A 57,510-nucleotide genomic window follows, 5' to 3' on the forward strand; every position below is an offset into this window, starting at 1 on the left:
GGTTTTGATGATGGGCTATATTCTGCTGTTAAAGCAGTTGACATTTTGCTTAAGAAAAACCAAAGCCTATCTCAGGTGATTGAAGATTTACCGAAGTTATATATCACTCATGAAGTAAAGATTGTAGTGAAAGATGAGAAAAAATTTCAAATAATTGAATCAATAAAGAAAACACTAGAGAAGCAAAATATTGTATTTTCAGATCTTGATGGTGTTAAAGTAACCGATAATAAAGGTTGGTGGCTTCTTAGGGTATCAAATACGCAAAACTGCATTACAGCAAGATGCGAAGGAGAGACTTTAGAAGGTTTTGAACTTACTAAAAAGGTTTTGTTCCATTACATTGATGAAGCAAGGTCTTTAAATTGTAGCTGCTCATAGAAAAATTAACCCTATCTCTTATAATAGAGCCACTTAAGGTGGCTGCTCCTGAAACCCGATTTCGAAGGGCCTTCCTTCATCTTCAATAAAACAAACATTACTTTGTTTGTTACTGCAGCACACCATTATTCTTAGAGCCTGTCTTCAAACTAAGTAGAAAGGAGTTAAGAAGTGTGTTATAAGGTATATTTTAAATGTACCCAAGCGATATAAGTGACAAAGAATGGAAGATAATAGAGCTATATTTTGAACCTAAAAAGACCGGCAGACCAAGAAAACATAGTATTAGAACAATTATTAACGCAATCCGCTATATGATGAGAACAGGATGTCAATGGAGACAACTGCCTAAAGATTTTCCACCATGGAAAACAGTGTATAGTTGTAATTCGCGATTGAAAAAAAGTGGAATATGGCAAGAGATTCATGATTTTCTAGTTAAAAAAGTAAGAGAGATAATTGGTAAGAATGAAACTCCATCAGTGGGAATAATAGATAGCCAATCAGTAAAAACTACTCAAAAAGGGGATCCAGAGGATATGATGCTGGCAAGAAAGTAAAGGGTAGAAAGCGCCACATCGTTGTAGATACTGTAGGTCTTGTAATTGCTGCTGAAGTACAAAGTGCAAGCATTCAGGATCTTGATGGTGCACTAAATCTTTTTGTTCAAGCCAAATGCAAAGCTCCAACATTACATAAGTTTTTTGCTGATCAAGGATACACAGGTAAATTGCAAAACCTCTGCTTATTGGAAACTGGATGTTTATTGACGATTACCAAGAAAATAGTTGATACAGGATTTCAGGTTATTCCCAAACGTTGGATTGTTGAGAGAACCTTTGCTTGGCTCTCCAATTTTAGACGTATGAGTAAGGATTATGAGCATTCTCCTCTCACTTCAAAAAACAACATCTTCTTTAATATGATCACTATTATGCTTCACAAATTAGCTCATTCTTGAGTTTGAAGACAGGCTCTTAGTTAAGAGCATATCCATCCACCGCCAATTACTTGCTCATCTTTATACGCTACACAGGCTTGACCTGGACTGATGCCAAAGTAATCGTCGTTTAAAATGACACAGGCTTTATTTTTTTCGTCAGTTGAATGTATTGTTGCTAAACTTCCCGCATGTGATGATCTCAGCTTCACAGTTACTTCCATACCTTCCTTTGGTTGTTCTAACCAATTTAACTCTTTGATCAATATTTTTTTTTGCATTAATGCGTTGATCGGACCTACTATAACCTCATTATTTTCTGTATTAATTTTTATCACGTAAAGAGGCTCATTGTGTGCGATGCCCAAGCCCTTTCTTTGCCCCACTGTGAAATTTACTATGCCACTGTGCTCACCTAGCACTTTTCCATTTACATCCACTATTTTACCTTTCTGTACAGATTGTGGAGCTAATTTAGCTATTGTTTTACTATAGCTTTCGGAAACAAAGCATATATCTTGACTGTCCGGCTTTTCAGAAATTTGTAAGCTGAAATACTTTGCTAATTTTCTTATATCACTTTTATAGAACCCACCTAGTGGAAATCGCAAAAGCTTCAACTGCTCCTTTGTTGTAGCAAATAGAAAATAGCTTTGATCTTTACTTTTATCAATGCTTCTGCACAACTTTACCTCACCATTTTTTTCTAATCTTCTCACGTAATGTCCTGTTACAAGCACATCCGCACCAAGATTTTTTGTAACTTGCAATAGATCACGAAATTTTACCGTTTGGTTACATCTTACGCATGGTATGGGAGTTTTCCCACGCATATAGGTACTTGCAAAATTTTCTATTACTTCCTTTTTGAATATTTCCTCGTAGTTTAAAATATAGTGAGGAAAGCCAACACTTTCAGCCACGCGCTTAGCGTCGTAAATATCCTGTCCAGCACAACATGCACCTTTTCTCGCATTAGCATTGCCATCAGTGCCATATAGCTGAAGAGTCACACCTATCACTTCGTACCCAAGGTTATACAGCAGTGCTGCAGCAACGGAGCTATCAACTCCTCCGGACATTGCAACAATAGCCTTGGTTTGGTGCGGAGCTTTATCTTTTAACAAAGGTTCAATTTCAAATTCTTTTAGCATAATCGCCTTAATTTATAAACGCAAATCTTGTGTCATTCCAACATACAACTGTGCAAACGTTTTGATTTGGGGGCAATTTACATAGTAGATGATGTCATGAAAGTAGCTGACACTGGAATCTAGTGTCTATTTATGCAAATTCATTAAAACAGCATATTTATTTGTAATCAAGTTTCCTGGATCCCAGTGTCAGCTACTCGGATGACACCCTTTCCTGCTGGAAGTTGCCTTCAAATTACTTGGTGCGTGACACTGGGATCTCATTTATATTACATAATTCCATCAAAACAATTCGATAAACTACCTTCAAAAACAATTTAATCTTGCTTGAATAAAACATGGCCAAAATAATCCATGTTTTCAAGCACTTTTCCACTACCCAAGGCAACACAACAAAGTGGGTCATCTGCAACACGAACTGGTAATTTTGTTGTTTCACTGATAACTTTGCCCAAGTTACGCAATAATCCACCACCACCGGATAAAATTATTCCTCTATCGACTATATCAGAAGAAAGTTCAGGTGGAGTGCTCTCCAGTGCAGTCCTAATAGCAGAAATTATCTGATGTACAGGCTCTATTAAACTTTCTGCAACTTGATGTTCTGATAAAAGCATTTCTTTTGGCATGCCACTCACTAAATCCCTGCCTTTAATTATCATTCCCTCTTTGTTATTTTCACCTGGCAGACTTGCTGAACCTACGTTTTTCTTAATTTTTTCAGCAGTTGTTTCACCGATTAATAACTTATGATTTTCACGAATATACGATTTTATTGCTTCATCCATAATATCGCCACCTACTCTAGCAGAACGTGAATAAACAATTCCGCCTAAAGAAATAATTGCAACTTCAGTTGTACCGCCTCCTATATCAACGATCATAGAACCCTCAGGTTCAGTAACTGGGAGCCCAGCTCCGATTGCTGCAGCCATTGGTTCTTCAATCAAAAATACTTCATTTGCACCAGCACTTTCTGCTGCATCTTGTATAGCACGCCTTTCAACTGGCGTGGATCCAGATGGAACGCATATGATAATATTAGGTTTATTAACAGTGAATTTTGTGTTTGCACTGCGTATGAAATATTTTAGCATTTCTTCCGCACTTTTAAAATCAGCAATAACTCCATCCTTTAAGGGCCTTATCGCCTCTATTTCTCCAGGCGTTTTTCCAAGCATCATTTTAGCTTTTTTACCAAAAGCATAAGGAACGTAGCTTCCTTTTTCTTTTACTCTTGCTACAACTGAAGGCTCATCAAGCACTATTCCCTGATTTTTCTGATAAACTAAAGTGTTTGCAGTACCAAGGTCTATGGCAATATCGCTAGCAAACAAACCTTTGAAAGTAAAAAGGCTATAAAACTTTCCGGTTAATTTTCGAACAAAATTCATACATAACTCAAGAAAACCATTTATTGAGACAAATTATACTTTTCAGATAGGTAGTAAGTAACACACTCAACGTCTAAACCCTTGCCTGTTACTTTTTTTAGCAGTTCCAGGCCACACTTTGCACTGTATATATTTTGAGATAACCAACTGATAAGTAAACTAAAATCTCCTTTTATTATAGCACTTAATGATTCGTAATGATTCTTTTTAACGAAAGAGAAAATCTGCACAGCAGCAATTAAAGCAATAATTTTTATAGGAAAGTAGCCCATAACACCGCTTGCCCAATATTCATCTTGAAAATAAATGTCCAGCTCATTTTTAGCTTTTACTGGAATTTTATAGTGCTTCATACCTTCCAGCCACGCATCGTGCAGATCCTTAACTTCCAGTGTACCATTTATTATATCCTGTTCTAACCTAGTTCTCAACATAATATGAGCTAACAGACTAAATTCATCTGCGTTCTTTAAAGAAGAGGAAAGGTTTATCTCATTGAAAACCAAGTGCAAATTTTCAACACTGCTATTAGTTTTGCTTTTTATAGCAAATTTCTCTTTTATGTGTGGTTGAATGAACTCAATAAATTCTCTGGATGTTCCAATCATCCTTTCCATGAATAACCCTTGAGTTTCATACATAACATGTCTCGTAATTGGGCTACTTATAGAATTTTGCGCTAAACATTTTTGATAAATCGCATATCCACTATGCCGTAAAAGTGAAAATAAACCATAACAAAAATCAGATTCATCATAATCTATAGGGTAGTAATAAGAAGTACGAATCTCATTTAGTGCAATACCCATTTGCTGTAAACATAACGAGCCAAGTTCAATCTGCTTCTGAGTAGCAACTCTTTGTATATTAGTAACCTTATCCTTTTTCTGCTTTTCAATTATTTCATCCACACTTTCGCTAAAAAACTTGCCTACCTTGGGGAATACTTCCCTTATATTTTTTTCTGTGATATCAGAGTCATAGTCAGCAAGCAGTGAGTCGTATTTTGAGCATTTTAATTGCTGCGATTTTATAGAAGCTACTTCGCGAATGAGTGTGATTAAATCAGTAAAACGTTCTTTTAGTTTTTCTAAGTTACTGGTTTCAGAATGAGATAGTTTCCATAAATTTTGGCATTCAACCTTAGCTTTGGATAAAGACTTTACTAAATCAATAGGAACAGCACTGTTGCTTTTATGTATTCTCTCTATTAACTTTAGCTGCTGAGTATTTGCACTTTTTTTGTTACCAAGAGCATCTGCTAATGATTCCTTTATTGCGTCATGAGAGATAATTTCATGTCTGATTTCTTCTAGAAGACTCATTTGTTCAACTTTGTCCTCTATATTCAATTGGCTTTGGTTTAGTACTTTTAGCGTATTTTCGATATTCTTTACCCTATATAATACTTCCTCTAAAAACTTATAAGATTTCATAATTTGTTCATTGTTTTAGAAAACATCTGTTTAATATCGTAATAGATTAATAATAAAGTTAAAAGTATATTTGCTTAAAGTACAATAAAAAATTGTACTTTTTATTCCTTTATTGGATTTTTCTACTCAGAGTCCAGCATATTATAAGAAAATTAATTGTAAGGGTATAGAAAAAGTATTTAGTATTTTATTTCTCTTGACTATATTACAATATGGAGAGATTATTAGCTACTGAAATTAAAGTTACGCACTATTTTAAAATTTATGGAGGTTTAGTAATGTGGAGTAGACTGGTTATAATGTGCTGTTTTTGTTTACTACTTACTGGTGTAAGTTCTTGCCCAAAAAAAGGAGCAAATACAACAAATAAAATGAATTCTGTTGTTAAGCAGATAGGTGATAAAAGAGTTTTCTTTGGTTATGATGAATCTAGTATTACTGAAGTAAGCGCAGATGTATTACTTGACGTAATGGAGGTGTTACAAGATAACCCTGACGCGAAGGTTACTTTAACTGGTCATACTGACAACCGTGGTTCTCATGAATATAATCTTGCGCTAGGCGCTAGAAGGGCAGATGCAGCTAAAAAATTTATGGTTAGTTGTACACCCTACATAGAAAACAGAATAAAAACTGCTTCTAAGGGTGAAACTGAGCCTTTGGTTAATGTAAAAGATGATTCTAGAAATTCTAAATATGAAAAAGAGCATGCTAAAAATCGTAGAGTGGAATTTTCATTTTCTGGAATAAAGAAATAGTTTCTTGCATTAAAACCTGGATCCCAGTGTCAAGCACTGGGATGACAAAAGAGAGCAATTCCGCTGCTTGTTAGCGGGATCTATATATACCACAAATAAGTCGCTGTATGACGTAGAGACTATCTTGTCATCAAGAAACATAATGAAATTAGAGTTATTATTTCAAAATATAGCTAATAGCTTTGCTTTCTATAACCAAATCACAGTTGCAGTATCAGGTGGTGTAGATAGTATAGTCTTACTGCACTTAATGACTAACTGGGCAAAAAAAAACAAGCTTTCACTTCCTATAGCATTAACAGTAAATCATGGGTTACGTTCAGAGTCTCAAAAAGAAGCTGATTTTGTTATAAGTTATGCAAAAGAACTTGGAGCAAAGGAATCATTCATATTAAATTGGGAGAAGCAAAATATTAAAGGTAATATTCAATTACAGGCACGAAAAGCACGATATAAGTTACTAGCAGAGTGGTGTAAAAACAATAATGTTAAATGTTTGCTCGTTGCTCATCACAAAGATGATCAAGCAGAAACGTTCTTATTAAGATTGGAGCGAGGTAGTGGCGTAGATGGATTATCATCAATGGATTACAAATCTTTCTTAAATGGTATTTATATATTTAGGCCATTGTTAAATTTTAGTCGTAGTGAAATAGAAAAGTACGCTAAGCTTCACCGGTTAAAATGGATCGAAGATAGAAGCAACTACGACTTAAAATACAGGCGAACTTTATACCGTAGCTTACTTAAAGCAAGTGACAATCAAGAGATTTTAACAGAGCGAATATGCCTCACAGCCCTTCATATGAAAAGAGCTGCAAAAGCGTTGATGCACTACACACGCCTTGCATTTAATGACTGTGTTAATGTTCATGATCTTGGTTATATTGAAATTAAACTAAGTGAATTTTATCAATTGCCAGAGGAAATAGCCTTGAGGCTTCTTCTTTACTCTATAATGGCAATTGCCAGTAAACATTATAAACCAAGGTACAATAGCCTTATTGCGATATTTAATAAAATATTGCAAAAGGATAGTAATGTTAACTGTACACTTTCTGGGTGCAAAATAAGAAAATATGGAGAAAATATCTTAATAATTAGAGAATCGTCAAAGATACAAGAAATTACCGTAAACCTACCTTTAAATGAACCTACTCAATGGGATAACAGATTTAGCTGCACAATACTCGGAAATCAGGAATGTTCAGTTATCATCGCTCCATTAAAAAAAACACAAAAAGTTCCTGAATTTCTGAAGGATTACAACTGCTGCCCTGAAGTTTTCTACTCTTTGCCTATAGTACAAAAAGATAGAAAGGTGCTTGCTTATCCTGATGTAAATTATAACGAAAAAAATACCAATGACGATAAGGTTCAATGCATTATTAATAGCACAATAAAACAAAATTTGGTAAGCTTGATTAGTACTTAGTTAGAAATAGAAATGAAAAAATTTTTAGAAGGCTTATTGATCTGGTTAGTAATTATTGTTCTTATTTTAGTTGCTTATATTCAGTTCAGCGGAAATGTAGGTAGAAGTAAAACAACCATACCTTTTTCGGAATTTTTAACTAGACTAGAAGACAATGATGTAGAAAATATTGTCATAAAAAACCAGAGCATTGAGGGCAAGTTTAGGGATGGTTCAAGTTTCAACTCAAGCGGTGTTATATATAGCGACCTAATAAAAAATTTACATGATAGAAAAGTGAGATTCTCCTTTTCAACTGGAGATTCTGCCATGAGCGTAATTGGTGGATTACTTATCTCATGGGTCCCAACATTTATCTTTATTGGCTTTTTGCTATTCTTTCTTAAACAAACACAAGCGGGGGGCAACAGAACTATAAGCTTTGGCAAGTCAAGGGCTAGACTCATGACTAGTGGGAAAAAAGTAACATTTGATGATGTTGCCGGAATTGATGAAGCAAAAGAAGAGCTAGTAGAAATCGTTGATTTCCTTAAACAAAGGCAAAAATTTCAAATATTAGGTGGAAAAATACCAAAAGGGTGCCTTTTAATTGGCTCTCCTGGAACTGGTAAAACTTTACTTGCTCGTGCAATTGCAGGAGAAGCTAATGTGCCATTCTTTAGCATTTCTGGATCTGATTTTGTTGAGATGTTTGTTGGTGTTGGTGCGAGCCGTGTTCGTGATATGTTTGATCAAGGCAAGAAAAATGCTCCTTGTATAATTTTTATAGATGAGATAGATGCGGTGGGTAGACATCGTGGCATTGGTCTTGGTGGTGGTAATGACGAAAGAGAACAAACATTAAATCAGTTATTAGTTGAGATGGATGGCTTTGAGTCTAATGAGGGCGTAATAATAATTGCTGCGACTAACCGTCCGGATGTCTTAGATCCAGCACTGCTTAGGCCTGGTCGTTTTGACCGGCAGATTACTATTTCTTTACCCGATATAAATGGGCGCGAGAAAATATTAAATACGCATATAAAGAAAATATCAATGGCCCCTGATGTAAATGTGAAAACAGTTGCAAGAGGAACACCTGGTTTTTCAGGGGCTGATTTAGCAAATTTAGTGAACGAATCTGCGCTTATTGCTGCAAGAAGAAACAAGAAGATTGTTACCATGGATGATTTCGAATATGCACGTGATAAAGTGATGATGGGTGTGGAAAGGCGATCTCTCATTATGACAGAAGAGGAAAAGAGACTGACTGCATACCATGAAGCTGGCCATGCGATGATTGCTGTTAATATGCCTGCTTCTGATCCTATACACAAAGCAACAATTATTCCACGCGGTAGGGCACTCGGTTTAGTTATGAGACTACCAGAAGCAGATAGAGTGTCCTTCACAAGAGAAAAGATGCTAGCAGATATAACTGTTGCAATGGGTGGACGTGTGGCAGAAGAGCTAATTTTTGGCTATGATAAAGTCACAAGCGGCGCATCTTCAGATATAAAACTAGCATCAGATTTATCACGTTCTATGGTAACAAAATGGGGAATGAGCGACAAAATAGGTCCGATCTATCACAATCGCGAACAAACTATGCATGGTTCTGAGATAATTTCTGAAGATACGTTAAAACTTATAGATGAAGAAGTGAAGAAAGTTGTGTCTTCTTGCTATGAAAAAGCGAAAGACATTTTGACCAAGCATAAGAAAGGCTTAGATCTCATTGCCGAAAATCTACTGGAGTTTGAAACTTTAACAGGAGATGAAATAAAGGACATATTAAGCGGAAAAAAAATTGTTAGAGAGGAAAATGAGAAGAATGAGAAAATAAAAAAATCCTCTCTCTATTAGAGCCTGTCTTCAAACTAAGTAGAAAGGAGTTAAGAAGTGTGTTATAAGATATATTTTAAATGTACCCAAGCGATATAAGTGACAAAGAATGGAAGATAATAGAGCTATATTTTGAACCTAAAAAGACCGGTAGACCAAGAAAACATAGTATTAGAACAATTATTAACGCAATCCGCTATATGATGAGAACAGGATGTCAATGGAGACAACTGCCTAAAGATTTTCCACCATGGAAAACAGTGTATAGTTGTAATTAGCGATTGAAAAAAAGTGGAATATGGCAAGAGATTCATGATTTTCTAGTTAAAAAAGTAAGAGAGATAATTGGTAAGAATGAAACTCCATCAGTGGGAATAATAGATAGCCAATCAGTAAAAACTACTCAAAAAGGGGATCCAGAGGATATGATGCTGGCAAGAAAGTAAAGGGTAGAAAGCGCCACATCGTTGTAGATACCATACGCGTCAAGTTAAGAAAATAAAGGTATGAAGAAGATAGGATAAGAAGATATAAGTTCTCTCGGATATATTTTAGTGAGAGAACTAATGATGAATAAAATAACTTGCTTATCAAATTACCTAAACAAATTTTTCAATGAAAGAGCAAATGAAGTATCAATTGAAACAGGATTTATAAAAAGGAAGAGAAAATTGAGTGGTTCATCATTCATAAAAGCTATAATTTTGGGTAATATAGGAGTTGCAAACTGCAGCATAGATACAATGTGCCAATTATTAAACGAAGCATCTGTAATAATAACAAAACAGAGTCTAGATTTGAGGTTTACTGAAGAGGCAGTGGAATTTATGAAAAGGATGTATAATGAATCTATGGCTTTATTTAAAAATACCCTGCAAATTGATTGTAGAATCTTGCAGCAATTTAAAAGCGTTAAGTTATTGGATAGTAGCTATATTAGCCTGCCTAACAGTATGGAGAATATGTATAAAGGATATGGTACCAGCTACAGCGGCTATGAAAGTAATACCAAGTCCGGGATAAAGTTGCAATTAGTTTTCGACTACTTAAATCAGACATTTGATCAATTAAATATAACGGAGGGAATAAGGTCAGATCAAGGGTATAGGAAACATTTGAGTAATATATCAAGTAACGATTTGCTAATATCTGATCTTGGTTATTTTGTGCCAAGTTCTTTTAAACAGATTAAGGAAATAGGAGCTTATTTTATTAGTCGTTATAAATCTGATACCAATATATATGATATAGAAACAAATCAAAAAATGGAGTTACTGGAATGTTTAGAGGGTAAGCTATTTTTAGAAACTGAGGTATTATTGGGAAAAGAAGCAAAGATTAGAGTAAGAATTATATGTCAAAAGCTAACTGAAGAACAGTCTATAGCCAGGAGAAGGAAGGCTAATAGATTAGCAAAATCACATGGATATACATCTTCCAAAAGGAATCAAAAGTTATTGAATTGGTCAATATTTATAACTAATGTTCCAAAAAGTAAAATTAGTGCTGAACAAGTATTAACAATTTACCGAGTAAGATGGCAAATTGAATTATTATTTAAATTATATAAGAGCCATATAGGACTTGATAAACTAAAAGGAAAACCATATAGGGTATTATGTGAATTATATGCTAAATTGTGTGCAATTCTTATATTTCATGGAATAGTTGGTTGTACAGAACTAAAAAAGGGCACAGAACTTAGTTTAACAAAGGCATTTATTGAGCTTAAAAGGCGAGTTAGAGAGCTATTCTTAACATTAAATTGTGTAGTCAGTAAAGTACAAATTTTCCTCAAAAAACTCATCTCAACCTGGTCAAAATTCTCCTTAAAAGACAAATATAGAAAAACAAGAATATCAACTTTGAGTGCACTAAATTTGCTCATTTTTCCTTAATTTGACGCGTATGCTCCGCCAACTCCCTTATCATGAAACTGAAGCTATTTATTTATCTTCTCTGTACAGATTAAATGACAAAAAAACTCAACGTGTCTGGCGTCTCATGTTTAATTTTTTGCACTATGTGCACTCTATGTCTTTATCAAATTTCTAGATTTTTACCTATACAAGCTGAAATACGCTTATAAAGCATTTAAAACATCAAAAAACGCCAACTTAAAAAATGGATAGTGAATAACTAGCTACCCTAGGGTTTCTTTTGCCTTTTTTTCTGTTTAGTAAATTTCTTAATGTTTATAATTTAGATTAGTTGCGGCTTAAAAGCAACTGAATCGCGGTTATTAAACGTTTAGAATAAAAAAACGCCATACTTGAAAGTATAATGTAAGTAACTAGCCAACTACGGGGCTTCTTTTGCCTTTTTTTCCGTTTGGTGAATTTCTTAATATTTATAGCAACATGAACTGGGCAGTGCGTGACGCTATCCAAGATGATGTCATTCCAGTCTGGAATCTAGTTCTTATTGTACATTTATTTGGTGTAGAGTTAAGTTTCCTGGATCCCAGTGTTGGCTACTTGGATGACACCCTGACAATCGTCATCCCGCTGCTTGTTAGCGGGATCTGCTGAGATACCGTGGCGGCATGACGCAGAGCTCGCGTTAGCTATACTTTTATACTCACCAACTCAGTATCCAATCTGGATCCCAGTGGGCTTTGTTGCATAGCAGCAGAAAAACTAGTGATTACTGACTAAATTCATTATAAAATGACGATTTAAGGATAAATATGCCACAAAAAATGAGAGTCAGTGACCATAGAGAATATAACAAATTTCTAGAAAAAAGAGGAAATATTTTTCATTATATCAACGAAGCCATAGAAAATTGGTATGAAATTGGGCCAAAAATGCAGGGTAGCAACTATATTTATAGTGATAAAGTTGTGATTTTGGTGCATATAATCGTTAATCTTTTTAGAATTGGCTTAAGACAAACAGTCGGGTTTATAAAATGATATTTGCAACAAATAGGAAGAGATTTGCAGCTATTCACAAGCATCAAAAGAAACTTGATATTAAGATCAATGATTGCAGAGTTGATAAAAATAACATGGAAGATATCGAAATTGCTATAGACAGTACAGGAATTAGTATATACAACAACACACAGCAAAGAAAATAGCAAAGATAGAGAGTACCGCGGCTATAAACAAGTAAGAAAATTGCACATAATGTTAAGCAAACAAGTCATAGCTACAAAATACAGTAATGGCGTTTACTCTGATCACTATGGAGCATTGGGGAAATTTGATGTTAAATATGCTATAAAAGCACTATATGCAGATAGGGCATATGATAGAAAAAAGCTCTATAAGCTGTGTAATCAATATGGCATAAAAACGAAAATTCCTCCGAAAAACAACGCAGTAGAGCATCCAAAATTGGATTATATGCTTGATAGAAATGCCGCTATTCAGTTAATGAAATTACATGGTGAGAATGGTATAAAAAGATGGAAAGAAGAAGTAAATTACGGAAAAAGATCGTATATTGAAGGATTTTTCTCAAGGTTGAAGCGAATATTTGGGTTTAGTTTTAAGAATAAATCTGAGACAAATAGAGAGAAGGAACTACTTATTAAATGCTACTTAATGAACAAATTTACTGCAATTGGTATGCCTAAATTTGAAATAGTCGCATAAAATTGTTTACTCTGGAAAAAACTTACGTTGCTATGCAACAAAGCCCACTGGGATCTATAGCTAACCGAAATAAGGTTTCCTCAAAGGAGTGTAAAAAGGTATAATACTGCTTTAATTAAGGTGGAATGATGGCAAAGCCATATAGTGAGGACCTGAGAGCCTGTCTTCAAACTAAGTAGAAAGGAGTTAAGAAGTGTGTTATAAGATATATTTTAAATGTACCCAAGCGATATAAGTGACAAAGAATGGAAGATAATAGAGCTATATTTTGAACCTAAAAAGACCGGTAGACCAAGAAAACATAGTATTAGAACAATTATTAACGCAATCCGCTATATGATGAGAACAGGATGTCAATGGAGACAACTGCCTAAAGATTTTCCACCATGGAAAACAGTGTATAGTTGTAATTCGCGATTGAAAAAAAGTGGAATATGGCAAGAGATTCATGATTTTCTAGTTAAAAAAGTAAGAGAGATAATTGGTAAGAATGAAACTCCATCAGTGGGAATAATAGATAGCCAATCAGTAAAAACTACTCAAAAAGGGGATCCAGAGGATATGATGCTGGCAAGAAAGTAAAGGGTAGAAAGCGCCACATCGTTGTAGATACTGTAGGTCTTGTAATTGCTGCTGAAGTACAAAGTGCAAGCATTCAGGATCTTGATGGTGCACTAAATCTTTTTGTTCAAGCCAAATGCAAAGCTCCAACATTACATAAGTTTTTTGCTGATCAAGGATACACAGGTAAATTGCAAAACCTCTGCTTATTGGAAACTGGATGTTTATTGACGATTACCAAGAAAATAGTTGATACAGGATTTCAGGTTATTCCCAAACGTTGGATTGTTGAGAGAACCTTTGCTTGGCTCTCCAATTTTAGACGTATGAGTAAGGATTATGAGCATTCTCCTCTCACTTCAAAAAACAACATCTTCTTTAATATGATCACTATTATGCTTCACAAATTAGCTCATTCTTGAGTTTGAAGACAGGCTCTTATACTTTCAAGTATGGCGTTTTTTTATTCTAAACGTTTAATAACCGCGATTCAGTTGCTTTTAAGCCGCAACTAATCTAAATTATAAACATTAAGAAATTTACTAAACAGAAAAAAAGGCAAAAGAAACCCTAGGGTAGCTAGTTATTTACTATCCATTTTTTAAGTTGGCGTTTTTTGATGTTTTAAATGCTTTATAAGCGTATTTCAGCTTGTATAGGTAAAAACCTAGAAATTTGATAAAGACATAGAGTGCACATAGTGCAAAAAATTAAACATAAGACGCCAAATACGTTGAGTTTTTTTGTCATTTAATCTGTACAGAGAAGATAAATAAATAGCTTCAGTTTCATGATAAGGGGGCTGGCGAAGCTTGTCAAGTAATTCCGTTCCTTATGGGTAAAAAAAGAGAAACTCTAAGTTGCAGCCGCACAATGTTTCTCTTTTCTGCTGTTGATGATTATTTCGCCTATTGTAACTGCCGCTAGAATAAAGCAGTAATATACCTGTGTTAATAAAGAAACAGGTGATACAGAAGCTATACTTCCTGCTAGCAATAGTTGAGAACCATAAGGTAAGATGCCTTTTGTAGCACAAGCAAAAACATCTAATAAGTATGCACTGCGGTATGGTACAATATCGTGTTTCTGTGCGAGTCTTTTTGCAATGCCACCACTTAGTAAAATAGCAATGGTATTATTGGCAACTAAGGTAGTAAACATAGACGCAATTCCTGCTATCAAAAATTCAGCTTTAGTTTTTGTGATATTGCTTTCATCGATGAGTTTATGCAACGCTTTTTGACCTTGTTTGTACATTATATGGCTCAACCCACCGATAAATAGAGCAAATATCACTATTTCGTTTACTTTTTTGAAACCGTCGTACACGTCATGAGGAAATTGAACGATGGCATAATCAAAAAAAGCTATTCCTAGCATACCAGCAATAATTATGTTTACAGTTATTGTTACTAAAGTGGTGACTTCAAGCAGCCCCATGATTATTAAAGAAATATAAGGAATAATTTTTATTATAGAATAATAATCTAAATTTGATATAGAAATAATTTTTGTACTACTTGAAATCACTGCCAGATAGGTGAGTGTTATAATACCTGCAGTAAATGCAACCTTAGAGTTTATTTTAAGTTTATCTTTTGCTGAAGCTCCCTGTGAAGAAACAGATGCAATGGTGGTATCAGATATCATTGAGAGGTTGTCACCAAACACGGCACCACCTACTACAGTTGCAGTTCCTATTTCAAGGCCAAAAGCTCCACTTTTTGCCAGATTGACAGCTATAGGTACCATCAGCGCAACAACTCCCATAGATGTACCAATTGCAGTTGAAATAAAAGCAGAAGCCAAAAATACTCCAGGCAGCATTAATCTTGCTGGAAGGAAATTAAGAATTAAATTAGCAACAGTGTCTGCGCTACCAATTGATTGAGTAACCGCAGAAAATGCTCCAGAAAATAAAAAAATTAAACACATAGTAAGGGTATTTTTGTCACCCATGCCCTTGATAACAGTATCGATGTTATGCTGAATTTTATTTGTACCACGTGAGACAGCAAAAAATAGCGCTGGTAACAAGCAGATTACTGGTGAAACCTGATGAAGTGGATTATCAGTTCCGATAAAAGAAAAATAAGCACCACTTCCAAGGTACAAGATTAAAAAAATAATCAAAGGGACAAAAGCTTTCATTTTACTGTACCTCAAACTTACGACTATAACTAATTAAGTGGTTTTAAGCAAGTTTGGTTTTCACTAGTTTTGCAGGAAGTTGACAGCAGAGTTTTAAACTTCATATTTAATCTACTAAATAAATAGCACATGTAGCCGAAGGGTTTATATCTTGTGCTATACTTTATTTTATGTCATGCAAACAGTTGATATTAGCATACATCCAAATAAAGTAATGGAGAATATAAAAACCATATCAGTAAAAGACGATAACGTTAGGCTGGATAGGTACATCAGAAGAATCTTTCCTGATCTAAAGCAATCTGTAATTGAAAAATCTTTAAGGAAAGGGTTAATCAAAGTTGATGATTGCAAAGCAAAGTCTAGTGATAGAGTAAATTCTGGACAAACTATAACGCTGAAGCACTTGAATTATATTGAGAACGCTAATTCTGATCGCAAATATAATGAAAAGTTAGTGAATCTACTAAGAGAGAACATATTATATGAAGATGAATATATACTAGCTATAAACAAACCCGCAGGGGTCATTGTTCAAGGTGGTGTAAAAGTAAAGATTAGCATTAGTGATTTGCTTGACCAAATAAGAGAGGAAGAAACATTTAAAATTGTCCATAGGCTGGATAGAGATACGAGTGGAGTGATAATATTCGCACGCAATGCTAGTGTTGCCAGATACCTTATGGAGGAATTTAAAGGACGAAGGGTAAAAAAAACTTACTTGGCATTGACTTCTGGCATACCGAGCAAGGATAGTGGAACAATAGACTATCCATTGGTGAAAAAATATGTTTCAGGTCAAGAAAAAGTGGTCGTTGATGAAAATTCACCTCAGAATGCCACTACGCATTTTTCAATTATAGCAAGGTTAGAACATAATGTCGCTTATTTAAAATTACAACCAATTACCGGCAGGACCCATCAGTTACGTGCACATTTAGCTCATATAAATTGCCCTATTCTTGGTGACGGTAAATACGGTGGTAAAAAAGCTTTCATTAATGGGGTAGCAAATAAAATTCACCTTCATTCGCATTCTTTATCTTTAAAATTACCAAACAATAAAGAAACCACTATTACCGCTCCTATCCCTAAGCACATTGAAAAGTCTATTGGAGCGCTATTTTTCGACTGAAACGATTTCACCAATCAACTTTTTTGTCTTTGGCTTTGATTTGAAGCATAGATATCAGGCTAATTAATGCGCAGACAGTAAGATAAATGCCTGCTGCAAGTTTTGTTTCGGTTTTTTCTATAAGCCACATGCATATGGATGGAGAGAGGCCACCAAAAATTCCTGCAGATATATTATTTGCTAAACTTACACCGATGCATCTAACTTTTGTTGGGAATAGTTCACAAATAATAGAGCCATACATTCCAAAAGATGCGCCTACTGGTATAGTAATCAATAAGTAAGTTATTATTACAACGTAGTGGTTGATAGAAGACAATAATAGTAACACAAATAAACCAATTAAAGATAGTATTATTAGTATAGGAACCATTACACGCTTTCTTCCAACTTTATCAGATAGAATTGCAAAAAGTACTGCAGATACTGCAAATACAATCTGTATTACTATCCTCATTAAATCTTTAATACTAATAGATAGAATAACTAGCTCTTTTATTGATACATTATAAAACATTATTGCTGCGTAGACAATCGCATTCTGAGCAATCCCCAGATTAATTGAAATGATAAGCGGTCTTTTATAGTTTCTTATTAGTTCTAACAGTGGTGAACGTGATAAATTATCAGCATACTTATTAGTTTTATATGCTAAGCTTTCTTTTAATGTGTACCTAGTTAAAAAACCTATTGTCCCCAAAAAAAAGCAAAAATAAAAAAGCAACTTCCATCCCCATATTTCATAGTTCTCACCTGTAACTCTTTTGCAGATAAATATCATTGTTATGCATAAGAGCGTTCCAAGGGCTCCGCTAAAGGGCTTCATACTTCCTAAGAAACCTAGATTTTTTTTATCTTTTGAATGCTCTATCGTAAATGCTGTATTAATGCTTGTTTCACCTCCTGCAGTTATTCCTTGCACTATTCTACAAAACACAAGCAATACAGGTGAAAGCAACCCTATTTCTTTATACCCAGGTATAATTCCCATAATTGTGGATGATATTGAAATTAATATTACTGAAGTAAGTAAAGTCTTTCTTCTGCCATACTTATCTCCCATGTAACCAAAAATTACTGCACCAATTGGTCTAAACGCAAAACCAATTGCAAAAACACCAAGGAATTTGAGTGTACTCAAATAATGATCTTCTGATGGGAAAAAAACGTTGATGATTGTATCTGTTAATACTCCAAAAAGAGTGATTTCATACCACACAATCATGTTACAGATCATGCCCGATAGTATTGCTTTTTGGATATTATTCATGGTCTTTCAATTTAACATAACCTAATATATCATTAACCGGTGCTCCTTGCTATAAGATTTTTCACTCAATGATCTGCAAAGACAGTTCACGTAAGTGTTTATTGTCCACTTTGGAAGGGGCGCCCATTAGAACATCTTCACCCTGCTGATTCATAGGAAAACAGATTACTTCACGAATATTTGGCTCATCAGCAAGCAGCATAACCATTCTGTCAACCCCTGGTGCTATTCCGCCATGAGGCGGCACTCCGAACCTGAATGCACGCACAAGCGCACCAAATTTTGTATCAACTTCTCCCCGGCTATAACCTGCAATGGCAAAGGCCTTATACATGATATCCAGTTTATTATTGCGAATCGCCCCGCTTGACAGTTCTATTCCATTGCAAACAAGATCGTATTGGTAAGCAAGGATATCCAGTGGATTTTTGTCCTCTAAACCTTTCAAGCCGCCATGTGGCATGGAGAATGGGTTATGAAAGAAATCTATTTTTTTACTTTTATCGTCATATACAAAATAGGGAAAATCAATGATCCAACAAAACTTGAAGATATTATCATCTATAAGACCTAATTCTGACCCTAAAAGAGTGCGCACTTTTCCTGCAATTGTTGCTGCCTCATTCTCTTTGTCAGAAGCAAAAAACACGCTGTCTCCATGCTTTATATCCGTTATTTCTTTTATGGAATTTAGCCTATTGTCATCAAGGAATTTAGCAATCGGTCCTTTCGCAGTTCCATCTTTATCAAACGTTATATATCCAAGACCCTTAGCACCGAATTCTCTTTGCGCATGTTCTATCTTTTTATCAAAGAAGCTGCGTGGTTCCTCTGCTGTTTTAGGTGCAGGGATGGCTCTCACTACCATACCGCGCTCAATATTGCTTTTGAAAATATTGAACCCTGAATCACGGAAAATTTCTGTAACATCGCTGATTAATAATGGATTGCGCAGATCTGGCTTGTCAGAACCATACTTGAGCATTGCTTCTTTATATGTAATACGTGGAAAATCTTTATCGACAGACTTACGAGAAAATTTAGCAAACACTTTATATAAGGTAGACTCAATAATCTGAAAGATGTCTTCTTGAGTCACAAAAGACATTTCAAGATCTAGTTGATAAAACTCCCCCGGAGAACGGTCAGCCCTTGCGTCTTCGTCACGGAAACACGGTGCAATTTGAAAATATTTATCAAACCCTGAAACCATGAGCAATTGCTTAAAAATCTGTGGAGCTTGCGGCAATGCATAAAATTTACCAAGATTTAGTCTGCTTGGCACCAAATAATCACGTGCACCTTCAGGGGACGAAGCAGTAAGTATTGGAGTCTGAATTTCCAAAAACCCTTGCTCTATCATGAGCTTGCGGAGTTCTGCAATAATTTGTGAGCGCAGAATAATATTGTTGCGGGTGTTTTCTCGCCTTAAATCAAGAAAACGATATTTAAATCTCATATTTTCTGGGTATTCTTGTTCGCCAGCAATGCTCGCTAATATACTTCTTTCTTCTTTTGCTATTTCTTCATTACAGTGGAACTCAACTTCCGATTCAACGTGCAAATTGCTAACTACAACCTCAATTTCTCCGGTTGCGATAGAGCTGTTTACCGTATCTTCAGTTCTAGCTTCAACTATTCCTGTAACAGTAATTATACTCTCCAATTTTAAATTTGATGTCTCATCAAAAAAGTCTTTGTCATTATTCAATACTAGTTGAGTGATTCCATAGAAGTCTCTTAAATCAACAAAGATTAGGTTACCGTGATCGCGCTTACGGTATAACCATCCAGAGAGGGTAACTTCCTTTCCTACATCATTCTTCCTTAATTCATTGCACGTGTGAGTCTTATAGCAGTTCATATTTGTTTCACTTCTAAATTCTTTAAAAAGTATAGAAATAAACCTTACTACATACAAGCCCATTCTCAGATATTTGTCCAATTTACGAAATAGAGCAGTATTACTTTTATACTGCCTTTACCCGCAAAGAAATTGCACAATTTCTATAATTATGGTACAATAGTAAGGGTATTTTTAATGAATTAGATACAGGAAATGCCACTTACACAGATTATATTATATAGCGTAACATTACTTGCTGTAGCTGCAGTATTTCTCTTTTTGAGAAAAATATACAAAAATCGCATTAGAAAAATCATATTTCCTAGAAAAGTTTTTAAAGAAGAGTGGGAAGAAGACAGAAAATTCAATGAATTATATCAAAAAAATAAGCAAAAAGAGTTGATGAAACAACAAGAAACGCTACGCGAGAAACAAAAAGATGTGCAAGTTTATAAAGAAGATCCAGAAATAGTTGACATAGCAAAACTGGTAGGTAAATGGACAAAGATGGTTATGATGGGTAATGGTTTAATGCAGCGTTTTGCGCAATTGATACATAGAGAAGGCGGACAGAAAGGATTTTGGGAGCTGTTTGTAAAAGCTCAGGCTTCAACTCAAGGTAAACATAAGGGGAAGGGCAGATAATTCATGCTCGAATGTGAAAATTTATCCTGCGCTCGTAATAACAAAGTATTATTTAAACATCTCAGTTTTAAAGCTGAGCCAAAATCAAAGATTCTAATCACTGGTCCAAATGGTAGTGGTAAAACCAGCTTAATTAGAAGTTTATCTGGACTTTTACCGCCGGTATCAGGCAATATAAGGTACTGCGGAAAAGACATATATGATGATCCAAAATCCTATATACCTTCTATGGTCTATATAGGCCATAAGAATGCCTGTAAAGATAGCTTAACTGTTGCTCAAAACATAGAATTCTGGGCAGGAATACGAAATACTAGGGAATTGATTGTGGCAGCTGTTTGTTGCTTGCAGTTGCAATCTGTACTTAATATTAGATATGGCGAACTTTCTGCAGGCTGGAAAAGAAGAGTTGCGCTTGCTCGCCTCTTGATTTCTAATGCAAACGTTTGGCTGATAGATGAACCATTTTGTAATCTTGATAGTGCAACGTGTGAATTAGTGCTGAACCTAATCTCAATACGCTCTGAGCAAAATGGTATAGTAATTATTACAGGGCATAGCTCTACAGAGCAATTGTGTGATTTTGCAACGATTGATATACGCGATTTCAATAGACTTCTTGCATAATAATTTGGCAGCGCGTTGAGAAACGAAAAAACTTGCTTGACAAACTCCGCCAGCCCCCTTATCATAAAGATGAAGCTATTTATTTATCTTCTCTGTACAGATTAAATGACAAAAAAACTCAACGTATCTGGCGTCTCATGTTTAATTTTTTGCACTATGTGCACTCTATGTCTTTATCAAATTTCTAGGTTTTTACCTATACAAGCTGAAATACGCTTATAAAGCATTTAAAACATCAAAAAACGCCAACTTAAAAAATGGATAGTGAATAATTAGCTACCCTAGGGTTTCTTTTGCCTTTTTTTCGTTTGGTAAATTTCTTAATGTTTATAGCTAAACTGGATCCAAGTAGTCAGGGCACTGGCATGACAGGAGAAGGAGGCACTGGTTTCAACATTATATCATGGACAAAATCAACTTTTTAGAATTCATCGAGTTATGCTTTCAAACGGTAGTACCGGGGTGTGGGTATAATAATTATCAGTATATAAAAGTCATAGCAGACAGACTTGAAGCGGCAAATGTTGGCAAAATGAGGCGAATAATATTCAATATGCCTCCGCGTTCAATGAAGTCCATATGTGTGAGTGTTGCGTGGCCTGCATGGATACTTGGGAATCAGCCAACCGCAAGAATAATAGTTGCAAGTTACTCTCGGCTGCTCAGCGAAAAACACTCGCTCGATACCAGGTGCGTAATGCAGTCTAGTTGGTATAGAAAGCTATTTCCAGAAGTAGAACTATCCAAAGATCAGAATACAAAATACAAATTTCAAACAGTGCAGAGAGGATACAGAATCGCAACATCAGTTGGAGGAACACTAACCGGTGAAGGTGGTGATTTCATCATCGTGGATGATCCACTGAGTCCCGCTCAAACGCGAATTCTGGATTAAGGAAGGAAGAAAGTATAGGAAATAGAAGGCTTTGTGGATTTGATGGAATAGGAAATGAGAGTAGAAAAGATATGAACCAAAAAATTAACAGGGGATCTATGGCGAGTGTGTTCAATTTCTAGTCTATTTTTTAGGTAACCAAAAACAGTCTCAATGATAGACCTTTTTCTCAGTAAAATCTTCTCATTTAGCGAAATCAATGTATTTTTCATACCTTTTTTCACCTTGGTAACAAGTTTCAAACCTCGGTCAAACAGCTTCTGAAAAAGCTCTTTTGCAATATAACCTTTGTCACCAAACAAAAGACCGATTAATTTTTCCGTCAGATTTGGCACAGGTATCCTATCATCAACATTGCCTTTTGTTAGCGTAAGTGCATGAATTTCAACATTTTCATTGATTACCATATGTAATTTGAAACCAAAAAACCAGCCGTAAGTGCTCTTGCTTAATTTTGCAATTCCAGCAAAAACTTTGTTTTTGGATATTCTTTTTGCATGACAAACTGCAATGGGAGTTGTGTCTATATATGAAATTCCAGTGTTTTCTGACTGTCCACAAAGCCAATGCAACAACATTGCTAAATGCCACAAAACCCTAGGCTTTAGAGCAACAAACCTGGTATATGAAGGTAACTTTGGAAACTCTGATTTGTAGAGCAACGTTAGGTAATGTAGATAGAAAGTTTTACACGGAGATTGTTGATATAGCAGGATTATTGTCATGATTTCGGAGTGCTCAATTTCCGTTGTTCTTGTGGGGTTTTTACCATTTGGCAGTAGTTTATCTGCAAAATTTTTCTCTATATCTCTGCAAAAATCATCGACCAAACAAAACAGTTTTGTTATATCTTCCATGGGTAACCTCATCTATTTTTTTATCACTGCTGAGTTTACCCTGTTTTCTTGCCTCTTCTATTCTCCTTTAATCCAGAATTCACGTTATAAATATTAAGGAATTTACCAAATAAAAAAAAAAGCAAAAGAAGCCCAATGGTTGGCTAGTTACTTACATTATACTTTCAAGTATGGCGTTTTTTTATTCTAAACGTTGCGATTCAGTTGCTTTTAAGCCGCAACTAATCTAAATTATAAACGTTAAGAAATTTACTAAAGAGAAAAAAAGGCAAAAGAAACCCTAGGGTAGCTAGTTATTCACTATCCATTTTTTAAGTTGGCGTTTTTTTATGTTTTAAACGCTTTATAAGCGCGTTTCAGCTTATTTGGGTAAAAACCCAGAAATTTTATAAAGACATAAGGTGCAAATAGTGCAAAAAATTAAACATGAGACGCCAGATACGTGAGTTTTTTTGTCATTTAATCTGTACAGAGAAGATAAATAAATAGCTTCACTGTCATGATAAGGGGGCTGGCGGAGTTTGTCAAGTAAGTTTTTCGTTTCTATTCCCAATAAAAGTTTGTTATATGGTTATGCAAGAAGTCTATTATAATCAGGCTTTAAGTGTGCGGAAGTAATTTTTTGCATTAGAGTAAAAAATTTTTTCTATAGCTAATCAAAGTGGGATCAAGAGAAACTTACCACTTTCTTTACAAAGGGTTTGATGTTACCATTTGATGAACTATTCTGAATTTATTGAATGAACATTAACATAAAGAATCTAGTTCATGCTTTTTCTAAATTGCCAAGTTTAGGACCATCATCATCACGCAGGTTGGTTATACATTTACTCCAAAACAAAGAGAAAGTTATGCTACCACTTGTATCTTTGATTAAAGAGCTAGCAGATCTTATAGTAGAATGTGAGATTTGCGGAAATCTAGATACTAAATCACCTTGTTCTATTTGTACTAACCCAAAACGTGACACTAAGTTACTGTGTGTAGTAGAAGAATTGGGTGATCTATGGGCGTTTGAAAAAGGAAATATATATTCAGGTTTATACCATGTTTTGGGGGGCAGATTATCTGCGATAAATGGCATAGGTCCAAAAGAACTTAATCTTGATACTATTCTGGAAAGAGTGACAAAATCTAAAGTTGAAGAGATAATTATTGCAATTAATCCGACATTAGAGGGTCAAGTTACTGCACAATATATAATTGAATTGCTAAAAGGCTTGAATGTGAAAATATCACGTCTTGCTTGCGGCATACCAATGGGCGGAGAAATTGACTACCTAGATGAAGGAACGTTAAAAGCAGCCCTCACTTCAAGACAAGAATATGAGTTAAATATAAAATAAGGTATGTGCTTAAAAAAACTTGTATCGTTAATAACGTTCAAGAAGAAAGAAACAGCGCCACAACTTCAAGTGGCGGCTTGGGAAAATGACCGTCTAAACTATAAGCAATTTACGAATAAGTTCAGCACTATAGTAAAAACGATTGATCAGTCTTTTACAATAATATCTTTAGAAGGATATGATGGATGGGGTAAGACGTTTTTTCTGAAAGAGTGGGTAAAAGAGTTAAAACAGCAAAATGGAATTGCAGCTTACTATAACGCATGGGATATCAATGCACTGGATCAACCACTTCCTTCTTTTTTAAATTTTCTATTTGAAGATTTATTTGCATCGTATGAAGTAAAAAGAAGCGTTATACAACAGTTCAAGAACATAAACCAAGAACTATTTTCTCTAAACACACTAGGAAAGCTGATCAGTAAATCTCCACTTGCTATGCTTTCCGTATTGCTTGACGCTACAAAAGAGGCTGATAGGAAAGATATTGGTTCTGTACTGAGAGAGTTGAATACTCTTCAAAGAAGAGAAGAAAACATTAAGGATTTTAAAACACAATTGGCAAAAGTAGTTAATAGAATTAGAAAAGACAAAAACATTTATATAATGGTGGATAATCTTGATGTGTGCCGCCCTAAATTTGTTGTCGATTTTTTGGAATCTATAAAGTATATGCTTGATGTGGAGGGGCTGGTTTTCATTATTTCTGTAAGCAAAGATAAGAGCAATGTGCATAAAGCCATTAGCACGATACTTGGACCAAATTTTGACCTAAAATCTTTTACTGATCTCTCTTTACATTTACCGAAGCAACCGATAGAAAAATTTACAAAAGAACTATTTGAAAATATTAAATTACCGAAAAAGTCAAAAAATTTGATTGTAGATAGTTTTATATTTTATGCAGAAAGCCTTTTACTATCGTTAAAAACAATAGAATACTGCGTAAAAAAAATAAAGCTGTGTTTTCTGAATTACACAAGAGAAGAATTACCTGCTCCAAATTTGTTTTCGTTTTTGGTAATACTGCAATCAGTAAATACTGATTTGTATGAGGAGTTAGATTCCTCATATCAAAGAGCATTGGAAAAAATTGAAAATGAATATAAATCTTTAATTCTAAATGGTCAAGAGGAATGGGAAAAACTTAAAACCTCTCTAGAAGCTGCTTTTGCAGAGAAGGAATCAAAAATTAACAAAGCTATAAAGGATATAATATTTTGAAAAGATACCCTACCTTTGCATATACAAAGATAGGGTAATATTTGATTAACGCCCCTTTACTATATTATTACCTTGTTCAAACTTTCTGATTAATTTGCTTACGTTGACATTAGATAATTTTTTACCTGCAGATTTGTCATTATGTGAAGCATCAGGTTTACGAAGGTCTTCCTTACTGTTACTCCTAGTAATATTACATCTGACAATGTTTGAATTATTAGACTTATCGCTTATATCTGAAATATTGCTTTTTTCACTACATGAAGACGAATTACTCGACATATTGTCTAAGCTAAAGCGCTTTTTACCTTGATAGATTGGATTCCAATCAAGTGGATTGTAAGTTTTTTTGCTAGTCTCAACCTTTTGGTTATTTTGCTGTTTAGGAGAAAAACCTAGGTTTTCTCTTTCTTTCTTGCTTAGTGCTTTGAGGAATTTTACGGTTTCTAATTCATCAGTTGCTTGTACTTGATGTAAATCAAAGCTTTTTTGATGGTTATCCTGCTTAACATTTTCCATCATTTTATCTTTTATTGTTCTATCCTCATCATCAGAAGTGCTGCTACTAGCATCACTGATACCACTATCCCCTGAATCACGGCGTTGTTTGTTAGAAGTGCTAACGCTTACATGAATATTGTCTTTCATGAGTTTTTGCATTGTTGGGCCAAATGTTCTTCCAAGATTGCTACTTACTGTTTTATTACTATCATTTGCTTGGGAATGAGATGCATTTCGCTCAAAAATCGCTTTTATTCCAGCAAATTTAGCTTGGGAAGATTTCGGAGGAACAGGTGGAGCAACTTTCTTAGAGCCTGTCTTCAAACTCAAGAATGAGCTAATTTGTGAAGCATAATAGTGATCATATTAAAGAAGATGTTGTTTTTTGAAGTGAGAGGAGAATGCTCATAATCCTTACTCATACGTCTAAAATTGGAGAGCCAAGCAAAGGTTCTCTCAACAATCCAACGTTTGGGAATAACCTGAAATCCTGTATCAACTATTTTCTTGGTAATCGTCAATAAACATCCAGTTTCCAATAAGCAGCGGTTTTGCAATTTACCTGTGTATCCTTGATCAGCAAAAAACTTATGTAATGTTGGAGCTTTGCATTTGGCTTGAACAAAAAGATTTAGTGCACCATCAAGATCCTGAATGCTTGCACTTTGTACTTCAGCAGCAATTACAAGACCTACAGTATCTACAACGATGTGGCGCTTTCTACCCTTTACTTTCTTGCCAGCATCATATCCTCTGGATCCCCTTTTTGAGTAGTTTTTACTGATTGGCTATCTATTATTCCCACTGATGGAGTTTCATTCTTACCAATTATCTCTCTTACTTTTTTAACTAGAAAATCATGAATCTCTTGCCATATTCCACTTTTTTTCAATCGCTAATTACAACTATACACTGTTTTCCATGGTGGAAAATCTTTAGGCAGTTGTCTCCATTGACATCCTGTTCTCATCATATAGCGGATTGCGTTAATAATTGTTCTAATACTATGTTTTCTTGGTCTACCGGTCTTTTTAGGTTCAAAATATAGCTCTATTATCTTCCATTCTTTGTTACTTATATCGCTTGGGTACATTTAAAATATATCTTATAACACACTTCTTAACTCCTTTCTACTTAGTTTGAAGACAGGCTCTAAAAGAAAGAGGGTAAGCATAATAGGAGCACTAAATGAGGGAAAAGTTAAAGCTTCCTGGGTAATTGAGAGCTACTGCAACAGCGAGATTTTTGATGCTTATGTAGAAAATATACTTGTTCCTATATTAAAACCTGGACAGACTATTGTTCTCGATAATGCAAGCTTTCATAAATCTGCAAGAACGAAAAATTTGATAGAAAATGTTGGGTGTAAAATTTTGTTCTTGCCGCCATACTCACCGGATTTAAATCCGATTGAGAAGTTCTGGTTTGCCATTAAGCATGCCATAAGAAAAGTGCTGCCAAGCTTTTGGCCCAATATTAATTCGGCTATTGATTTTGTCTTTCAGCTCTCGGGGAAATCTTACTTCGGTTAGCTATAGAGAAAAGTTTTGCAGATAAACTACTGCCAAATGGTAAAAACCCCACAAGAACAACGGAAATTGAGCACTCCGAAATCATGACAATAATCCTGCTATATCAACAATCTCCGTGTAAAACTTTCTATCTACATTACCTAACGTTGCTCTACAAATCAGAGTTTCCAAAGTTACCTTCATATACCAGGTTTGTTGCTCTAAAGCCTAGGGTTTTGTGGCATTTAGCAATGTTGTTGCATTGGCTTTGTGGACAGTCAGAAAACACTGGAATTTCATATATAGACACAACTCCCATTGCAGTTTGTCATGCAAAAAGAATATCCAAAAACAAAGTTTTTGCTGGAATTGCAAAATTAAGCAAGAGCACTTACGGCTGGTTTTTTGGTTTCAAATTACATATGGTAATCAATGAAAATGTTGAAATTCATGCACTTACGCTAACAAAAGGCAATGTTGATGATAGGATACCTGTGCCAAATCTGACGGAAAAATTAATCGGTCTTTTGTTTGGTGACAAAGGTTATATTGCAAAAGAGCTTTTTCAGAAGCTGTTTGACCGAGGTTTGAAACTTGTTACCAACGTGAAAAAAGGTATGAAAAATACATTGATTTCGTTAAATGAGAAGATTTTACTGAGAAAAAGGTCTATCATTGAGACTGTTTTTGGTTACCTAAAAAATAGACTAGAAATTGAACACACTCGCCATAGATCCCCTGTTAATTTTTTGGTTCATATCTTTTCTACTCTCATTTCCTATTCCATCAAATCCACAAAACCTTCTATTTCCTATACTTTCTTCCTTCCTTAATCCAGAATTCGCGTTAATAGGTTTCAAATAAGCATCGCCAGAGGACTCTCTATATAATGCTTAAAGGCATTTAAAAATTTTGCTCCTAATGCTCCATCAACTGCTCTATGGTCAACAGAAAGTGTTACTGTCATTATTTCTGCTATCTCTATTTTCTCATTCATAACAATTGGTTGTTTTTTGGATGCACCAACTGCCATAATGCAAGATTGCGGCGGATTGATTATAGCACTGAAGGCTTTTATACCAAACATTCCTAAATTGGAAATAGTAAACCCACCTCCTTGAAATTCTTCTGGCCTTAATTTTCCAGATCTTGCTCTGCTTACTAAATCTTTCACTTCTTTTGATATAGATAAAATACCCTTTTTATCAGCATTTTTTACTATAGGAGTAATTAGCCCATCTTCAAGTGCCACAGCGATTGAAATGTCTACATTCGAGTATTTAAGTATTTTATTATCTATCCACGAAGAATTTATATCAGGAAATTTTTTCATGCTGAAAGCTGCAGCTTTTATGATTAGGTCATTAATTGTTACTTTGTTATTTTCATCTGCTGAGCTAATCTCGTTTTTTAACGATATTAACTTATCAACCTGGCAGTCTACAGTTAAATAAAAATGTGGAACATTCTGTTTGGATTCAGTTAAGCGCTGTGCTATCACTTGGCGCATATTGCTTACTTCAACCACGGTATCTTCCTCGGGCCTTTCACGACTTTCAATGCGTGTACCACTACCTAAAGACTCCAACACATCAGCCTTAATTATGCGACCATATGGTCCTGTACCTTTTAATTGCTGCACATTAACCCCTTCATTTTGAGCTATTTTCTTAGCTAATGGGCTTATTTTTATTCTACCTTCTGTTGTCTTAGTATCTTCTTCTTTTCTAGATCCCAGTGTCAAGCACTGTGATGACATTGAGGAGTTGGATTCCAGTGACAAGCACTGGGATGACATTGAAGGGTTAGATGACATTGGAGGGTTGATTGAGGAATTGGATGGCACTGAGGGATTGGTTCCAACTTCTTTCTTAGCTTCAATATTGGTAGCAGAAGCTGAAACATAGTTACCGAGTGCACTTTCATCTTCTCCTTCTTCCAGCATTAAAGCTATCGGTTGATTTACAGGCACGCCACTTGTTCCTTCTGTTACTAAAATTTTCGCTAAAACTCCTTCATCCACAGATTCAAACTCCATTATGGCTTTATCAGTCTCTATCTCAGCAATTACATCGCCTACTTCAACTTTATCTTGTTCTTTTTTATGCCACTTTACAATTTTTCCTCCAGTTTTGCTCATTGTCGGTGAAAGAGCAGGCATTAATATTTCTATAGGCATTGATTTTGCATTTAAAGATCTATTCAATTTTTAATTTACTCTTTATCTTATGTCAATCTAATCGTGAATTATGATGAATAAGTCTGTTACACTATCCCTCACGTCATCCCAGTGCGTGACACTGGGATCTTGGTTCAGTACTATTATCCTATTGTTTTTATTATTTAGCCATAGCTTGTTTGCTAATAACTTTGTTTCAACCAAATCAAATAAAATCAACATGAGAACGGGGCCAGGGTTTCACTATCCTGTAAAATGGATATACACTTGCAAAAATCTGCCCCTGAAAGTGATAGAAGAGTTTGAGAGTTGGAAAAAGGTCTGCGATATAGATGAAGACTGCGGATGGATAAAAGGCAATCTGCTTAGTGATAAGCACCACGCAATGATAAAAGAAGATACTTATGGATATCAAAAACAGAGTGTAGACAGCAAGATTACTATGAAAATAGACAAGTTCGTTGTAATGAAAATAGAAAAATGCAATGAAGAATGGTGCTTTCTTTCCACCCAAAAACTTAAAGCATGGGTACAAAAAAAACATATATATGGGGTTGATTAGGTTGATAAAGGATCTGGATTAACACTAGTTTCCGGACCTTCTGTAGCAGGTGAAGCAGAGGATGCACTGACTTCTTCATGCTCTGGAGAATTACTCTCCTGTACAGGGCTATTACATTGTCCACAGAAACTCCTTAACATCTCCTCAGCAGATGAGTTGGGAATGTTCAAAAAAGTGTGTCAAACCGAAAAAAAAGTAATAAATTGATATAAAAAAATGGAGGTTTGACAATGAGTCAGAAAGTAGTAAACAGAACTAACGGATTGGTAGATTATAAAGAGTTGGAAACAAATATCCTGTCGTCTATACGAGAAGGAAGACCGTTGACAGGAAGGGAGGGAGCATTAACACCATTTATAAAAAAGCTGCTGGAGGCAAGTTTGGAAGGTGAAATAGAAAACCACTTATTAGCTGAAAGTGAAGAGAATAATCGAAGAAATGGGAGAAATGGAAAGACTTTACGGACAAGTGCCGGTTCATTTGAACTTTTGACGCCAAGGGATAGAGAAGGAAGTTTTGAGCCGCAAATAGTCAAAAAAAGGCAAACAAGCTTACATCCAGAGCTTGAAACGAAGATTTTGAGCACATTTGCCAGTGGTATGAGCTATAGAGATATAGCGTCACACGTTGAGGAAATTTATGATCACAAAATATCGGCGGCAGAGATATAAAGTATTACCGACAAATTACTGCCTATAATCAATGAATGGCGTAGTCGTCCACTGCAATCAGTATACCCGATAGTATTTATGGATGGGATGTTCTTTAAGGTCAAAGAGAATGGACATTGCGTAAGTAAATGTATGTACAATATATTGGGCATAGACCAAAATGGCAGAAAAGAAGTCCTGGGCTTTTATTTGGCTGAAAGTGAAGGAGCTAACTTTTGGTTGGGAGTGCTAAATGACCTCAAAGAAAGAGGAGTAGAAGATATTCTGATTGCATGTGTAGATGGGCTAAAAAGCTTTCCTGCAGCTATAAATAGTGCGTTTCCTAAAGCAGAAGTACAGCTATGTATAGTGCATCAGATAAGAAATTCACTAAAATATGTATCCAGCAAAGATGTGAAAGTTTTCATGAATGATTTGAAAAAAATATATCGTGCTACAAGTAAAGAAATTGCTGAAAATTACTTACTTGAGCTGGAAGAAAAATGGGGAGAAAAGTATCCTTTAGTTATAAAATCGTGGCAGAACAATTGGGAAAATTTATCTGGTTATTTCAAGTATTCTAGCCCAGTTAGAAGGCTAATTTACACCACAAATCCAATTGAGGGGCTGCACAGACAGATCAGAAAATTCACTAAAACCAAGGGCTCATTTACCAGCACAAATGCCTTGTATAAACAGGTATATTGTGCTATAAAGAAGGTAGAGCAAAAATGGACTATGGCTCTGCCTAATTGGGCTTTAACTATGTCTCAACTTGATATTTTCTTTCCAGATAGATTGAAAATTGAGTTGAACTAAAAATGCGGTTTGACACACTTTTTTGAACATTCCCTTCAAGCCAAATGCAAAGCTCCAACATTACATAAGTTTTTTGCTGATCAAGGATACACAGGTAAATTGCAAAACCTCTGCTTATTGGAAACTGGATGTTTATTGACGATTACCAAGAAAATAGTTGATACAGGATTTCAGGTTATTCCCAAACGTTGGATTGTTGAGAGAACCTTTGCTTGGCTCTCCAATTTTAGACGTATGAGTAAGGATTATGAGCATTCTCCTCTCACTTCAAAAAACAACATCTTCTTTAATATGATCACTATTATGCTTCACAAATTAGCTCATTCTTGAGTTTGAAGACAGGCTCTCAGGTCCTCACTATATGGCTTTGCCATCATTCTACCTTAATTAAAGCAGTATTATACCTTTTTACACTCCTTTGAGGAAACCTTATTTCGGTTAGCTATAAAACAACTAATTTTAAAACCCATGGATTAGTGATGCATACAACGTTTGCAGTTACAACAGAAGGACTACCTATAGGATTATTGGATCAAAAAATTAGTACTAGACCTCCCTTAGCTGAAGACCTAAAGGAGTTGAAAAGAAGAAGCCATAATACTGCTCTTCCCATAGAAGAGAAAGAAAGCATACGGTGGATAGCATCACTTAAAGACTCTACTAAACATCCTGGATTAAAGGATGTTAAGGTAGTTACCGTTTGTGATAGAGAAGCAGATATTTATGATTTATTTGAAGTTGCTTCCACTAATCAATCTCTTTTTGTAGTAAGAGGAAATCAAAACAGAACAGTAAACAAGAAGTCGACTTATTCTGAAAAAGGTGGTGAAAGATTGTGGGATTTGATGAATCGCATGTCTTGCCAAGGAGAAATACAAGTGAGTATTCCTGCTTGCGATAACAAACCTCAAAGAACAACAGTTTTAGAAGTAAAGTTTAGTAACTTTGTGATGAATGCATCAAAAAACAACGCTAGACGTAAAACGCAAAAACTTCCTAATTTAAATTTAAATGCTGTCTATGTTATAGAAAAATATCCCCCATTTGGCGAAGAGCCCATGAACTGGATTTTGTTAACAAATATAAATATTAATAATTTTGAAGAAGCAGTAGAAAAAATACAATGGTATTGCTTAAGATGGAGAATAGAGGTTTTTCATAAAATTTTGAAATCCGGTCTTAAAGTTGAAGAATGTAGGCTCCAAACAGCAGATAGATTGATCCGCTTTCTTACAATTATGAGTATAATTGCATGGAGAATATTTTTTATCACATTGGTAGCTAGAACAAATCCGAATCTTTCTTGCACTGTCATACTGACTGATGACGAATGGAAGGTTTTATATACCAAAATGCTTAAGACAAAAAACTATCCTGAGACTCCACCACCTATAAGAGAAATTGTGAGGTGGGTGGCCAAGTTAGGAGGGTTTTTAGCTCGCAAAAATGACTTAGAACCAGGCCCTATAGCTTTGTGGAAGGGATGGAAACGTCTCTTTGATTTAGCAGAAGGATGGAGACTTGCTCATTCATTCTATACTTGTGGGTAATAGTAAGGTTCTGCGAGCGGCTGGTGGGGAAGTTCCACTGACCTACTCTCCCAATTGGGTATCCCTTTAATGGAGCGTTAAAACTCTATTTAAATATATATTTAGTTTTGTTACAGTAATTTTATATTCTTATTCCCATAATATCATTTGATGGGAATTTTCAGTCTTATGCACGACTTTATTTACATTTTTATTCGATTAAAAATTGCATCTTAGCAATAAAAAACTTACTTATTGTAGGAAAATGACATACTCTTGTGTTTGTTCTCATATAAAACTATTTATGGAGTGACAATGGTGCATGTATTATACTTACATTTCTGATTCGAAAATTTATGCAGTTGTTTCTAACAAAATTAGTCAACAAATTCTATTGTTTAAAGATGAGAAATAAAGTAATCATCATTTCTAGTATTGCTTTTATTCTACTGTTTTTTATCAGCAGTGCATTTTTAAAAAAAGATCAGGCGGTTCATAGTGATAATGCAACTAGTAGCTTTTCAGTAAAAACTCAAGAATGTGCGCCGCAAAACCGCACTATATATTTAAATTTTTCTGGTACAGTAAATCCCTTACATAGAGCTAGCCTTGTCTCAAAAATAAGTGGTAAGATTATTGCTATTTATTTACCTGATGGTGAAAAGGTAAAAAGAGATGATGTAGTGTTAAAGATAGAAGATTATGACAGGATTGAGCAAGCTCAGAAAGCCAAAGCTTTATTAAAGCAGCGTGAAATTGAGTATGATTCCTCTCACAAACTGAATAAAACAGGCTATGGAGCACAAATACAAGTAGAAGCAGCTTTTACTGCGTTACAAAGTGCAAAAGCTGACCTAAAAAGGCTAGAATTGGATTTAGAAAATACTGCAGTCAAATCTCCTATAGATGGTTATATTGATAAAATCAATGCAAACGAAGGGGATTTTGTTAATGCTGGGCAAAAAATAGCTGACGTGGTTGATTTCGATCAAATTCTTGTGGTGTTATACGTTTCGGAAAATGAAGTAAATAAAATAGAGCTAGGCAGCACAGCTCAAATTAGTTTACTGGACGGAAAAGAATTGGCAGGTGAAGTAAGTTTTATTAGTAAAATTGCTGAGCCTAAAACTGGGTCTTATAGGGTAGAGGTAAAGGTAATTAATAATAAAATGATATCCTTGCAGGGACTAACTGCCAACGTAAGACTACCTTCAGGCGAAAGATTTGCATATAAAGTTCCTTCTTCAGCCCTGAGCTTAAGTGACGAGGGTGCTCTTGGAATAAAGATTGTTGATGACAATAATTATGTAATATTTGTACCAATAGAAATTGTTGATCATGAGAGCGATGGGGTTTGGATAGTAGCAAATAACGAAGGTAAACCCATAAAGTTAATAGTATTGGGCCACCTATTTGTTAAGCCTGGTGATAAGGTTTAAGACATAAGATCCTTTTTCATAGCTTATACTACGTTATACCAATCCCAGCGTCTGGGCACTGGTTTCTTGGTACTTATTCCGCAATAATTTTTTTTTCCTTCAATAAATTTTGCAGTTCGCCTTTTTCGTACATCTCGCGAGTGATGTTGCAACCACCGATAAATTCTTCCTTTATATATAATTGTGGAATTGTTGGCCAATCAGAAAACTTTTTTATAGATTCACGTATTTCATCATTCTCCAACACGTTAATATACTTAAACTTCACGTTCAATTTTTTTAGGATTGACACGACGAGTCCAGAGAATCCGCATTGAGGAAAATCAGAAGTGCCTTTCATGTACAACACCACATCATTTTCCGCTATATCTTTTTTTATTTGTTCAAAACTGCTCATAAATTCACCTTATTTTTAAGTATTAGTTTCCAGTTGCAAGGCGTGTATAGACTGACCTTCCAGAGCTTTATATACCATTTTATGCTGTTCTATTTTTGTCTTTCCAAGAAAGCGCTTGGAGGTTATTTTTAAATGATAATGATCATCATCTCCAGCAAGGTCATGAACCTTTATATCAGCGTCGGGGAACGATTGTTTGATGATCCTTTCTAATTCGTGAATTGCAATAGTCATTGATTTGCTTTAAATTACAATACTTTCATTATAAATCTAAAACGACTGGGTGCAATTGAATTATTGATTATATGGTTACTAATATTGTGAAGACAGTAGATTCAGCGTGTTAAGTGCACTAGCAAGGCGAGATTTCAATTGATTTTCATATTTACTCCAATCTTGTATTGCCTTTCTTGCAATACCTGAATCAACTGCGGCTTTTGCAACAGCAGGAGATACTATAGAAATTAATCTTGGGTCAAATGGAGTAGGTATTATATATTCACGTCCATAGCTCATTTTACGACCGCCATAGGCTGCAGATATCTCGTCAGACACTGGCTCACGGGCAAGCTTTGCTATTGCATCTGCAGCTGCAATTTTCATCTCATCATTTATTGTTGTTGCATGTACATCAAGCGCTCCTCTGAATATATAAGGAAATCCCATTACGTTGTTGACTTGATTGTTGTAATCTGACCTGCCAGTTGCGATTATTGCATCTGGCCTCACAGATTTTGCAAACTCAGGCCTTACTTCTGGATCGGGGTTGGCGAGAGCGAAAATAATCGGGTCTTTGCCCATACTCTTTAACATCTCTTCATTTAACACATCTTTTGCAGATAATCCGATGAATACATCAGCGCCTTTTATTGTATCAAGTAGAGAACGTTCGGAAGTATCAATTGTATATTTTTCTTTCCACTCATTCATGTCCTCGTTTCTACCTTTGTATATTACTCCTTGTTTATCACACAGCACTATATTTTTAGCGCCCATGGACTTTAGTATTTCTAAACATGCAATACCGGCTGCTCCAGCTCCATTCATAATGATCTTAACGTCCTCTAATTTCTTTCCGACAATATCAAGAGCATTTTCTATACCAGCTGCAACAACCACTGCAGTTCCATGCTGGTCATCATGGAACACTGGAATATCCATCAGTTCATTCAGACGTTTCTCTATTATAAAACAATCGGGAGATCTTATATCCTCTAAATTTATCCCCCCCCAACTTGGCCCAAGGTACCTTACTGCATTGATAAAATCTTCTATATTTTCTGTATCAACTTCTATATCAACTGCATCAATATCAGCAAAACGCTTAAATAAAACAGCTTTGCCTTCCATGACAGGTTTTGCAGCAAGAGGACCGATATTACCAAGCCCAAGCACTGCAGTGCCATTTGAAATGACAGCTACAAAATTGCTTTTTGCCGTATAATCATAAACAACCTCAGGATTTTTAGCTATTTCAAGGCACGTAGCTGCAACGCCAGGAGAATAAGCAAGTGACAAATCATACTGGGTAGATAAAGGTTTTGTTGGCATGATTGAAATTTTACCAGGGTTACCACCTCTACTGTGATACTTAAGTGCCTCTTGTTTTGTGGTATTACCTAAATCATCGTTCATTCTTATATTTTAAGCTTGTAATTTTTAAGTATATGGAGTTTTTATAAATGTTCAATTGTAAACTATTAGCTTGTGAACTCTGTTGTACTTCTGTATAAGTTTACCTATTACGTAAGATGATATTACATGCTTAAGAAAAACGTGCCTAATTTGCTTACAATTTCTCGTGCACTTGCAATACCAGCAATAATATTAAGTTTTTATATAGAAAATAAATATGCAGGCCTGATAACAATATCAATCTTTGTGTTTGCGTGCATTACGGATTTTTTTGATGGTTACTTGGCGCGTGCGTGGAAAGTCCAATCAAAGTTTGGCAAGCTATTTGATCCAATTGCTGATAAATTAATAGTGGTTTCAACGATAATTATGCTAGTTTATAAGCAGAAGATAAATGATTTTACAATAGTACCATCGATTATCATCATCTGTAGGGAAATATTAGTTTCGGGTTTACGGGAGTTCCTTATAGCTATAAATGTTAGTCTACCTGTAAGCAAAGCTGGCAAAATTAAAACATTTTTGCAGATGGTTGCTGTAGTAGCGCTAATAATGAACGATTACGACACAACTCAATATATAGGTGCAATTTGTTTATGGGTTGCAGCTATTATAACTATGTGGTCAGGCTATAATTATATCCTAGCCGGCATCAAACAGGTTGACTGAATTTCTTGAGAAACAGTTAATATACAAAAGTGGTTAATACTTTCATAATATTGACTGAATAGTTAAAATCCTGTATAATATATTAGTTAATAGGGTTTATATGACTGATAACTTTAAGACTACGTTTTCTCCTGAAGATTTTTTTGGGGATTTTTGGCTGACAGTTGATAAGGAAGTCAAAAAAGAAAGGTCAGAACAAGAGTCATTAACACTAAAAGAAGAAGCAGAAAAAAAGAAGAAGCTTGAACAAGAGTTATTAATGCTCAAAAAAAGAGAGCTATATAGACAATGTGTATCATTGGTAACAATGGTTCCATTTGCATTATTTATGGCTATTGAACTGGAAAAATATGTAGCGATCAGGTATACTTGGCGTGATAAGTGGCGCGCTAAGCCACACTATATTACCTTTTATGGTCCTATCTCTTATTTGTACGCTATATTTAATTTACAATAATAGAAAAATAGCACAAAAAGAACGAGAGTTGGAGAATATTGAAAATGGAGAGGAAGTAAAGGAAAAAGAGCACAATATTTCTGATATAGGTCAGTGTTTGATCTATATTGAGGCTATAACAACTGCACTGATTATTGTAGGTATGATAATGGGTGAAACATCTTCACTTGAAGCAGCAGAGGATGCAATTTTATTTCTTGCCAATGCAATTGCTTTTCTTGCAACTCTTGCTTCTTATATTGGTGAGCATGAAAAAAATAAGAAAAAGGAAACAGAAAAATCTAATCTTGATGAGAAAACTAGCAATATGTCTGTAGCCGGGTTGGCGCTTGCTGGTTCTTCTATATTTTTAATAAGAAGGATAATGTTAATGGCATTAGCATCGTCCTTAAATCCTGCTGTTGGGCCTACTTTAGGCTTGATAGGTATTGCACTTTTTATGGTTGTACAGATATTAACTATACGTTCCTATAGCAAGACGCTGAAAGATCCAAAAGTGGAAGGACAAGGTAAATCGAGGAATGCAGGTAGTTCTGACCGTAGTTATGAGGAAGGGCAGGCTATTGCCTAAGAAATTTATTTTTTTAAGTAATATTTAGGTCTATACTTTATTTTGATCGAAAAAAATCTTATGTATAAGACTTTAATCACGTGCTTTATTTTCCTAATTTGCTCCTTTACACAATCGTATGCGAATGATCTTGAAAAAACTGAAACTGAACTATATAAAGAAGCAGTTGAACTTTTTGACCAGAAAAAATATAAACAAGCTATTAGGGCATTTCAAAAGATAGAGGATTTGTATCCTTTTTCTTATTGGGCAATGAAAGCAAAATTATTATCTGGGGTTTCTCACTATAATATGGGTAACTATAGAAGTGCTGCAAGTGATATGGATGATTATATATATGTTTATTCAAGTGGTGAAGATTTACCATATGTATACTACTTAAGAGTATTATCTTATTACATGCAAATTAATAAAGTGCAACTTGGACAGCAAACTGCATATAAAACTTTAGAGCTGGCTACAGAGTACATTAATCTCTTTCCAGGCAGCGAATATGTAGACGAGATGAAGGAAAAAGCAAAGCTGATCACAGAGCATATATCAACAAAAGAGTACTCTATCGGTAAATTTTACCTGAGGCGTGGTGAATATTTGGCAGCAATTAAGCGTTTCCAGAATATAGCAAGCTATAAAGATTCTAAACATTTTTCCAAATCTATTAACTATTTAATAGCAGCCCATTCAGCTATTGGCCTTGACTTAGAAGCTGAACAGTATGAAAGTATGTTATTAGCAGAAAACCTGTAAGATGCCAAGCCAGAGGCTTGAAAATTTGCTTTAGCTTTTTCTATGCTTTGATATATAATTAGGTTTTTAACTATTTGAATATGGCTGGTCATTCACAATTTTCAAATATAAAACATCGGAAAGGCGCTCAGGATGCAAAGCGCTCTCAAAAATTTACGAAGCTGATTAGAGAAATAACAGTTGCTGCAAAGCAAGGGCTGCACGATCCCGAACTCAACCCGCGCCTTCGCTCTGCTATATTTGCTGCACGCAAGGAAAATCTACCAAAAGATAAAATAGAAACAGCAATAAAAAATGCAACTGGTAACATTGCTGGAGAAAATTATGAGGAAATCCAATATGAAGGTCATGGCCCTTCTGGCACTGCACTCATTGTCCATGCCTTGACTAATAACCGCAACCGTACTGCTTCTGAGGTACGTTATATATTTTCTCGCAAGGGTGGAAACTTGGGAGAAACAGGAAGTGTTAGTTACCTTTTCGATCATGTAGGCTTAATCGTCTATAAAGCAGAGGGTGTGAATTTTGATGATTTATTTAATTATGGAATCGAGTTAGAAGTATTGAATGTTGAGGAAAATGACAAAGAAGGATTACACGTTATAACTTGTGAAATAAAAGATTTTGGTAAAGTACGCGATGCCTTTTATGCAAAATTCGGAGAACCAGAACTTGCTCGTCTTTCGTGGCAACCAAAGGATCTAGTTGAAATTAGCGATAAAGAGTTGATCGATAAATTATCCACATTGGTTGAAGAATTAGAAGATAATGATGATGTACAGTATGTTGAAGGTAATTTTACTTTTGTTGATGCTGTTTAAATTATGAAGCTGATTATATTTATACTGCTTTATATTTTACCAATATTTAATATACACGCCCTTAAGACTCCAGATAACAGTAAAGAGACTTTTTTAATATCCAGCACCATAAAATCTTCTTTTTTTGCCACGGGAATTGAGCAAGGGTTGGCGCCAAATACAGTGGTAAAATTGATCAACATATATAAAGATTTTGGTGTTGATTTTAAAAAAGACATTGTGCCGAAGAGTAAATTGGAGGTTCTTTTTGAGAGATCGCTCAGTAATCAGAAGACTGAAGAAAAGATTTTATATGCTTCACTGACAATAAACAAGAAAGCTATTAGTTTATATCATTATAAATCGCAAGACGGCAAAGAAAGGTATTTTAATAAAGAAGGAATAAGCTTAAAAAATGGCGAAATTTTTGCAAATCCTTTAAAAGGAGATTATCGCATATCCTCAAAATTTGGCAATAGAAAGCATCCTGTTCGCGGTAAAATTGCTTTTCACAAAGGAGTGGATTATGCAGCTAAGCTTGGCACTCCCATATACGCTGCTGCAGAGGGTGTGGTAGAATATATAGGAAAGAATGGTGGCTATGGAAATTACATCAAAATAAAACACAAAAATGAATATTCAACCTGTTATGCGCATATAAGTAGATTTAGTGGCGATATAAAGTTAGGCTCTAAAGTAAAGCAGGGGCAGGTAATCGCCTATGTTGGTAGCACTGGTGTTGCAACAGGACCCCATTTACATTACGAAGTTATATATAACGGCAAACACATCGATCCGCTTACGATAGCGCATAAAACTGAAGTAAAATTGCCTGATCATGAATTAAGAGAGTTTAAACTATTTGTAAATAAGATAAATAAAACGATCAACAGAGAGGGTTCAAGTGAAAAAGAAGTTTAAAGACAATATGGATAAGAATACGATAAACGATAGAAATTTAAGTCAACTCCGGTTTTTTCCTGTACTAAAAACGTGAATTATGGATTAAAGGAGAATAGAAGAGGCAAGAAAACAGGGTAAACTCAGCAGTGATAAAAAAATAGATGAGGTTACCCATGGAAGATATAACAAAACTGTTTTGTTTGGTCGATGATTTTTGCAGAGATATAGAGAAAAATTTTGCAGATAAACTACTGCCAAATGGTAAAAACCCCACAAGAACAACGGAAATTGAGCACTCCGAAATCATGACAATAATCCTGCTATATCAACAATCTCCGTGTAAAACTTTCTATCTACATTACCTAACGTTGCTCTACAAATCAGAGTTTCCAAAGTTACCTTCATATACCAGGTTTGTTGCTCTAAAGCCTAGGGTTTTGTGGCATTTAGCAATGTTGTTGCATTGGCTTTGTGGACAGTCAGAAAACACTGGAATTTCATATATAGACACAACTCCCATTGCAGTTTGTCATGCAAAAAGAATATCCAAAAACAAAGTTTTTGCTGGAATTGCAAAATTAAGCAAGAGCACTTACGGCTGGTTTTTTGGTTTCAAATTACATATGGTAATCAATGAAAATGTTGAAATTCATGCACTTACGCTAACAAAAGGCAATGTTGATGATAGGATACCTGTGCCAAATCTGACGGAAAAATTAATCGGTCTTTTGTTTGGTGACAAAGGTTATATTGCAAAAGAGCTTTTTCAGAAGCTGTATTAAATAGGACTTGATCTGACACTTTAAAAAAGTAAGTTAAGAATAATAAAAATAAGGAGTGTTAGAAATGAGTACAATACAAACAAAAATACTAAAACCAAAACTAGGATTACTAGAGCTAGCAAAACAATTAGGAAATGTGTCTCAAGCGTGCAAAGTGATGGGATACTCAAGAGATACATTTTATCGATTCAAGGAGTTATATGAAAATGGGGGAGAAGAAGCATTACATGAAATAAGTAAGAAAAAACCGCTATTAGCAAACAGAGTTTCGGAAGATATAGAAAGAGCAATAATTGGCATAGCTACAGAATTTCCTGCATATGGACAAGAAAGAGCTGCAAATGAGCTGAGAAAAAGAGGTATAATAATTTCCCAAGGAGGAGTAAGATCTGTATGGCTAAGAAATGACCTTGAAACTTTGAAAAAGAGACTTAAAGCACTGGAGGCAAAAGTAGCTCAAGACGGAATCATTTTAACTGAAGAACAACTTGCAGCTTTAGAAAAAGTGAAAGAACAAAGGGAAGCTCATGGTGAAATTGAGACGCAACATCCAGGTTATTTGGGTTCTCAAGATACCTATTATGTGGGCAATATCAAAGGCATAGGGCACATTTATCAGCAAACTTTTGTTGATACTTATTCCAGAGTTGCAATGGTTAAACTTTACACGGACAGAACAGCTATTACAGCTGCAGATCTTCTTAACGATAGAGTTATCCCATTTTTTGATGAGCAGAGAATTCCATTATTACGCATTCTAACTGATAGGGGTACGGAGTATTGTGGCAAGCCCGAAAATCACGCTTATCAGCTATATTTAGGAATCGAAAATATCGATCATTCTAGAACCAAAGCCAACTCTCCACAAACTGATGGCATATGTGAAAGATTCCATAGAACTATGCAAGATGAGTGTTACAATATTATCTTTAGAAAGAAAATCTACTATTCTTTGGAGGATCTACAGATCGATGTTGATCATTGGTTGCGTTCTTACAATGAGACAAGGCCTCACTCAGGCAAATACTGCTATGGCAAAACACCTATGCAAACGTTTTTTGACAGTAAACATATTGCTTTTCAGAAAAATATTAGTAGCATTAAACAACAGCCTGATATTAGTTTTGACTACGTCAATTCTTCTGTCAGTTAATTCTTGTCTGTCAGATTAAATCTTGTCTTTTACAGTCTTTAAAAATAGGGTTAGATCAAGATAATCAGTATACTCTTGATATTAAAAATTATATTAAGCGAAGCAGTAATCAACCTAATTTTATGCTGATAGATAAAAATGGTAGTAATATTATTCCTAAGATTGCGAAATTAGAATCATCCATTACAAAGATTGACTCGTTTGAGTTGCATACAGAACATTCTCTTGATAGCTTTGATGCTGCAGAAAATCATTACAAGAAAATACTCAGTAATAATAAGGGCTATAAAGTCTTTGGTGTTGTTAGAGAAAAACTACAAAGTCAAAGCAATAGCGCATTCCAACATATGGTATTTGGTTCTTCAGGAGGCGATATAATAAATTTTGATCAAAGGAATATGTTTGCTAGAGGTGGAAATGGAAGTGATATGTACGTTATTGATAGTAACATAGAGAAAAGAGAGATTATTATTGATAACAACTCAGATGATAAAAAATTAGATATGTTAGTTATGCCAGAAGTTCCTGAGGAATTTTCAATTCAACAGTGTAACTTGCATTTAAGCTACAATAATACTTGTGTTCAAGTAAGGAATTATCTTCAGGGTAACAGCTATAGGCATCTTATGGTTATGAACAGCAAAGGAGAAACCTTTATTCCTTATGTACAATCAATGTCATGTGCTGGCTCTTCCATAGAAAATGGTAAATTAGTTCCTTTTTTCCATGCTACACAAACTCAGAATATGTTTTTGTTGCCTAAGAGCCTGTCTTCAAACTAAGTAGAAAGGAGTTAAGAAGTGTGTTATAAGATATATTTTAAATGTACCCAAGCGATATAAGTGACAAAGAATGGAAGATAATAGAGCTATATTTTGAACCTAAAAAGACCGGTAGACCAAGAAAACATAGTATTAGAACAATTATTAACGCAATCCGCTATATGATGAGAACAGGATGTCAATGGAGACAACTGCCTAAAGATTTTCCACCATGGAAAACAGTGTATAGTTGTAATTCGCGATTGAAAAAAAGTGGAATATGGCAAGAGATTCATGATTTTCTAGTTAAAAAAGTAAGAGAGATAATTGGTAAGAATGAAACTCCATCAGTGGGAATAATAGATAGCCAATCAGTAAAAACTACTCAAAAAGGGGATCCAGAGGATATGATGCTGGCAAGAAAGTAAAGGGTAGAAAGCGCCACATCGTTGTAGATACTGTAGGTCTTGTAATTGCTGCTGAAGTACAAAGTGCAAGCATTCAGGATCTTGATGGTGCACTAAATCTTTTTGTTCAAGCCAAATGCAAAGCTCCAACATTACATAAGTTTTTTGCTGATCAAGGATACACAGGTAAATTGCAAAACCTCTGCTTATTGGAAACTGGATGTTTATTGACGATTACCAAGAAAATAGTTGATACAGGATTTCAGGTTATTCCCAAACGTTGGATTGTTGAGAGAACCTTTGCTTGGCTCTCCAATTTTAGACGTATGAGTAAGGATTATGAGCATTCTCCTCTCACTTCAAAAAACAACATCTTCTTTAATATGATCACTATTATGCTTCACAAATTAGCTCATTCTTGAGTTTGAAGACAGGATCTAAGGATTTTCAAGATGATCATGTAGTGGTTGATTCTAATCTTGAAGATATCGAGAAATATAAAGATGAAGATGATCTCTTATTAATAAGAGAAAGTGGAATTCCTTTTGTGATTAGAATAGAAGATTTTTATAATGATCAAAGTAAATGGAGAGATGTTAATTTTCTTCTGTGGAACAATGGTAATTTTTTTCCATATTTAGGTTTACAGCAAGAGGTTGATGGAATAATGGACTATCAAGATAAACTTAAGAATGATTATGAAAAAATTATAAAAGAATATGTTATAGATTTCACTAAGTCTATCAGTATCACACATAATCAAGATGGTACTTTAACTTCGTTGGGGCAAGATGAAGAACGCATAGGAGTAGTGATATTAAAAGATATTACTCCAGATCGGATTAGGGTTTCCAGTAGTAATACAGATTTGGTGTTTTCCGACGAAGTATCTAACCATGTGATCAATGTAAAAAATTGGAATAATTCTGAGTCTTATAGGATTTCTACATTGGAATTCGATTTAGGGTTAGAACCAATAATAATCCGGAGATTAGACAGGTTTAGTTTGTCTGATATAGCAGAAATACAAGATCTGATTAATAAAGCTTCAGAGATTTGCCAAAGGAAGGCTGTATGTTCAACTAACATTGAAGCTAAAAATAACGATGGCCAAACACTTTTTCATATAGTTGCTAAAGAGGGTGATTTAAGCTCTGCTAGGCTTCTTGTGAATAAAGTTATTAGTATTAGTTCTGAAAATAATAATTATAAAACGTCTGAAGAGTTGGTGGAAGAAATTAATCAAATAGAAAAGTTAAAATTCTTTATAAATGAAAAAGATAAACTTGGTTACACACCACTTCAGCATGCTGCTAAGGAAGGCAAATGGGATGTAGTAAATCTTTTCCTTGATAAAACTGCTGAAAGAAGTCCAACTGATATTAGAGATAAAGATCAATTCTCAATGAGCTGGACTACTGTACACTATGCTATTACAATGGTGATTTGAACTTATTTAAAGATATATTTCCGTTTCTTTCAGATAAAGAGACTATTATTAATACTAAAGATAGTGGTGATTGGACACCTCTACACTATGCTGTATATTACAATGCTCTAGATGTGGTAAAATTTCTTGTGAACAAAGGTGCTGATATCAATGCTAAAGATAAGGATAGTAAAACACCTTTAGACTTAGCTGCTCAAGAGAATGACAAAAGTGTAGCAGAGTTTCTAAAGCAAAAGGAATTAGATAAAAAATTGTTAGCTGCAGTGCAAGATGCAGGTCTTAATGAAGTTAAAGATCTTATTAATCAGAAGGCTAATATTAATGCTAAAGACATGTACGGTTGGACTCCTTTACACTTTGCTGCTTCTCGTGATAAACTTAGTGTAGTTGAGTTTCTCTTCAATAACAATGCTAATGTTAAAACTAAAGATGTGTATGGTAATACACCATTGCATGTAGCTGCCCAGTACAGTAGTAATCTTGAAATAGTTAAGTTTCTTTTAGACAAGGATGTTAGCGGTATTAACGATATAACCAATAATGGTTGGACACCATTGCATTTAGCTATACAAGGAAACAAATTAAATACAGTCGAACTCCTTCTTGACAGAGGTGCTGACATTGAAGTTAGAGATATTTATAACCAAACATCTTTAGATTTAGCTACTCGAAAAGGTTACCTAGATATAGCAGGGATTTTGAAGCAAGTACAATTAGATAGAAAATTGTTGACTATTGTGGAAAGCGGTGGTTTTAATGAAGCTAAAGGTCTTATTGCTCAAGGTGCTAACGTTGATACCAAAGACAAGGATGGCAATACACTACTGTATTCAGCTGCTGAAATCGGTGATTTAAACCCAGTTAAACTTCTTCTTGATAACGGTGCTAATATTGAAGCTAAAAACGGGGAATATCAAGCAACTCCTTTGCATGGAGCGGTTGAAAACTATAGGATAGATGTAGTCAAATTACTTCTTAATCGTGGTGCAAATGTTAACGCTGAAGACAAAGACAATTGGACACCTTTACATTATGCTGCTGATACCAACAGTCTTGATATAGTGAAAGTTCTTGTCGATGCTCATGCTAGTCTTGATGCTAGAGGTGATTACGGTAAAACACCGCTAGATGTTGCTAGAGATAAAGGCCATAATAATATTGTGAATTGTTTAGAGGAAGAGCTCAATAAAGAAAGAGGAAAACCTTTACAACGCAAACGCCGTCATCACCATGGAGATCATGATCGTCATCATGGTCACTTATCACATAAGCCTCTTGCTATAGATTCAAGTAATCAACCTGAGATGGCAGCAAGTAGTTGCACGAGACCATCTTCATGGATAAATAATTTGTTGGGTTGGGTGAAAAGCTCTGTGGGTGGGTTATTAGGTTCTAGAGCTGCTCTGCCTGAAGTCTCAGCAAATTATTCTAATACAGCAAAAAATCCTGATAACCAATACACTAGCCAATTCAGCAGTGAAGTTTGTATCAGTAATAATGTTGGTTTAGGATTTTTCTTAATACAAAGTTTCCTAGATAAAAAATATCCTCTTCCTAAGTTTTGTTCTGTTACTCCTGAAGAAGCTCTGGCTAGCACACTGAATATTACAAAAAAGTTCGAACAGATATTAAGAGAGATAGCTAAACAATCTAATATGTCAGTAAAGGATGTTAACTTTTTTAAGGTATATTCAGATATAGCAGGCCACGTAAGGAACGAGAGGTACTCTCAAATACCAAATACTTTATATTCAGTTGCAAAAGAAGTTTGTCCGAAAAATGAGAAGTTTCTGAGTATTTTAAAAGGCAACATTGAAAAGATGTTTGATGAGCAGCAGATAGTTAATAGTGGATATCAAGTGCAAACACCTAACTAAATTGCTGATAATAAACCTAGAAGCTATTTAAGTAATACAACAGTAGACAAACACTTACAAAGGTCATATCATGCCATTTCTTCCTGAAGTTGTTTAATTTCATCTACCGAAAGGCCAGTGATTTCAGCGATAACATCGATAGAGACACCGGCCTTGAGTGAGTTTTTGGCAACTTCAATTTTTTCTTCTAGTCTACCTTTTTGAGTAGCATCATCAAGTTTTTGAGCGAGGACAGCCTGTTCATCAAGAATACGTTTTATTTCCTGTTCATAGGCAATAAATTCTTTTTCTGACCAGTTGAATCTATTTAGCTCTTCATAGGCCTTTTTAATTATTAGATCACTACCTATTATTTTTTCCAGCTCTTCTTCACTAGTCTCATCTGCATATTTAAAGAAGTAGATCCATTTCTCGACTATACTTGAAAGCTGATCCTCTTTGGTTTTTGGAAATTTTGGCAATTCAATAAATATGAAGTAAAAATCTTTTAGATCGTGTTCATTAGTATCTTCATCGCGAATAGTATGCTTTGATTTATACTCAGACTTGTCCGGAAACAGGATACAATCCGCTATAGCAATGAAGATAATTTCCTTAAGGTTATGGTATTGATCGCCCTTATCAGCTTGTCTTGAATAGGCTTTAGCAGCATAGTATTGGGCACGTTTTTCAAAGCCTTTAGTTTTAGCGACCTGCATTTCGACGATCACTTGCACCCCATTTTCATCTCTGCAGAGAACATCAACAATACTTTGCTTTTTAGCGGCGATATCAGGGTCTTGAATAGTACTTAAAAACTCTATATCCTTTATTTCATTTTTACCAGTGAAGCCAAGAATATCATTGAGGAAGTGAATAAGGATACCTTTATTTTTTTCAGTACCAAAGATACGCCGAAATGCGACATCATTCTTCGGATCGAGAAACTTCGAAAGAGCCATAACGAACTAACCTAAAAAGCATTAATAATTATATACAATTCCGAAGAAATATTCAACGTTTTTGTGTTTAGTCTATTAAAGTGGTAAATTTAGCTAAATTTCAAGAGTTGGCAAAAAAAACTACCTTCATAGATGACCCTAGAATGCTACTACGCACCTTAGATGTCCTATTAACGGCTGAACCTACTAGCCTTCCCTTAGATGAAATCAAACGTCTTGAGGAGAAAATAGCTTAAATATTTCCTCTCGCTCTTATCTTTGTTAATTGATCAGTTCTTATTGAGTCATTAAAAAAATGAGTTCTAGGCCTATCATCTGTTTTCTCTGCCAATTGGCTTTCTGAGTAACTAGCATTATCAAGAGAAGCAGGAGTAAAATTATTAACCGTAGAATTAGCAATCCAAATACTATGTAAGGTACTAAAATTACATTTAATTAATTGTTCCAAATCAAAATCTTCATTAACTTGCTTTGCTTTACATATATCATTTATTACTTTTACTAATTTTTTCGCATTATGTGAAAATTCTGTTTCCTGCCTCATACTTTTTAATACCACTTTCATTTCACTTAGGTTTTGATAAATTTTCTCGTGATATTCAACAATCAGTTCTTGATATATATCTATCATTTTCTGACATGATATGCTCATAAATGGATGTCCTTTTTGTTCCCTGGTATAACAATTTTGGAGACTTTTACAGCAAGTAATCCTATCCTTATACATTTTCATGTCACTGATTATGCTGACTATTTTATCTATTCTTCTCGAATTTTCCTCCCGCTTTTTAATCACTCCACTTGATTCCTCAATCTCATGTTCATCAATTTTATCCTTCTTTCCTTTTCTATCTTGTTCTAATGCTTCATTTAATAACATCAAAATGTTTATTTTTGCTTCTTTTTCTTTTGCCTCTAGCGAAAGCCTTCGTGTTTCACTCCTAAACTCTGCCTTGAGTTTAATTGATTCTCCTTGCAGTTTCACTATCGTTTTGGATTTCTCTTTCAAATTTGCTAAAAACTCTTTCCCTCGCTTATCTGCATCTTCTGTCAATTTTCTATAATTCTTTTTAAGCCCTGCAAGTTTAGATTTTAACTCTACATTTTCCTCTTCTAAAAAGCCATTTCCTAATTGTAAGTCTACAATCTGCTGTGCTTGATTATCACAAAGCTTAACAAATGCTTTTAGTTCCTGGTTTGCTCCCTCCAGTTCTCCCTTTAATTTTTCGCTCTCATCTTTGAGTTTCTTTTCTCTTTCAGATTCTAAATCAACCTCAATGTTTTTACCTGTTTCTCCAACAAATCCAGCTTGCGTTGCCATATCTTGAGAAGTTACCCTATTAGTTTGAACTGCTCCATCTTTACTTGTTACTCCAGTTTGACCCTTTTTTTCTGCAACTTCAGGTTTGAAATCAACTTGAACACTTTTATCCACTTTTTTAAGAACATTGGTCTCAACCTCATTATCTGCAGTGACTTTATCGTAATATAAAATATTTTCTGCCCATCTGTTCCATCTCCTTGGCAATATTCGACCAATTGTTTTTAGGAACAACCAAGCGAATACAGTTGAACAGCTGTATTTTCTTTCTTTCTTCTTAACATTGATTTCATTATTAGTGCTAAGCATAAGATTAACCTGCTTTTTAAAATTTAAAAACTTTCTCCAAGCTGAGAGTAAAATTTTACTAACAATTACCAGAAATGGCAAAAAATTATATATGCTATACCAACCTCCGTTATTGGCAAGGTAAATAAAGTATATCATAAATTCATTCAAACCTTCAGGTATAGGCAACAAGCATTATTTTTAATTTTCTATAAATGAGGATATATGAGGAGAGTATACCCAAGTGACATAAGTCGGGAAAGATTTGAGATTATTTTACCGGATCTAGAGTCCTGTAGAAAAAAAACAAAACCAAGAAAACTGGATTTGTATGATGTATTTTGTGGAGTATTATACGTTCTGAAAAGCGGTTGTCAGTGGAGAATGCTACCAAAAGAGTTTCCAAAATGGCGCAATTGTTACGACTATTTTAAAAAATCGAGTGAAAAACCAAACGGAAGTAAAGAAAGTATTTTGGAGCGTGTGTTAAAAAAAAATAGTTGGCGTAGTCAGACAAAATAATGGTCGGAAACAGCTTCTGCATAATTGATGCACAGAGTGTAAAAAATGCAGATACTGCTGAAGAAAAAGGCTATGATGCAGGCAAAAAGATTTTAGGTATAAAACGTCATATTGCAGTAGATACGCAAGGTTTGCCACATGCAATTTATATAACAACAGCAGAGATAACTGACCGTAGCAGTGCTGTGAGAATGGTCGAAAATGCCAAAGAAAACCTCTCGGGAGTAAAAAATGTACTGGTCGATGCAGGCTATACGGGAGAGAATTTTGCAACTCAAATAAAAACGATTATTGGTGCAACCGTTGAAGTAATAAAACGAAGTGAACTACATACCTTTGTTGTATTGCCAAAGAGATGGGTCGTTGAACGCTCTTTTGCTTGGTTGGAAAAGTGTAGGCGGTTGTGGAAAAACTGCGAGCGAAAGCTCAACACTAGCTTACAAATGGTTGTTCTATAGCTAACCGAAGTAAGATTTCCCCGAGAGCTGAAAGACAAAATCAATAGCCGAATTAATATTGGGCCAAAAGCTTGGCAGCACTTTTCTTATGGCATGCTTAATGGCAAACCAGAACTTCTCAATCGGATTTAAATCCGGTGAGTATGGCGGCAAGAACAAAATTTTACACCCAACATTTTCTATCAAATTTTTCGTTCTTGCAGATTTATGAAAGCTTGCATTATCGAGAACAATAGTCTGTCCAGGTTTTAATATAGGAACAAGTATATTTTCTACATAAGCATCAAAAATCTCGCTGTTGCAGTAGCCCTCAATTACCCAGGAAGCTTTAACTTTTCCCTCATTTAGTGCTCCTATTAACGTGAATTCTGGATTAAAGGAGAATAGAAAAGGCAAGAAAACAGGGTAAACTCAGCAGTGATAAAAAAATAGATGAGGTTACCCATGGAAGATATAACAAAACTGTTTTGTTTGGTCGATGATTTTTGCAGAGATATAGAGAAAAATTTTGCAGATAAACTACTGCCAAATGGTAAAAACCCCACAAGAACAACGGAAATTGAGCACTCCGAAATCATGACAATAATCCTGCTATATCAACAATCTCCGTGTAAAACTTTCTATCTACATTACCTAACGTTGCTCTACAAATCAGAGTTTCCAAAGTTACCTTCATATACCAGGTTTGTTGCTCTAAAGCCTAGGGTTTTGTGGCATTTAGCAATGTTGTTGCATTGGCTTTGTGGACAGTCAGAAAACACTGGAATTTCATATATAGACACAACTCCCATTGCAGTTTGTCATGCAAAAAGAATATCCAAAAACAAAGTTTTTGCTGGAATTGCAAAATTAAGCAAGAGCACTTACGGCTGGTTTTTTGGTTTCAAATTACATATGGTAATCAATGAAAATGTTGAAATTCATGCACTTACGCTAACAAAAGGCAATGTTGATGATAGGATACCTGTGCCAAATCTGACGGAAAAATTAATCGGTCTTTTGTTTGGTGACAAAGGTTATATTGCAAAAGAGCTTTTTCAGAAGCTGTTTGACCGAGGTTTGAAACTTGTTACCAAGGTGAAAAAAGGTATGAAAAATACATTGATTTCGTTAAATGAGAAGATTTTACTGAGAAAAAGGTCTATCATTGAGACTGTTTTTGGTTACCTAAAAAATAGACTAGAAATTGAACACACTCGCCATAGATCCCCTGTTAATTTTTTGGTTCATATCTTTTCTACTCTCATTTCCTATTCCATCAAATCCACAAAACCTTCTATTTCCTATACTTTCTTCCTTCCTTAATCCAGAATTCGCGTTTCTAGTCTATTTTTTAGGTAACCAAAACAGTCTCAATGATAGACCTTTTTCTCAGAGCCTGTCTTCAAACTAAGTAGAAAGGAGTTAAGAAGTGTGTTATAAGATATATTTTAAATGTACCCAAGCGATATAAGTGACAAAGAATGGAAGATAATAGAGCTATATTTTGAACCTAAAAAGACCGGTAGACCAAGAAAACATAGTATTAGAACAATTATTAACGCAATCCGCTATATGATGAGAACAGGATGTCAATGGAGACAACTGCCTAAAGATTTTCCACCATGGAAAACAGTGTATAGTTGTAATTAGCGATTGAAAAAAAGTGGAATATGGCAAGAGATTCATGATTTTCTAGTTAAAAAAGTAAGAGAGATAATTGGTAAGAATGAAACTCCATCAGTGGGAATAATAGATAGCCAATCAGTAAAAACTACTCAAAAAGGGGATCCAGAGGATATGATGCTGGCAAGAAAGTAAAGGGTAGAAAGCGCCACATCGTTGTAGATACTGTAGGTCTTGTAATTGCTGCTGAAGTACAAAGTGCAAGCATTCAGGATCTTGATGGTGCACTAAATCTTTTTGTTCAAGCCAAATGCAAAGCTCCAACATTACATAAGTTTTTTGCTGATCAAGGATACACAGGTAAATTGCAAAACCTCTGCTTATTGGAAACTGGATGTTTATTGACGATTACCAAGAAAATAGTTGATACAGGATTTCAGGTTATTCCCAAACGTTGGATTGTTGAGAGAACCTTTGCTTGGCTCTCCAATTTTAGACGTATGAGTAAGGATTATGAGCATTCTCCTCTCACTTCAAAAAACAACATCTTCTTTAATATGATCACTATTATGCTTCACAAATTAGCTCATTCTTGAGTTTGAAGACAGGCTCTCAGTAAAATCTTGTCTTTTACACTTTAGAGCAACAAACCTGGTATATGAAGGCAACTTTGGAAACTCTGATTTGTAGAGCAACGTTAGGTAATGTAGATAGAAAGTTTTACACGGAGATTGTTGATATAGCAGGATTATTGTCATGATTTCGGAGTGCTCAATTTCCGTTGTTCTTGTGGGGTTTTTACCATTTGGCAGTAGTTTATCTGCAAAATTTTTCTCTATATCTCTGCAAAAATCATCGACCAAACAAAACAGTTTTGTTATATCTTCCATGGGTAACCTCATCTATTTTTTTATCACTGCTGAGTTTACCCTGTTTTCTTGCCTCTTCTATTCTCCTTTAATCCAGAATTCACGTTATTAGTATGTAAATCAACACCTATATAACGCATAAAATTTTCCTCTTATTGAATACTCTAACATATCAGAGTACCGGTTGGTCCATTCTCCTATACGCGGTCACTAAATTTTATAGGCCGCACGATGGTTTTCGGTGGCAGGGGCGATTAATCTCCTTTACGAGGTCTTTTTCCTATACTGCAAAAAGCAGAAAGGGCCTCACAAAAATTTTCAATCTGCCACCTATCCACTCTGAGAAGGTATTATCTTTTCATGCTTCCAACCAAGCAATAACTATTCATACCTCCTCCTTTTAGATTTATGGGTAATAGTAAGTCGCAGAACTGTGCATGAACCTCTCGACTCACACAGCTCCCATTATTCGGCCCTTGCTACTAATTATAGCATAATCAAGGACTCTGTTTTAATTAATTGCTCATCCCATTTCTGGTTGACAAATAACTAAACTAAATCCCTTCGCTCCATCTCCATTACAGAGACTTCTTCACTACTACGCGCCCCTGTTTTCCGCATCGGTACTCTCACCCTTGGAGTTTAGCTCCTTGGATTTCTCCCTTATCATCGAAACGACAGGTTCCCGTAGTTCCACGCAATAGCCCAAAATAGATTCACGCCACCTCTATGCCGGACGCCACCTATCCGGTAAACAAGCTCCCGATAGATTTATCCCAGGTTAGGTTAGACCCCTGGTTTTGACGTCGTCTAGTTCCTTTCGACACTTTATCAGTGGTTCATTTGCATTCGTCTCTCTATTTCACACATGACGCATAATTGCGCCTTTTCCATAACGCTCACTACCTTGCCAAAGCAGCTTATGGTTGTTTGAAGCCTGCTCTTGTAAACCGGCTCCGAGGGGCCCACCCTCATCTATTGCGTAGCTTTTGCACTTAGTTTGCTCTTACTTGAACATTCTTTGTGTCTCTGCGGCACACCTAACCCAAGAAAGGTTTCCCTACGTCATACCGCCGCGGTATCTCAGTATAGATTCCGCTAACAAGTAGCGGAATAACGAATTTGTTGTTTTTCAAATTGTAGGTAAACCTAAGCCACTTTAGCTATAAAGGTCAAGTAAGTTTTTGTTTCTATTGAATGATAGTTGTAGCATATGTAGGAAGTCTATTGACTTTGAGCGCACTTTAGCCTATACAATTTTAATATCTTAAACTACTGGACATGCCCGATCTAAAGACAATGATGTTAAATTTTGGCCCTCAGCACCCAGCTGCACATGGAGTGTTGCGCCTTGTTTTAGAGATGGACGGCGAAGTGGTTGAGAGAGCTGATCCTCATATTGGGCTTTTGCATCGTGGTACTGAAAAATTAATAGAACATAAAACGTATCTTCAAGCTTTGCCTTATTTTGATCGCCTTGACTATGTGTCACCAATGTCACAAGAGCATGCGTATTCACTATGTGTAGAGGAATTGTTGCAATGCGAAATTCCAATTAGGGCAAAGTATTTACGTGTCTTGTTTTGTGAACTGACGAGAATACTAAATCATTTACTGAACGTTTCTTCTCAAGCGCTTGATGTTGGAGCAATGACCCCTCTTTTATGGCTCTTTGAAGAAAGAGAAAAAATACTGGAATTTTACGAAAGAGCTTCAGGTGCAAGGTTTCACGCAGCTTACATCAGACCAGGTGGAGTTGCAGCAGATGTTCCAGAAGGCTTGATTGAGGATATTGCAAAGTTTATAGAGCAATTTCCAAAGTATATAGACGATGTTGATGAACTTTTAACAGAAAATAGGATATGGAAGCAACGCACTGTAGGAATCAGTGAAATATCAATTAAACAGGCACTTGACTGGGGCTTTAGTGGACCAATGCTGCGTGCTGCTGGGCTTGCTTGGGATTTGCGAAAAAGCCAGCCATATGAAATATATGATCAGCTAGATTTTGATATACCTATTGGCCAAAATGGCGATTGTTATGACCGTTATCTAGTGAGAATGGCAGAGATTAGGCAGTCTGTTAGCTTGGTGAAGCAGTGTATAGAGAAAATGCCTGGAGGCCCAATAAAAACTGAAGATAGAAAAATTTCTCCACCGCCAAGAGCAGAGATGAAAAAATCTATGGAAGCTCTGATTCACCATTTTAAACTTTACTCAGAAGGATATCACGTACCAAAAGGTGAAGCTTACACAGCTGTTGAGGCACCAAAAGGTGAGTTTGGAGTGTATATAGTTTCAGATGGTACCAATAGACCTTATAGATGCCGAATAAGAGCACCTGGCTTTGCACATTTACAAGCTTTGGATTTTATGGCAAAAGGACACATGCTTGCCGACGTTGCAGCAATTATTGGCTCAATCGATATAGTTTTTGGTGAGATTGATAGGTAATTATTGTAAAATAGTAACTCAACTAATGGTCAATACATCTTCTATTAAAAATTGTACAAATTCATTGCCATTCCAGTAATTCATAGAGATTTTACCCAAAATGGCTTTAACATTACCCTGCATGATAGCAGAGCCAAGGTGAGTATTTGCAGAGCGAAATGCAATAGCTCTTACCATAACATTATCATCAGCAATAAAACATTTTATATGGTCAACTCCTATAACTTCAGGCTTTCTTATCTTTGCTCCCTGAATGATAAACCTTGGTTCAGGATTCCCAACTCCAAATGGTCCCAAGCGTTGCAGTTGGTTCCACAGAGATAAGTTTATTGCTTTAGCAGTTACTATACTATCAGCTTTTAAAGTTTTCTCGTTTATAGAGTTTGAAAATCTTTCAGTAAAAAAATCATGCAAATCATTTATTTTGTCTTCTTTAATTGAAAATCCTGCCGCCATACTATGGCCACCACCTTCAATAATTAAATTTGTAAACTTTGCGGAAAGGACTGCAGCACCGATATCAACTCCCAAAATTGATCTACAGCTTGCTTTTCCTATTCCATTGTTTAAAGACATCACTATTGTTGGTAAGTGAAACTGCTCCTTTAGCCTCGATGCAATTATACCGATTATTCCCTGGTGCCAGTTGCCGCTTACCATTATAAAATTTACACCTAATTGGGCAAATTTTTCCGCTCGTGCTGTAGCTTCCAAGAGAGCCTCATTTTCTAACACTTTCCTTGCATTATTCAAATCTATTAATTTTAGCGCGACTGAATGTGCCTCTTCATCATCATCGGTGGAAAGCAACCTTGCACCGAGCGATGCTTCTCCAATTCTTCCTCCAGCATTTATGCATGGCCCAATACTAAACCCTAATCGTGAAACACTTGGTTTTTCAAGGATCCCCAAAGCATCAAATAAAACACGCAAGCCAACGTTTTTTCTTGCTGACATAACTTTTAATCCTTGTGAGACAAATGCTCTATTGAGGCCTGTAATCTGCATAACATCGCAAACAGTTCCAAGGGCAACTAAATCCAGCAGATCAAATAAATCTAGTTCTTTTTTGTTGGTAAAAAATCCTTGCTCACGTAGGCTTTTATTAAGAGCAATAATCAGCAGAAATGACACTCCAACTGCTGCAAGGTTAGTATAAGGAGAGCTTTCATCAAGGCGGTTTGGGTTAACAACTGCTACGGCGCTTGGTAACTTTTCCGTACCAAGATGATGATCGACAACTATAATATCAAGACCAAAGACCTTTGCATCTTCTATTGGTTGATATGCAAGCGTACCGCAATCAACGGAAATACATAAATCGATCCCGTTTTTTTTAAGTTGTGATAAAGCATCTGTGTTTAATCCATAGCCCTCATCAACACGATCTGGAATGTAGATTATAGAGTGTATATCGATTGCTCTCAGGTACCTATTAATCAATGCTGACGACGTTGCACCATCAACATCATAGTCACCAAATATTGCAATGTTTTCATTATTTTTTATTGCCCGTATTATACGAGAAACAGCTTTATCCATATCAAGAAGGTGAAAGGGATCTGGTAATAGCGATCTGATTAGTGGATATAAGAAGTCGCTCGCATTTTCTATGTTAACACCACGAGTAACCAATATTCTTGCTAGTACTTCTGGCAACTCAAATCTCTGTATAAGAGTTAAGATTTCCCTTTGATCTGCTTCTTGCAACTTCCACAATGCATTTGTTATGCTGCGCTTTTCAATTTCAAGTAGCATATTCTTTGTAAA

The 57,510-nt window shown here is 35.3% G+C and carries 63 protein-coding genes and 5 pseudogenes (1 of these 68 only partly in view); 47 read left to right on the forward strand and 21 right to left on the reverse strand.

Features of this window, described 5'->3' with window-relative positions; translation table 11 throughout:
* From ACFELZ_RS08780 to ACFELZ_RS08790, 3 genes are all read left to right on the forward strand, one after another.
* On the forward strand, positions 1-381 hold the 3' end of the coding sequence (locus ACFELZ_RS08780) for a phosphomannomutase/phosphoglucomutase (RefSeq protein WP_375316179.1). Its footprint begins 969 nt before the window's first position; the window shows 381 of its 1,350 coding nt (coding positions 970-1,350); the start codon falls outside the window, past its left edge; the stop codon is at positions 379-381.
* Positions 382-575: 194 nt separating this feature from the next.
* Positions 576-941: a transposase gene (locus ACFELZ_RS08785; RefSeq protein ID WP_375315821.1), complete on the forward strand. Its 366-nt coding sequence runs from the start codon at positions 576-578 to the stop codon at positions 939-941.
* A 17-nt stretch (positions 942-958) separates the two neighbouring features.
* The gene (locus tag ACFELZ_RS08790) at positions 959-1,342 is read left to right on the forward strand and encodes a transposase (RefSeq protein ID WP_375316621.1); all 384 of its coding nucleotides are present in this window, start codon (positions 959-961) and stop codon (positions 1,340-1,342) included.
* 20 nt (positions 1,343-1,362) lie between these two features.
* Here the strand turns inward: ACFELZ_RS08790 and mnmA are convergent, their stop codons facing one another.
* From mnmA to ACFELZ_RS08805, 3 genes are all read right to left on the reverse strand, one after another.
* Positions 1,363-2,475, reverse strand: coding sequence for a tRNA 2-thiouridine(34) synthase MnmA (gene mnmA, locus ACFELZ_RS08795; protein ID WP_375316180.1), 1,113 nt, complete (start codon positions 2,473-2,475; stop codon positions 1,363-1,365).
* A gap of 317 nt (positions 2,476-2,792) precedes the next feature.
* A complete protein-coding gene (locus ACFELZ_RS08800) occupies positions 2,793-3,869 on the reverse strand; it encodes a rod shape-determining protein (RefSeq protein ID WP_375316181.1) in 1,077 nt (358 codons plus the stop codon).
* 20 nt (positions 3,870-3,889) lie between these two features.
* A complete protein-coding gene (locus ACFELZ_RS08805; protein WP_375316182.1) occupies positions 3,890-5,305 on the reverse strand; it encodes a carboxypeptidase in 1,416 nt (471 codons plus the stop codon).
* A 278-nt stretch (positions 5,306-5,583) separates the two neighbouring features.
* On the opposite strand from ACFELZ_RS08805, the gene ACFELZ_RS08810 reads away from it, so the two are divergent.
* The 11 genes from ACFELZ_RS08810 (at position 5,584) to ACFELZ_RS08860 (ending at position 13,909) form a co-directional block, all read left to right on the forward strand.
* Entirely contained in the window at positions 5,584-6,063 is a 480-nt protein-coding gene (locus ACFELZ_RS08810) for an OmpA family protein (protein WP_375316713.1), read from the forward strand.
* A 142-nt stretch (positions 6,064-6,205) separates the two neighbouring features.
* Positions 6,206-7,498 carry a tRNA lysidine(34) synthetase TilS gene (gene tilS / locus ACFELZ_RS08815; RefSeq protein ID WP_375316183.1) on the forward strand — a complete coding sequence of 431 codons (1,293 nt, stop codon included), beginning with the start codon at positions 6,206-6,208 and terminating at the stop codon, positions 7,496-7,498.
* A gap of 12 nt (positions 7,499-7,510) precedes the next feature.
* Positions 7,511-9,343: an ATP-dependent zinc metalloprotease FtsH gene (gene ftsH / locus ACFELZ_RS08820; protein WP_375316184.1), complete on the forward strand. Its 1,833-nt coding sequence runs from the start codon at positions 7,511-7,513 to the stop codon at positions 9,341-9,343.
* 59 nt (positions 9,344-9,402) lie between these two features.
* Positions 9,403-9,600, forward strand: a complete 198-nt coding sequence (locus ACFELZ_RS08825; RefSeq protein ID WP_375315805.1) for a transposase — start codon at positions 9,403-9,405, stop codon at positions 9,598-9,600.
* A 3-nt stretch (positions 9,601-9,603) separates the two neighbouring features.
* The gene (locus ACFELZ_RS08830) at positions 9,604-9,768 is read left to right on the forward strand and encodes a hypothetical protein (RefSeq protein WP_375315781.1); all 165 of its coding nucleotides are present in this window, start codon (positions 9,604-9,606) and stop codon (positions 9,766-9,768) included.
* Positions 9,769-9,891: 123 nt separating this feature from the next.
* The gene (locus ACFELZ_RS08835) at positions 9,892-11,220 is read left to right on the forward strand and encodes an IS4 family transposase (RefSeq protein WP_375315862.1); all 1,329 of its coding nucleotides are present in this window, start codon (positions 9,892-9,894) and stop codon (positions 11,218-11,220) included.
* A gap of 791 nt (positions 11,221-12,011) precedes the next feature.
* Positions 12,012-12,239: a transposase gene (locus ACFELZ_RS08840; protein ID WP_375316185.1), complete on the forward strand. Its 228-nt coding sequence runs from the start codon at positions 12,012-12,014 to the stop codon at positions 12,237-12,239.
* Complete coding sequence (locus ACFELZ_RS08845; RefSeq protein WP_375316186.1) at positions 12,236-12,406, forward strand: hypothetical protein; 171 nt, start codon at positions 12,236-12,238, stop codon at positions 12,404-12,406. The genes ACFELZ_RS08840 and ACFELZ_RS08845 overlap by 4 nt, the downstream gene beginning before the upstream one ends.
* A 49-nt stretch (positions 12,407-12,455) precedes the next feature.
* Entirely contained in the window at positions 12,456-12,926 is a 471-nt protein-coding gene (locus tag ACFELZ_RS08850) for a transposase (RefSeq protein WP_375316187.1), read from the forward strand.
* Positions 12,927-13,142: 216 nt separating this feature from the next.
* Positions 13,143-13,508, forward strand: a complete 366-nt coding sequence (locus ACFELZ_RS08855) for a transposase (protein WP_375315821.1) — start codon at positions 13,143-13,145, stop codon at positions 13,506-13,508.
* A 17-nt stretch (positions 13,509-13,525) separates the two neighbouring features.
* Positions 13,526-13,909 (forward strand): transposase, encoded by a 384-nt coding sequence (locus ACFELZ_RS08860; protein ID WP_375316621.1) that lies wholly within the window; start codon positions 13,526-13,528, stop codon positions 13,907-13,909.
* A gap of 433 nt (positions 13,910-14,342) precedes the next feature.
* On the opposite strand, the gene ACFELZ_RS08865 is transcribed toward ACFELZ_RS08860, so the two are convergent.
* The gene (locus ACFELZ_RS08865) at positions 14,343-15,638 is read right to left on the reverse strand and encodes a Na+/H+ antiporter NhaC family protein (RefSeq protein ID WP_375316188.1); all 1,296 of its coding nucleotides are present in this window, start codon (positions 15,636-15,638) and stop codon (positions 14,343-14,345) included.
* A gap of 214 nt (positions 15,639-15,852) precedes the next feature.
* On the opposite strand from ACFELZ_RS08865, the gene ACFELZ_RS08870 reads away from it, so the two are divergent.
* The gene (locus ACFELZ_RS08870; RefSeq protein ID WP_375316189.1) at positions 15,853-16,773 is read left to right on the forward strand and encodes an RluA family pseudouridine synthase; all 921 of its coding nucleotides are present in this window, start codon (positions 15,853-15,855) and stop codon (positions 16,771-16,773) included.
* A gap of 7 nt (positions 16,774-16,780) precedes the next feature.
* On the opposite strand, the gene ACFELZ_RS08875 is transcribed toward ACFELZ_RS08870, so the two are convergent.
* Positions 16,781-18,043, reverse strand: coding sequence for an MFS transporter (locus ACFELZ_RS08875; protein ID WP_375316190.1), 1,263 nt, complete (start codon positions 18,041-18,043; stop codon positions 16,781-16,783).
* Positions 18,044-18,104: 61 nt separating this feature from the next.
* The gene (gene aspS / locus ACFELZ_RS08880) at positions 18,105-19,907 is read right to left on the reverse strand and encodes an aspartate--tRNA ligase (RefSeq protein ID WP_375316714.1); all 1,803 of its coding nucleotides are present in this window, start codon (positions 19,905-19,907) and stop codon (positions 18,105-18,107) included.
* A gap of 195 nt (positions 19,908-20,102) precedes the next feature.
* Between aspS and ACFELZ_RS08885 the strand changes: the two genes are divergently transcribed.
* From ACFELZ_RS08885 to ACFELZ_RS08900, 4 genes and pseudogenes are all read left to right on the forward strand, one after another.
* Entirely contained in the window at positions 20,103-20,534 is a 432-nt protein-coding gene (locus ACFELZ_RS08885) for a hypothetical protein (protein WP_375316191.1), read from the forward strand.
* Between the two features lie 3 nt (positions 20,535-20,537).
* Positions 20,538-21,161 (forward strand): heme ABC exporter ATP-binding protein CcmA, encoded by a 624-nt coding sequence (gene ccmA, locus ACFELZ_RS08890; RefSeq protein ID WP_375316192.1) that lies wholly within the window; start codon positions 20,538-20,540, stop codon positions 21,159-21,161.
* 293 nt (positions 21,162-21,454) lie between these two features.
* Positions 21,455-21,586, forward strand: a complete 132-nt coding sequence (locus ACFELZ_RS08895; RefSeq protein WP_375316193.1) for a hypothetical protein — start codon at positions 21,455-21,457, stop codon at positions 21,584-21,586.
* Positions 21,565-22,038 (forward strand): annotated as a pseudogene (locus ACFELZ_RS08900) (terminase); the annotation flags it as partial. The gene ACFELZ_RS08895 and the pseudogene ACFELZ_RS08900, both read left to right, overlap by 22 nt.
* A 14-nt stretch (positions 22,039-22,052) precedes the next feature.
* Here ACFELZ_RS08900 and ACFELZ_RS08905 read toward each other — a convergent pair.
* On the reverse strand, positions 22,053-22,913 hold the full coding sequence (locus tag ACFELZ_RS08905; RefSeq protein WP_375315786.1) for an IS982 family transposase: 861 nt from the start codon (positions 22,911-22,913) through the stop codon (positions 22,053-22,055).
* Between the two features lie 746 nt (positions 22,914-23,659).
* Here ACFELZ_RS08905 and recR point away from each other — a divergent pair.
* Positions 23,660-24,259, forward strand: a complete 600-nt coding sequence (gene recR / locus ACFELZ_RS08910) for a recombination mediator RecR (protein ID WP_375316715.1) — start codon at positions 23,660-23,662, stop codon at positions 24,257-24,259.
* A gap of 3 nt (positions 24,260-24,262) precedes the next feature.
* On the forward strand, positions 24,263-25,483 hold the full coding sequence (locus ACFELZ_RS08915) for a P-loop NTPase fold protein (RefSeq protein WP_375316194.1): 1,221 nt from the start codon (positions 24,263-24,265) through the stop codon (positions 25,481-25,483).
* Between the two features lie 45 nt (positions 25,484-25,528).
* Here ACFELZ_RS08915 and ACFELZ_RS08920 read toward each other — a convergent pair whose 3' ends face one another.
* The 4 genes from ACFELZ_RS08920 to ACFELZ_RS08935 are packed head-to-tail and all read right to left on the reverse strand — an operon-like array spanning position 25,529 to position 27,077.
* Positions 25,529-26,308, reverse strand: a complete 780-nt coding sequence (locus ACFELZ_RS08920; protein ID WP_375316195.1) for a hypothetical protein — start codon at positions 26,306-26,308, stop codon at positions 25,529-25,531.
* 2 nt (positions 26,309-26,310) lie between these two features.
* Positions 26,311-26,769 (reverse strand): transposase, encoded by a 459-nt coding sequence (locus ACFELZ_RS08925; RefSeq protein WP_375316633.1) that lies wholly within the window; start codon positions 26,767-26,769, stop codon positions 26,311-26,313.
* The gene (locus ACFELZ_RS08930) at positions 26,712-26,876 is read right to left on the reverse strand and encodes a hypothetical protein (protein ID WP_375315781.1); all 165 of its coding nucleotides are present in this window, start codon (positions 26,874-26,876) and stop codon (positions 26,712-26,714) included. Before ACFELZ_RS08930 ends, ACFELZ_RS08925 begins: the two co-directional genes overlap by 58 nt.
* 3 nt (positions 26,877-26,879) lie before the next feature.
* On the reverse strand, positions 26,880-27,077 hold the full coding sequence (locus ACFELZ_RS08935) for a transposase (RefSeq protein ID WP_375315780.1): 198 nt from the start codon (positions 27,075-27,077) through the stop codon (positions 26,880-26,882).
* Between the two features lie 46 nt (positions 27,078-27,123).
* On the opposite strand from ACFELZ_RS08935, the gene ACFELZ_RS08940 reads away from it, so the two are divergent.
* Positions 27,124-27,516, forward strand: a complete 393-nt coding sequence (locus tag ACFELZ_RS08940) for an IS630 family transposase (protein ID WP_375316196.1) — start codon at positions 27,124-27,126, stop codon at positions 27,514-27,516.
* A gap of 83 nt (positions 27,517-27,599) precedes the next feature.
* Positions 27,600-28,328, forward strand: coding sequence for an IS982 family transposase (locus tag ACFELZ_RS08945; protein ID WP_375316197.1), 729 nt, complete (start codon positions 27,600-27,602; stop codon positions 28,326-28,328).
* A gap of 23 nt (positions 28,329-28,351) precedes the next feature.
* On the opposite strand, the gene ACFELZ_RS08950 is transcribed toward ACFELZ_RS08945, so the two are convergent.
* On the reverse strand, positions 28,352-29,674 hold the full coding sequence (locus ACFELZ_RS08950; RefSeq protein WP_375316716.1) for a pyruvate dehydrogenase complex dihydrolipoamide acetyltransferase: 1,323 nt from the start codon (positions 29,672-29,674) through the stop codon (positions 28,352-28,354).
* 175 nt (positions 29,675-29,849) lie between these two features.
* Between ACFELZ_RS08950 and ACFELZ_RS08955 the strand changes: the two genes are divergently transcribed.
* On the forward strand, positions 29,850-30,236 hold the full coding sequence (locus ACFELZ_RS08955; protein WP_375316198.1) for an SH3 domain-containing protein: 387 nt from the start codon (positions 29,850-29,852) through the stop codon (positions 30,234-30,236).
* On the opposite strand, the gene ACFELZ_RS08960 is transcribed toward ACFELZ_RS08955, so the two are convergent.
* A complete protein-coding gene (locus ACFELZ_RS08960; RefSeq protein WP_375316199.1) occupies positions 30,233-30,376 on the reverse strand; it encodes a hypothetical protein in 144 nt (47 codons plus the stop codon). The two genes, ACFELZ_RS08955 and ACFELZ_RS08960, sit on opposite strands and share 4 nt — an antisense overlap.
* Positions 30,377-30,466: 90 nt before the next feature.
* On the opposite strand from ACFELZ_RS08960, the pseudogene ACFELZ_RS08965 reads away from it, so the two are divergent.
* The 4 genes and pseudogenes from ACFELZ_RS08965 to ACFELZ_RS08980 all read left to right on the forward strand — a co-directional run bounded on the left by ACFELZ_RS08965 (position 30,467) and on the right by ACFELZ_RS08980 (position 34,673).
* A pseudogene (locus ACFELZ_RS08965) lies at positions 30,467-31,705 on the forward strand (IS256 family transposase).
* 9 nt (positions 31,706-31,714) lie between these two features.
* Positions 31,715-32,035 carry a transposase gene (locus ACFELZ_RS08970; RefSeq protein WP_375316200.1) on the forward strand — a complete coding sequence of 107 codons (321 nt, stop codon included), beginning with the start codon at positions 31,715-31,717 and terminating at the stop codon, positions 32,033-32,035.
* 107 nt (positions 32,036-32,142) lie between these two features.
* A pseudogene (locus tag ACFELZ_RS08975) lies at positions 32,143-33,255 on the forward strand (IS4 family transposase); the annotation flags it as partial.
* Positions 33,256-33,590: 335 nt separating this feature from the next.
* On the forward strand, positions 33,591-34,673 hold the full coding sequence (locus ACFELZ_RS08980; RefSeq protein WP_264731670.1) for an efflux RND transporter periplasmic adaptor subunit: 1,083 nt from the start codon (positions 33,591-33,593) through the stop codon (positions 34,671-34,673).
* A 73-nt stretch (positions 34,674-34,746) separates the two neighbouring features.
* Here the strand turns inward: ACFELZ_RS08980 and grxD are convergent, their stop codons facing one another.
* From grxD to ACFELZ_RS08995, 3 genes are all read right to left on the reverse strand, one after another.
* On the reverse strand, positions 34,747-35,070 hold the full coding sequence (grxD, locus tag ACFELZ_RS08985; RefSeq protein ID WP_375316201.1) for a Grx4 family monothiol glutaredoxin: 324 nt from the start codon (positions 35,068-35,070) through the stop codon (positions 34,747-34,749).
* A 15-nt stretch (positions 35,071-35,085) separates the two neighbouring features.
* Positions 35,086-35,304 carry a BolA/IbaG family iron-sulfur metabolism protein gene (locus ACFELZ_RS08990; RefSeq protein WP_096641415.1) on the reverse strand — a complete coding sequence of 73 codons (219 nt, stop codon included), beginning with the start codon at positions 35,302-35,304 and terminating at the stop codon, positions 35,086-35,088.
* Between the two features lie 78 nt (positions 35,305-35,382).
* Positions 35,383-36,705, reverse strand: a complete 1,323-nt coding sequence (locus ACFELZ_RS08995) for a malic enzyme-like NAD(P)-binding protein (protein WP_375316202.1) — start codon at positions 36,703-36,705, stop codon at positions 35,383-35,385.
* A gap of 126 nt (positions 36,706-36,831) precedes the next feature.
* Between ACFELZ_RS08995 and pgsA the strand changes: the two genes are divergently transcribed.
* From pgsA to ACFELZ_RS09060, 13 genes and pseudogenes are all read left to right on the forward strand, one after another.
* Positions 36,832-37,374 (forward strand): CDP-diacylglycerol--glycerol-3-phosphate 3-phosphatidyltransferase, encoded by a 543-nt coding sequence (pgsA, locus tag ACFELZ_RS09000; RefSeq protein WP_253309177.1) that lies wholly within the window; start codon positions 36,832-36,834, stop codon positions 37,372-37,374.
* A 100-nt stretch (positions 37,375-37,474) separates the two neighbouring features.
* Positions 37,475-37,831, forward strand: a complete 357-nt coding sequence (locus ACFELZ_RS09005) for a hypothetical protein (protein ID WP_375316203.1) — start codon at positions 37,475-37,477, stop codon at positions 37,829-37,831.
* Positions 37,832-37,859: 28 nt separating this feature from the next.
* Positions 37,860-38,402, forward strand: a complete 543-nt coding sequence (locus tag ACFELZ_RS09010) for a hypothetical protein (protein WP_375316204.1) — start codon at positions 37,860-37,862, stop codon at positions 38,400-38,402.
* A 60-nt stretch (positions 38,403-38,462) separates the two neighbouring features.
* A complete protein-coding gene (locus ACFELZ_RS09015; RefSeq protein ID WP_375316717.1) occupies positions 38,463-39,149 on the forward strand; it encodes an outer membrane protein assembly factor BamD in 687 nt (228 codons plus the stop codon).
* An 80-nt stretch (positions 39,150-39,229) separates the two neighbouring features.
* On the forward strand, positions 39,230-39,970 hold the full coding sequence (locus tag ACFELZ_RS09020) for a YebC/PmpR family DNA-binding transcriptional regulator (protein WP_375316718.1): 741 nt from the start codon (positions 39,230-39,232) through the stop codon (positions 39,968-39,970).
* Positions 39,971-39,973: 3 nt separating this feature from the next.
* Positions 39,974-40,870, forward strand: coding sequence for a peptidoglycan DD-metalloendopeptidase family protein (locus tag ACFELZ_RS09025; RefSeq protein ID WP_375316205.1), 897 nt, complete (start codon positions 39,974-39,976; stop codon positions 40,868-40,870).
* A gap of 155 nt (positions 40,871-41,025) precedes the next feature.
* A pseudogene (locus ACFELZ_RS09030) lies at positions 41,026-41,631 on the forward strand (IS982 family transposase); the annotation flags it as partial.
* Between the two features lie 67 nt (positions 41,632-41,698).
* On the forward strand, positions 41,699-42,787 hold the full coding sequence (locus tag ACFELZ_RS09035) for an IS481 family transposase (RefSeq protein WP_375315803.1): 1,089 nt from the start codon (positions 41,699-41,701) through the stop codon (positions 42,785-42,787).
* A 122-nt stretch (positions 42,788-42,909) separates the two neighbouring features.
* Positions 42,910-43,569, forward strand: a complete 660-nt coding sequence (locus ACFELZ_RS09040; protein ID WP_375316206.1) for a hypothetical protein — start codon at positions 42,910-42,912, stop codon at positions 43,567-43,569.
* A gap of 41 nt (positions 43,570-43,610) precedes the next feature.
* The gene (locus ACFELZ_RS09045) at positions 43,611-43,976 is read left to right on the forward strand and encodes a transposase (protein WP_375315821.1); all 366 of its coding nucleotides are present in this window, start codon (positions 43,611-43,613) and stop codon (positions 43,974-43,976) included.
* Between the two features lie 17 nt (positions 43,977-43,993).
* Entirely contained in the window at positions 43,994-44,377 is a 384-nt protein-coding gene (locus ACFELZ_RS09050) for a transposase (protein WP_375316621.1), read from the forward strand.
* Positions 44,378-44,379: 2 nt separating this feature from the next.
* The gene (locus ACFELZ_RS09055) at positions 44,380-45,405 is read left to right on the forward strand and encodes an ankyrin repeat domain-containing protein (RefSeq protein WP_375316207.1); all 1,026 of its coding nucleotides are present in this window, start codon (positions 44,380-44,382) and stop codon (positions 45,403-45,405) included.
* Positions 45,402-47,282, forward strand: coding sequence for an ankyrin repeat domain-containing protein (locus ACFELZ_RS09060; RefSeq protein WP_375316208.1), 1,881 nt, complete (start codon positions 45,402-45,404; stop codon positions 47,280-47,282). The genes ACFELZ_RS09055 and ACFELZ_RS09060 overlap by 4 nt, the downstream gene beginning before the upstream one ends.
* Before the next feature lie 68 nt (positions 47,283-47,350).
* Here the strand turns inward: ACFELZ_RS09060 and ACFELZ_RS09065 are convergent, their stop codons facing one another.
* Both ACFELZ_RS09065 and ACFELZ_RS09070 read right to left on the reverse strand, forming a co-directional pair.
* Entirely contained in the window at positions 47,351-48,223 is an 873-nt protein-coding gene (locus ACFELZ_RS09065) for an Rpn family recombination-promoting nuclease/putative transposase (RefSeq protein WP_375316209.1), read from the reverse strand.
* Positions 48,224-48,455: 232 nt separating this feature from the next.
* Complete coding sequence (locus ACFELZ_RS09070) at positions 48,456-49,991, reverse strand: hypothetical protein (protein ID WP_375316210.1); 1,536 nt, start codon at positions 49,989-49,991, stop codon at positions 48,456-48,458.
* Between the two features lie 66 nt (positions 49,992-50,057).
* On the opposite strand from ACFELZ_RS09070, the gene ACFELZ_RS09075 reads away from it, so the two are divergent.
* Positions 50,058-50,812, forward strand: a protein-coding gene (locus ACFELZ_RS09075; protein WP_375316211.1) for an IS5 family transposase whose coding sequence is annotated in 2 segments (ribosomal slippage) — positions 50,058-50,352 and positions 50,352-50,812 — 756 coding nt in all. Because the reading frame shifts where the segments join, the coding sequence is not laid out codon by codon here.
* Here ACFELZ_RS09075 and ACFELZ_RS09080 read toward each other — a convergent pair.
* Entirely contained in the window at positions 50,813-51,208 is a 396-nt protein-coding gene (locus tag ACFELZ_RS09080; protein WP_375316212.1) for a transposase, read from the reverse strand. It abuts the gene before it with no gap.
* Positions 51,209-51,256: 48 nt separating this feature from the next.
* Between ACFELZ_RS09080 and ACFELZ_RS09085 the strand changes: the two genes are divergently transcribed.
* From ACFELZ_RS09085 to ACFELZ_RS09100, 4 genes are all read left to right on the forward strand, one after another.
* Entirely contained in the window at positions 51,257-52,117 is an 861-nt protein-coding gene (locus ACFELZ_RS09085) for an IS982 family transposase (protein WP_375315786.1), read from the forward strand.
* Between the two features lie 129 nt (positions 52,118-52,246).
* On the forward strand, positions 52,247-52,444 hold the full coding sequence (locus ACFELZ_RS09090; protein WP_375315805.1) for a transposase: 198 nt from the start codon (positions 52,247-52,249) through the stop codon (positions 52,442-52,444).
* A 3-nt stretch (positions 52,445-52,447) separates the two neighbouring features.
* Positions 52,448-52,612, forward strand: coding sequence for a hypothetical protein (locus tag ACFELZ_RS09095; RefSeq protein WP_375315781.1), 165 nt, complete (start codon positions 52,448-52,450; stop codon positions 52,610-52,612).
* Between the two features lie 17 nt (positions 52,613-52,629).
* A complete protein-coding gene (locus tag ACFELZ_RS09100; RefSeq protein WP_375316621.1) occupies positions 52,630-53,013 on the forward strand; it encodes a transposase in 384 nt (127 codons plus the stop codon).
* A gap of 39 nt (positions 53,014-53,052) precedes the next feature.
* On the opposite strand, the pseudogene ACFELZ_RS09105 reads toward ACFELZ_RS09100, so the two are convergent.
* Positions 53,053-53,307 (reverse strand): annotated as a pseudogene (locus tag ACFELZ_RS09105) (IS982 family transposase); the annotation flags it as partial.
* A 1,260-nt stretch (positions 53,308-54,567) separates the two neighbouring features.
* Between ACFELZ_RS09105 and ACFELZ_RS09110 the strand changes: the two are divergent.
* Positions 54,568-55,740 (forward strand): NADH-quinone oxidoreductase subunit D, encoded by a 1,173-nt coding sequence (locus tag ACFELZ_RS09110; protein WP_375316213.1) that lies wholly within the window; start codon positions 54,568-54,570, stop codon positions 55,738-55,740.
* An 18-nt stretch (positions 55,741-55,758) separates the two neighbouring features.
* Here ACFELZ_RS09110 and recJ read toward each other — a convergent pair whose 3' ends face one another.
* Positions 55,759-57,498, reverse strand: a complete 1,740-nt coding sequence (gene recJ, locus ACFELZ_RS09115; protein ID WP_375316214.1) for a single-stranded-DNA-specific exonuclease RecJ — start codon at positions 57,496-57,498, stop codon at positions 55,759-55,761.
* Positions 57,499-57,510 lie beyond the last annotated feature (12 nt).

The sequence above is a fragment of the Wolbachia endosymbiont (group A) of Colletes cunicularius genome, assembly GCF_964264715.1.
Lineage (GTDB): Bacteria > Pseudomonadota > Alphaproteobacteria > Rickettsiales > Anaplasmataceae > Wolbachia.

Excerpts from the sequence above, each read along its gene's own strand:
- ACFELZ_RS09085 (WP_375315786.1), top strand. The coding sequence starts at position 51,257 with ATGGAAGATATAACAAAACTGTTTTGTTTGGTCGATGATTTTTGCAGA.
- pgsA (WP_253309177.1), top strand. The coding sequence starts at position 36,832 with ATGCTTAAGAAAAACGTGCCTAATTTGCTTACAATTTCTCGTGCACTT.
- ACFELZ_RS09005 (WP_375316203.1), top strand. The coding sequence starts at position 37,475 with ATGACTGATAACTTTAAGACTACGTTTTCTCCTGAAGATTTTTTTGGG.
- ACFELZ_RS09090 (WP_375315805.1), top strand. The coding sequence starts at position 52,247 with ATGTACCCAAGCGATATAAGTGACAAAGAATGGAAGATAATAGAGCTA.
- ACFELZ_RS08995 (WP_375316202.1), bottom strand. The coding sequence starts at position 36,705 with ATGAACGATGATTTAGGTAATACCACAAAACAAGAGGCACTTAAGTAT.
- ACFELZ_RS08855 (WP_375315821.1), top strand. The coding sequence starts at position 13,143 with ATGTACCCAAGCGATATAAGTGACAAAGAATGGAAGATAATAGAGCTA.
- ACFELZ_RS08810 (WP_375316713.1), top strand. The coding sequence starts at position 5,584 with ATGTGGAGTAGACTGGTTATAATGTGCTGTTTTTGTTTACTACTTACT.
- ACFELZ_RS08865 (WP_375316188.1), bottom strand. The coding sequence starts at position 15,638 with ATGAAAGCTTTTGTCCCTTTGATTATTTTTTTAATCTTGTACCTTGGA.
- ccmA (WP_375316192.1), top strand. The coding sequence starts at position 20,538 with ATGCTCGAATGTGAAAATTTATCCTGCGCTCGTAATAACAAAGTATTA.
- ACFELZ_RS08805 (WP_375316182.1), bottom strand. The coding sequence starts at position 5,305 with ATGAAATCTTATAAGTTTTTAGAGGAAGTATTATATAGGGTAAAGAAT.
- ACFELZ_RS08850 (WP_375316187.1), top strand. The coding sequence starts at position 12,456 with ATGTTAAGCAAACAAGTCATAGCTACAAAATACAGTAATGGCGTTTAC.
- grxD (WP_375316201.1), bottom strand. The coding sequence starts at position 35,070 with ATGAGCAGTTTTGAACAAATAAAAAAAGATATAGCGGAAAATGATGTG.
- ACFELZ_RS08915 (WP_375316194.1), top strand. The coding sequence starts at position 24,263 with ATGTGCTTAAAAAAACTTGTATCGTTAATAACGTTCAAGAAGAAAGAA.
- ACFELZ_RS09040 (WP_375316206.1), top strand. The coding sequence starts at position 42,910 with ATGCTGATAGATAAAAATGGTAGTAATATTATTCCTAAGATTGCGAAA.
- ACFELZ_RS08960 (WP_375316199.1), bottom strand. The coding sequence starts at position 30,376 with ATGTTAAGGAGTTTCTGTGGACAATGTAATAGCCCTGTACAGGAGAGT.
- ACFELZ_RS08800 (WP_375316181.1), bottom strand. The coding sequence starts at position 3,869 with ATGAATTTTGTTCGAAAATTAACCGGAAAGTTTTATAGCCTTTTTACT.
- ACFELZ_RS08950 (WP_375316716.1), bottom strand. The coding sequence starts at position 29,674 with ATGCCTATAGAAATATTAATGCCTGCTCTTTCACCGACAATGAGCAAA.
- ACFELZ_RS09045 (WP_375315821.1), top strand. The coding sequence starts at position 43,611 with ATGTACCCAAGCGATATAAGTGACAAAGAATGGAAGATAATAGAGCTA.
- ACFELZ_RS08935 (WP_375315780.1), bottom strand. The coding sequence starts at position 27,077 with ATGTACCCAAGCGATATAAGTAACAAAGAATGGAAGATAATAGAGCTA.
- ACFELZ_RS08905 (WP_375315786.1), bottom strand. The coding sequence starts at position 22,913 with ATGGAAGATATAACAAAACTGTTTTGTTTGGTCGATGATTTTTGCAGA.
- ACFELZ_RS08785 (WP_375315821.1), top strand. The coding sequence starts at position 576 with ATGTACCCAAGCGATATAAGTGACAAAGAATGGAAGATAATAGAGCTA.
- ACFELZ_RS09035 (WP_375315803.1), top strand. The coding sequence starts at position 41,699 with ATGAGTACAATACAAACAAAAATACTAAAACCAAAACTAGGATTACTA.
- ftsH (WP_375316184.1), top strand. The coding sequence starts at position 7,511 with ATGAAAAAATTTTTAGAAGGCTTATTGATCTGGTTAGTAATTATTGTT.
- ACFELZ_RS08875 (WP_375316190.1), bottom strand. The coding sequence starts at position 18,043 with ATGAATAATATCCAAAAAGCAATACTATCGGGCATGATCTGTAACATG.
- ACFELZ_RS09070 (WP_375316210.1), bottom strand. The coding sequence starts at position 49,991 with ATGATATACTTTATTTACCTTGCCAATAACGGAGGTTGGTATAGCATA.
- ACFELZ_RS09015 (WP_375316717.1), top strand. The coding sequence starts at position 38,463 with ATGTATAAGACTTTAATCACGTGCTTTATTTTCCTAATTTGCTCCTTT.
- ACFELZ_RS08835 (WP_375315862.1), top strand. The coding sequence starts at position 9,892 with ATGAATAAAATAACTTGCTTATCAAATTACCTAAACAAATTTTTCAAT.
- ACFELZ_RS08840 (WP_375316185.1), top strand. The coding sequence starts at position 12,012 with ATGCCACAAAAAATGAGAGTCAGTGACCATAGAGAATATAACAAATTT.
- ACFELZ_RS08845 (WP_375316186.1), top strand. The coding sequence starts at position 12,236 with ATGATATTTGCAACAAATAGGAAGAGATTTGCAGCTATTCACAAGCAT.
- mnmA (WP_375316180.1), bottom strand. The coding sequence starts at position 2,475 with ATGCTAAAAGAATTTGAAATTGAACCTTTGTTAAAAGATAAAGCTCCG.
- aspS (WP_375316714.1), bottom strand. The coding sequence starts at position 19,907 with ATGAACTGCTATAAGACTCACACGTGCAATGAATTAAGGAAGAATGAT.
- ACFELZ_RS08870 (WP_375316189.1), top strand. The coding sequence starts at position 15,853 with ATGGAGAATATAAAAACCATATCAGTAAAAGACGATAACGTTAGGCTG.
- tilS (WP_375316183.1), top strand. The coding sequence starts at position 6,206 with ATGAAATTAGAGTTATTATTTCAAAATATAGCTAATAGCTTTGCTTTC.
- ACFELZ_RS08825 (WP_375315805.1), top strand. The coding sequence starts at position 9,403 with ATGTACCCAAGCGATATAAGTGACAAAGAATGGAAGATAATAGAGCTA.
- ACFELZ_RS08885 (WP_375316191.1), top strand. The coding sequence starts at position 20,103 with ATGCCACTTACACAGATTATATTATATAGCGTAACATTACTTGCTGTA.
- ACFELZ_RS08990 (WP_096641415.1), bottom strand. The coding sequence starts at position 35,304 with ATGACTATTGCAATTCACGAATTAGAAAGGATCATCAAACAATCGTTC.
- ACFELZ_RS09025 (WP_375316205.1), top strand. The coding sequence starts at position 39,974 with ATGAAGCTGATTATATTTATACTGCTTTATATTTTACCAATATTTAAT.
- recJ (WP_375316214.1), bottom strand. The coding sequence starts at position 57,498 with ATGCTACTTGAAATTGAAAAGCGCAGCATAACAAATGCATTGTGGAAG.
- ACFELZ_RS08945 (WP_375316197.1), top strand. The coding sequence starts at position 27,600 with ATGACAATAATCCTGCTATATCAACAATCTCCGTGTAAAACTTTCTAT.
- ACFELZ_RS09065 (WP_375316209.1), bottom strand. The coding sequence starts at position 48,223 with ATGGCTCTTTCGAAGTTTCTCGATCCGAAGAATGATGTCGCATTTCGG.
- ACFELZ_RS08980 (WP_264731670.1), top strand. The coding sequence starts at position 33,591 with ATGCAGTTGTTTCTAACAAAATTAGTCAACAAATTCTATTGTTTAAAG.
- ACFELZ_RS09110 (WP_375316213.1), top strand. The coding sequence starts at position 54,568 with ATGCCCGATCTAAAGACAATGATGTTAAATTTTGGCCCTCAGCACCCA.
- ACFELZ_RS09020 (WP_375316718.1), top strand. The coding sequence starts at position 39,230 with ATGGCTGGTCATTCACAATTTTCAAATATAAAACATCGGAAAGGCGCT.